Annotated in this window: 60 protein-coding genes, 4 tRNA genes and 2 pseudogenes (1 of these 66 only partly in view); 39 read left to right on the top strand and 27 right to left on the bottom strand. The window is 62.7% G+C overall.

Features of this window, described 5'->3' with window-relative positions; all coding sequences use genetic code 11:
* The 3 genes from mprF to ACNFCI_RS19515 form a co-directional block, all read right to left on the bottom strand.
* Positions 1–1,869 carry the 5' portion of a bifunctional lysylphosphatidylglycerol flippase/synthetase MprF gene (mprF, locus tag ACNFCI_RS19525; RefSeq protein ID WP_416768136.1) on the bottom strand. 774 nt of this gene lie to the left of the window's left edge, so only the first 1,869 of its 2,643 coding nucleotides appear in the window; it begins with the start codon at positions 1,867–1,869; its stop codon lies beyond the left edge, outside the window.
* Positions 1,870–2,119: 250 nt separating this feature from the next.
* Positions 2,120–2,196 (bottom strand) — tRNA-Met (locus tag ACNFCI_RS19520).
* Positions 2,197–2,317: 121 nt separating this feature from the next.
* Positions 2,318–2,394: transfer RNA gene (locus ACNFCI_RS19515), tRNA-Met, on the bottom strand.
* Positions 2,395–2,612: 218 nt separating this feature from the next.
* Between ACNFCI_RS19515 and dinB the strand changes: the two genes are divergently transcribed.
* A complete protein-coding gene (gene dinB / locus ACNFCI_RS19510) occupies positions 2,613–3,671 on the top strand; it encodes a DNA polymerase IV (protein WP_416768138.1) in 1,059 nt (352 codons plus the stop codon).
* A 76-nt stretch (positions 3,672–3,747) separates the two neighbouring features.
* Here dinB and ACNFCI_RS19505 read toward each other — a convergent pair whose 3' ends face one another.
* From ACNFCI_RS19505 to ACNFCI_RS19495, 3 genes are all read right to left on the bottom strand, one after another.
* A complete protein-coding gene (locus ACNFCI_RS19505) occupies positions 3,748–4,701 on the bottom strand; it encodes a hypothetical protein (protein WP_324818409.1) in 954 nt (317 codons plus the stop codon).
* Between the two features lie 11 nt (positions 4,702–4,712).
* A complete protein-coding gene (locus tag ACNFCI_RS19500; RefSeq protein ID WP_368829737.1) occupies positions 4,713–6,428 on the bottom strand; it encodes a proline--tRNA ligase in 1,716 nt (571 codons plus the stop codon).
* Between the two features lie 161 nt (positions 6,429–6,589).
* Complete coding sequence (locus ACNFCI_RS19495) at positions 6,590–7,906, bottom strand: OprD family porin (protein ID WP_084854473.1); 1,317 nt, start codon at positions 7,904–7,906, stop codon at positions 6,590–6,592.
* Positions 7,907–8,612: 706 nt separating this feature from the next.
* On the opposite strand from ACNFCI_RS19495, the gene ACNFCI_RS19490 reads away from it, so the two are divergent.
* Positions 8,613–9,032 carry an HIT family protein gene (locus ACNFCI_RS19490; RefSeq protein ID WP_084854474.1) on the top strand — a complete coding sequence of 140 codons (420 nt, stop codon included), beginning with the start codon at positions 8,613–8,615 and terminating at the stop codon, positions 9,030–9,032.
* Positions 9,033–9,036: 4 nt separating this feature from the next.
* Entirely contained in the window at positions 9,037–9,243 is a 207-nt protein-coding gene (locus ACNFCI_RS19485) for a SlyX family protein (RefSeq protein ID WP_084854475.1), read from the top strand.
* 52 nt (positions 9,244–9,295) lie between these two features.
* Here the strand turns inward: ACNFCI_RS19485 and ACNFCI_RS19480 are convergent, their stop codons facing one another.
* Positions 9,296–9,889 carry a cold shock domain-containing protein membrane protein gene (locus ACNFCI_RS19480; protein ID WP_416768135.1) on the bottom strand — a complete coding sequence of 198 codons (594 nt, stop codon included), beginning with the start codon at positions 9,887–9,889 and terminating at the stop codon, positions 9,296–9,298.
* Between the two features lie 264 nt (positions 9,890–10,153).
* Between ACNFCI_RS19480 and ACNFCI_RS19475 the strand changes: the two genes are divergently transcribed.
* The 18 genes from ACNFCI_RS19475 to ACNFCI_RS19390 all read left to right on the top strand — a co-directional run bounded on the left by ACNFCI_RS19475 (position 10,154) and on the right by ACNFCI_RS19390 (position 23,774).
* Positions 10,154–10,627: a Dps family protein gene (locus ACNFCI_RS19475; RefSeq protein ID WP_028690591.1), complete on the top strand. Its 474-nt coding sequence runs from the start codon at positions 10,154–10,156 to the stop codon at positions 10,625–10,627.
* A 179-nt stretch (positions 10,628–10,806) separates the two neighbouring features.
* The gene (locus ACNFCI_RS19470; protein ID WP_084854478.1) at positions 10,807–11,133 is read left to right on the top strand and encodes a ribbon-helix-helix domain-containing protein; all 327 of its coding nucleotides are present in this window, start codon (positions 10,807–10,809) and stop codon (positions 11,131–11,133) included.
* A 93-nt stretch (positions 11,134–11,226) separates the two neighbouring features.
* On the top strand, positions 11,227–11,448 hold the full coding sequence (locus ACNFCI_RS19465; RefSeq protein ID WP_043209521.1) for an FmdB family zinc ribbon protein: 222 nt from the start codon (positions 11,227–11,229) through the stop codon (positions 11,446–11,448).
* A gap of 94 nt (positions 11,449–11,542) precedes the next feature.
* Positions 11,543–13,318 carry an aspartate--tRNA ligase gene (gene aspS / locus ACNFCI_RS19460; RefSeq protein ID WP_324818467.1) on the top strand — a complete coding sequence of 592 codons (1,776 nt, stop codon included), beginning with the start codon at positions 11,543–11,545 and terminating at the stop codon, positions 13,316–13,318.
* A gap of 108 nt (positions 13,319–13,426) precedes the next feature.
* Complete coding sequence (locus ACNFCI_RS19455; protein WP_368829735.1) at positions 13,427–14,179, top strand: YebC/PmpR family DNA-binding transcriptional regulator; 753 nt, start codon at positions 13,427–13,429, stop codon at positions 14,177–14,179.
* Positions 14,180–14,367: 188 nt separating this feature from the next.
* Complete coding sequence (gene ruvC, locus ACNFCI_RS19450) at positions 14,368–14,892, top strand: crossover junction endodeoxyribonuclease RuvC (protein WP_084854481.1); 525 nt, start codon at positions 14,368–14,370, stop codon at positions 14,890–14,892.
* 109 nt (positions 14,893–15,001) lie between these two features.
* Complete coding sequence (gene ruvA / locus ACNFCI_RS19445; RefSeq protein WP_416768134.1) at positions 15,002–15,619, top strand: Holliday junction branch migration protein RuvA; 618 nt, start codon at positions 15,002–15,004, stop codon at positions 15,617–15,619.
* Positions 15,616–16,662 (top strand): Holliday junction branch migration DNA helicase RuvB, encoded by a 1,047-nt coding sequence (gene ruvB / locus ACNFCI_RS19440; RefSeq protein ID WP_084854483.1) that lies wholly within the window; start codon positions 15,616–15,618, stop codon positions 16,660–16,662. The genes ruvA and ruvB overlap by 4 nt, the downstream gene beginning before the upstream one ends.
* 125 nt (positions 16,663–16,787) lie before the next feature.
* On the top strand, positions 16,788–17,240 hold the full coding sequence (gene ybgC, locus ACNFCI_RS19435) for a tol-pal system-associated acyl-CoA thioesterase (protein ID WP_084854484.1): 453 nt from the start codon (positions 16,788–16,790) through the stop codon (positions 17,238–17,240).
* 2 nt (positions 17,241–17,242) lie between these two features.
* Entirely contained in the window at positions 17,243–17,938 is a 696-nt protein-coding gene (gene tolQ / locus ACNFCI_RS19430) for a protein TolQ (RefSeq protein ID WP_084854485.1), read from the top strand.
* A gap of 14 nt (positions 17,939–17,952) precedes the next feature.
* Positions 17,953–18,405: a protein TolR gene (tolR, locus tag ACNFCI_RS19425; RefSeq protein ID WP_084854486.1), complete on the top strand. Its 453-nt coding sequence runs from the start codon at positions 17,953–17,955 to the stop codon at positions 18,403–18,405.
* Positions 18,405–19,481, top strand: a complete 1,077-nt coding sequence (gene tolA, locus ACNFCI_RS19420) for a cell envelope integrity protein TolA (protein ID WP_084854487.1) — start codon at positions 18,405–18,407, stop codon at positions 19,479–19,481. The genes tolR and tolA overlap by 1 nt, the downstream gene beginning before the upstream one ends.
* A gap of 26 nt (positions 19,482–19,507) precedes the next feature.
* Positions 19,508–20,779 (top strand): Tol-Pal system beta propeller repeat protein TolB, encoded by a 1,272-nt coding sequence (gene tolB / locus ACNFCI_RS19415; protein WP_216356221.1) that lies wholly within the window; start codon positions 19,508–19,510, stop codon positions 20,777–20,779.
* Positions 20,780–20,833: 54 nt separating this feature from the next.
* Entirely contained in the window at positions 20,834–21,334 is a 501-nt protein-coding gene (gene pal, locus ACNFCI_RS19410; RefSeq protein WP_084854489.1) for a peptidoglycan-associated lipoprotein Pal, read from the top strand.
* A 6-nt stretch (positions 21,335–21,340) separates the two neighbouring features.
* Positions 21,341–22,138 carry a tol-pal system protein YbgF gene (gene ybgF, locus ACNFCI_RS19405; RefSeq protein WP_084854490.1) on the top strand — a complete coding sequence of 266 codons (798 nt, stop codon included), beginning with the start codon at positions 21,341–21,343 and terminating at the stop codon, positions 22,136–22,138.
* 160 nt (positions 22,139–22,298) lie between these two features.
* The gene (gene queE / locus ACNFCI_RS19400; RefSeq protein WP_416768133.1) at positions 22,299–22,946 is read left to right on the top strand and encodes a 7-carboxy-7-deazaguanine synthase QueE; all 648 of its coding nucleotides are present in this window, start codon (positions 22,299–22,301) and stop codon (positions 22,944–22,946) included.
* A 16-nt stretch (positions 22,947–22,962) separates the two neighbouring features.
* Positions 22,963–23,637, top strand: a complete 675-nt coding sequence (queC, locus tag ACNFCI_RS19395; protein WP_084854491.1) for a 7-cyano-7-deazaguanine synthase QueC — start codon at positions 22,963–22,965, stop codon at positions 23,635–23,637.
* A 61-nt stretch (positions 23,638–23,698) separates the two neighbouring features.
* Positions 23,699–23,774, top strand: a tRNA-Lys gene (locus ACNFCI_RS19390).
* Positions 23,775–23,913: 139 nt separating this feature from the next.
* On the opposite strand, the gene ACNFCI_RS19385 is transcribed toward ACNFCI_RS19390, so the two are convergent.
* From ACNFCI_RS19385 to ACNFCI_RS19355, 7 genes and pseudogenes are all read right to left on the bottom strand, one after another.
* Complete coding sequence (locus ACNFCI_RS19385) at positions 23,914–25,215, bottom strand: NAD(P)/FAD-dependent oxidoreductase (protein ID WP_368829734.1); 1,302 nt, start codon at positions 25,213–25,215, stop codon at positions 23,914–23,916.
* 60 nt (positions 25,216–25,275) lie between these two features.
* Positions 25,276–26,838 carry an amino acid permease gene (locus tag ACNFCI_RS19380; protein WP_368829733.1) on the bottom strand — a complete coding sequence of 521 codons (1,563 nt, stop codon included), beginning with the start codon at positions 26,836–26,838 and terminating at the stop codon, positions 25,276–25,278.
* 439 nt (positions 26,839–27,277) lie between these two features.
* Entirely contained in the window at positions 27,278–29,047 is a 1,770-nt protein-coding gene (locus ACNFCI_RS19375) for a phosphoethanolamine transferase CptA (RefSeq protein ID WP_324815644.1), read from the bottom strand.
* Positions 29,048–29,167: 120 nt separating this feature from the next.
* The gene (locus ACNFCI_RS19370; RefSeq protein ID WP_084854495.1) at positions 29,168–30,115 is read right to left on the bottom strand and encodes a cation diffusion facilitator family transporter; all 948 of its coding nucleotides are present in this window, start codon (positions 30,113–30,115) and stop codon (positions 29,168–29,170) included.
* A 120-nt stretch (positions 30,116–30,235) separates the two neighbouring features.
* A pseudogene (locus tag ACNFCI_RS19365) lies at positions 30,236–30,748 on the bottom strand (methyl-accepting chemotaxis protein); the annotation flags it as partial.
* A 345-nt stretch (positions 30,749–31,093) separates the two neighbouring features.
* Positions 31,094–32,143, bottom strand: a pseudogene (locus ACNFCI_RS19360) (HAMP domain-containing protein); the annotation flags it as partial.
* A gap of 283 nt (positions 32,144–32,426) precedes the next feature.
* Entirely contained in the window at positions 32,427–33,779 is a 1,353-nt protein-coding gene (locus ACNFCI_RS19355) for an APC family permease (RefSeq protein ID WP_084854497.1), read from the bottom strand.
* 505 nt (positions 33,780–34,284) lie between these two features.
* Between ACNFCI_RS19355 and ACNFCI_RS19350 the strand changes: the two genes are divergently transcribed.
* Both ACNFCI_RS19350 and nadA read left to right on the top strand, forming a co-directional pair.
* The gene (locus ACNFCI_RS19350) at positions 34,285–35,793 is read left to right on the top strand and encodes a YdgA family protein (RefSeq protein WP_084854499.1); all 1,509 of its coding nucleotides are present in this window, start codon (positions 34,285–34,287) and stop codon (positions 35,791–35,793) included.
* 250 nt (positions 35,794–36,043) lie between these two features.
* A complete protein-coding gene (gene nadA / locus ACNFCI_RS19345; protein ID WP_084854500.1) occupies positions 36,044–37,102 on the top strand; it encodes a quinolinate synthase NadA in 1,059 nt (352 codons plus the stop codon).
* Positions 37,103–37,212: 110 nt separating this feature from the next.
* Here the strand turns inward: nadA and ACNFCI_RS19340 are convergent, their stop codons facing one another.
* Positions 37,213–38,649 carry a M48 family metalloprotease gene (locus ACNFCI_RS19340; RefSeq protein WP_084854501.1) on the bottom strand — a complete coding sequence of 479 codons (1,437 nt, stop codon included), beginning with the start codon at positions 38,647–38,649 and terminating at the stop codon, positions 37,213–37,215.
* A 118-nt stretch (positions 38,650–38,767) separates the two neighbouring features.
* On the opposite strand from ACNFCI_RS19340, the gene ACNFCI_RS19335 reads away from it, so the two are divergent.
* Positions 38,768–39,007 (top strand): sulfurtransferase TusA family protein, encoded by a 240-nt coding sequence (locus ACNFCI_RS19335; RefSeq protein WP_084854502.1) that lies wholly within the window; start codon positions 38,768–38,770, stop codon positions 39,005–39,007.
* A gap of 21 nt (positions 39,008–39,028) precedes the next feature.
* Complete coding sequence (locus tag ACNFCI_RS19330) at positions 39,029–40,099, top strand: AI-2E family transporter (RefSeq protein WP_084854503.1); 1,071 nt, start codon at positions 39,029–39,031, stop codon at positions 40,097–40,099.
* 119 nt (positions 40,100–40,218) lie between these two features.
* Here ACNFCI_RS19330 and ACNFCI_RS19325 read toward each other — a convergent pair whose 3' ends face one another.
* Both ACNFCI_RS19325 and ACNFCI_RS19320 read right to left on the bottom strand, forming a co-directional pair.
* Positions 40,219–40,692 (bottom strand): peroxiredoxin, encoded by a 474-nt coding sequence (locus ACNFCI_RS19325; RefSeq protein WP_368829732.1) that lies wholly within the window; start codon positions 40,690–40,692, stop codon positions 40,219–40,221.
* A gap of 10 nt (positions 40,693–40,702) precedes the next feature.
* A complete protein-coding gene (locus ACNFCI_RS19320; RefSeq protein WP_084854505.1) occupies positions 40,703–41,263 on the bottom strand; it encodes a glycine cleavage system protein R in 561 nt (186 codons plus the stop codon).
* Between the two features lie 259 nt (positions 41,264–41,522).
* Here ACNFCI_RS19320 and dapA point away from each other — a divergent pair, with 259 nt between their 5' ends.
* The 6 genes from dapA (at position 41,523) to ACNFCI_RS19290 (ending at position 46,311) form a co-directional block, all read left to right on the top strand.
* Positions 41,523–42,410 (top strand): 4-hydroxy-tetrahydrodipicolinate synthase, encoded by an 888-nt coding sequence (gene dapA / locus ACNFCI_RS19315; protein ID WP_084854506.1) that lies wholly within the window; start codon positions 41,523–41,525, stop codon positions 42,408–42,410.
* A 17-nt stretch (positions 42,411–42,427) separates the two neighbouring features.
* Positions 42,428–43,543 carry an outer membrane protein assembly factor BamC gene (gene bamC, locus ACNFCI_RS19310; RefSeq protein WP_084854507.1) on the top strand — a complete coding sequence of 372 codons (1,116 nt, stop codon included), beginning with the start codon at positions 42,428–42,430 and terminating at the stop codon, positions 43,541–43,543.
* The gene (locus tag ACNFCI_RS19305; RefSeq protein ID WP_368829731.1) at positions 43,544–44,302 is read left to right on the top strand and encodes an MBL fold metallo-hydrolase; all 759 of its coding nucleotides are present in this window, start codon (positions 43,544–43,546) and stop codon (positions 44,300–44,302) included. It begins immediately after the preceding gene.
* A gap of 29 nt (positions 44,303–44,331) precedes the next feature.
* Positions 44,332–45,042 carry a phosphoribosylaminoimidazolesuccinocarboxamide synthase gene (purC, locus tag ACNFCI_RS19300; RefSeq protein ID WP_043213139.1) on the top strand — a complete coding sequence of 237 codons (711 nt, stop codon included), beginning with the start codon at positions 44,332–44,334 and terminating at the stop codon, positions 45,040–45,042.
* Positions 45,043–45,134: 92 nt separating this feature from the next.
* A tRNA-Ser gene (locus ACNFCI_RS19295) sits at positions 45,135–45,224 on the top strand.
* A gap of 109 nt (positions 45,225–45,333) precedes the next feature.
* The gene (locus ACNFCI_RS19290) at positions 45,334–46,311 is read left to right on the top strand and encodes a tyrosine-type recombinase/integrase (protein WP_416768132.1); all 978 of its coding nucleotides are present in this window, start codon (positions 45,334–45,336) and stop codon (positions 46,309–46,311) included.
* 2 nt (positions 46,312–46,313) lie between these two features.
* On the opposite strand, the gene ACNFCI_RS19285 is transcribed toward ACNFCI_RS19290, so the two are convergent.
* The 9 genes from ACNFCI_RS19285 to ACNFCI_RS19245 form a co-directional block, all read right to left on the bottom strand.
* Positions 46,314–46,562, bottom strand: a complete 249-nt coding sequence (locus ACNFCI_RS19285; protein WP_282878670.1) for a helix-turn-helix transcriptional regulator — start codon at positions 46,560–46,562, stop codon at positions 46,314–46,316.
* Positions 46,559–47,338, bottom strand: coding sequence for a hypothetical protein (locus ACNFCI_RS19280; protein ID WP_416768131.1), 780 nt, complete (start codon positions 47,336–47,338; stop codon positions 46,559–46,561). The genes ACNFCI_RS19285 and ACNFCI_RS19280 overlap by 4 nt, the downstream gene beginning before the upstream one ends.
* Positions 47,335–47,658: a hypothetical protein gene (locus ACNFCI_RS19275; protein ID WP_416768130.1), complete on the bottom strand. Its 324-nt coding sequence runs from the start codon at positions 47,656–47,658 to the stop codon at positions 47,335–47,337. The genes ACNFCI_RS19280 and ACNFCI_RS19275 overlap by 4 nt, the downstream gene beginning before the upstream one ends.
* A complete protein-coding gene (locus ACNFCI_RS19270) occupies positions 47,642–47,833 on the bottom strand; it encodes a hypothetical protein (protein WP_416768129.1) in 192 nt (63 codons plus the stop codon). Before ACNFCI_RS19270 ends, ACNFCI_RS19275 begins: the two co-directional genes overlap by 17 nt.
* Positions 47,820–48,047: an Arc family DNA-binding protein gene (locus ACNFCI_RS19265; RefSeq protein WP_416768128.1), complete on the bottom strand. Its 228-nt coding sequence runs from the start codon at positions 48,045–48,047 to the stop codon at positions 47,820–47,822. Before ACNFCI_RS19265 ends, ACNFCI_RS19270 begins: the two co-directional genes overlap by 14 nt.
* Entirely contained in the window at positions 48,037–48,216 is a 180-nt protein-coding gene (locus ACNFCI_RS19260) for a carbon storage regulator (RefSeq protein WP_416768127.1), read from the bottom strand. The genes ACNFCI_RS19265 and ACNFCI_RS19260 overlap by 11 nt, the downstream gene beginning before the upstream one ends.
* 49 nt (positions 48,217–48,265) lie before the next feature.
* Entirely contained in the window at positions 48,266–48,484 is a 219-nt protein-coding gene (locus ACNFCI_RS19255; protein ID WP_416768126.1) for a hypothetical protein, read from the bottom strand.
* Positions 48,481–48,921, bottom strand: coding sequence for a tellurite resistance TerB family protein (locus tag ACNFCI_RS19250; protein WP_416768125.1), 441 nt, complete (start codon positions 48,919–48,921; stop codon positions 48,481–48,483). The genes ACNFCI_RS19255 and ACNFCI_RS19250 overlap by 4 nt, the downstream gene beginning before the upstream one ends.
* Positions 48,922–49,027: 106 nt before the next feature.
* Positions 49,028–49,408, bottom strand: a complete 381-nt coding sequence (locus tag ACNFCI_RS19245) for a LuxR C-terminal-related transcriptional regulator (RefSeq protein WP_416768124.1) — start codon at positions 49,406–49,408, stop codon at positions 49,028–49,030.
* A 158-nt stretch (positions 49,409–49,566) separates the two neighbouring features.
* Here ACNFCI_RS19245 and ACNFCI_RS19240 point away from each other — a divergent pair, with 158 nt between their 5' ends.
* On the top strand, positions 49,567–49,881 hold the full coding sequence (locus ACNFCI_RS19240; RefSeq protein WP_416768123.1) for a DUF1654 domain-containing protein: 315 nt from the start codon (positions 49,567–49,569) through the stop codon (positions 49,879–49,881).
* A gap of 35 nt (positions 49,882–49,916) precedes the next feature.
* Here the strand turns inward: ACNFCI_RS19240 and ACNFCI_RS19235 are convergent, their stop codons facing one another.
* The gene (locus ACNFCI_RS19235; RefSeq protein ID WP_416768122.1) at positions 49,917–50,732 is read right to left on the bottom strand and encodes an XRE family transcriptional regulator; all 816 of its coding nucleotides are present in this window, start codon (positions 50,730–50,732) and stop codon (positions 49,917–49,919) included.
* On the opposite strand from ACNFCI_RS19235, the gene ACNFCI_RS19230 reads away from it, so the two are divergent.
* From ACNFCI_RS19230 to ACNFCI_RS19200, 7 genes are all read left to right on the top strand, one after another.
* On the top strand, positions 50,722–51,123 hold the full coding sequence (locus ACNFCI_RS19230; protein ID WP_416768121.1) for a transcriptional regulator: 402 nt from the start codon (positions 50,722–50,724) through the stop codon (positions 51,121–51,123). The genes ACNFCI_RS19235 and ACNFCI_RS19230 overlap by 11 nt on opposite strands.
* A 353-nt stretch (positions 51,124–51,476) precedes the next feature.
* Positions 51,477–51,812 (top strand): hypothetical protein, encoded by a 336-nt coding sequence (locus ACNFCI_RS19225; protein WP_416768120.1) that lies wholly within the window; start codon positions 51,477–51,479, stop codon positions 51,810–51,812.
* Entirely contained in the window at positions 51,809–52,102 is a 294-nt protein-coding gene (locus tag ACNFCI_RS19220) for a hypothetical protein (protein WP_416768119.1), read from the top strand. Before ACNFCI_RS19225 ends, ACNFCI_RS19220 begins: the two co-directional genes overlap by 4 nt.
* Positions 52,096–52,392 (top strand): hypothetical protein, encoded by a 297-nt coding sequence (locus ACNFCI_RS19215; protein ID WP_416768118.1) that lies wholly within the window; start codon positions 52,096–52,098, stop codon positions 52,390–52,392. Before ACNFCI_RS19220 ends, ACNFCI_RS19215 begins: the two co-directional genes overlap by 7 nt.
* Entirely contained in the window at positions 52,389–53,138 is a 750-nt protein-coding gene (locus tag ACNFCI_RS19210) for a phage antirepressor (RefSeq protein ID WP_416768117.1), read from the top strand. The genes ACNFCI_RS19215 and ACNFCI_RS19210 overlap by 4 nt, the downstream gene beginning before the upstream one ends.
* Positions 53,135–53,524 carry a hypothetical protein gene (locus ACNFCI_RS19205; RefSeq protein ID WP_416768116.1) on the top strand — a complete coding sequence of 130 codons (390 nt, stop codon included), beginning with the start codon at positions 53,135–53,137 and terminating at the stop codon, positions 53,522–53,524. Before ACNFCI_RS19210 ends, ACNFCI_RS19205 begins: the two co-directional genes overlap by 4 nt.
* Positions 53,521–53,700, top strand: a 180-nt coding sequence (locus ACNFCI_RS19200; protein ID WP_416768115.1) for a hypothetical protein, incomplete at its 3' end; no start/stop codon positions are given. The genes ACNFCI_RS19205 and ACNFCI_RS19200, both read left to right, overlap by 4 nt.

The raw sequence follows: 53,700 nt of genomic DNA, 5'->3' as shown, positions 1-53,700 counted from the left end.
CAGGTCGCGGAACTGCCAGATCATCTCGGCACGCGCCTCGGCGGGGCCGATCGGGTCGTACAGGGCGACCAGGCTACGGCCTCGGCGGGCGTACATGAGGAAGGCTTCGTCGTTGGGGTGGAAAAGCAGCGCCTTGTCGCCGGTCAGGGCCAGGCCGCCATCGGGTTGGTCGGAGTCCAGCAGAATGCGCTTGGCCCGTTGCAGTTCTTCTTCGGTGGGCAGGTGGATGACTGGCCGCGCGGTACGCAGCAACCAGGTGAGGGCGACGATCACCAGCAGCATGGCACTGCCCATGGCGGCGCGCAGGCCGCGGGGTGCGTCGGCATCCAGGGTGAACTGCCACCACAGTTCGTGGCTGTAGGGCACGTCCTGATAGGCGAATAACAGCAGCCACAATGAGGCACCGAGCACGCAGACACTGGCCACCAGGTAGACCGGTGAGAATGGCAGCTCCAGCAGTCGGCTGGGCCGGTAGAAGGAACGGCGGAACAGGGCCAGCAGCGCTGCGGTGACACTCAGTATGCAGGCTTCCTCCCAGTCGAAGCCTTTGAGCAGGGACAACACGGCGCCCACCAGCAACAGCACGGTGGTCAGCAGCCAGGCCGCTGACAGCCGTCGCCTCAGGCCCTGGGCCAGCAGCAGGCACAGCACGCCGACCAGGCTGGCGCCGAAGTGTGAGGCGTCGATCAGGCGATGGGGGATAAGAAAGCCCATGTGTTCCAGGCGCGTGTCGATCTCGGGCGTGGCGCCGGAAAACAGCAGCACGACGCCTGATAGGAACACCAGAATCGCCAGCACCGGTGCGGCCAGCCCGGCCGCGGCATTGATCGCCTGGCGGGCGAACAGCAGGCGGCGCGCTTCGCTGGCCAGCAGCAATACGCAGGCCACCAGCAGGGGCAGCACCACATAGATGAGGCGGTACAGCAGCAAGGCGGCGGCCAGCGGTGCGGCGCCCAGTTGCTCGGCGAACGCTGCAAGCAGCACGGCCTCGAACACCCCGACCCCGCCCGGTACGTGGCTGAGCACGCCTGCTGCCAGGGCCAGCAGGTAGACCAGGACAAAGGCGCCGAACGGCGGGGCGTCGGGCAGCAGTAGGTACAGCACCGTGGCTGCGGCGATGACATCCAGGCCCGTGACCAGCAGTTGCAAGGCCGCCAGGCGTAGGCCAGGCAGGCGCAAGGTCCGTCGCCCGAACCGCACCAGCACGTTATCGGCCAAGGGTTGTTCGGGCAGGCGCCGGCGATAGAGGCTGGCCACCAGTACAGCGGTGATCGCCAGCACCGCCACGGCGATACCGGCCAGCACGGGGGCGGGCAGGCGTAGCGCAGCGGCGGCAGCCGGCAGGTCACCGAGCGTTGCCAGTGCCGCCAGGGGTGGCAGGGCACAGCCCAGTGACAAGCTGGCGAACACGGTCATGCGGGCGATTTCTGCTGCGCCCAAGCCATGGCGTGCATACAGGCGATAACGCACCGAGCCGCCAGAGAGGATCGACAGGCCGACGGCATTGCCAATAGCGAAGGCACTGAACCCTCCCAGGGCGAGGGTGCGCGCGGGGAGGGGCACCGCGGCGTAGCGGCTGGCCGACCATTCATAGCCGAGCAGGGCCGTGAAACCCAGCGCGGTGGCCAGCAGTGCCCCAGCCAGGGACGGGCCCGGCACGCTGAGCATGGCGTCATGCAGGGCATGGATGTCCAGTTCGCTCAGCAGGTGGCGACAGGCGACCAGGGCCAGGCTGAACAGCAGCAGGGTCAAGGCTAGGCCAAGGGGCTGGCGGTATCGGCTCAGCCGTTCCAGCCAAGGTAGGCGTCGGGCGGCGTTGGGCAGCGTGCCGGCAAGAGGCACCGGGTTTTGGGCGTCATGCGCATTCATAGGTAACCCCGGGCAGGCTGCGCGAGGTTGGGCAGAGGTGCGGCCAAGTGAAAGTCTCTTCGGAAAACGTATCCAGATATTACTCCTGGCCGGCGCGCTTTCAGCGCTCTGGCAGGGTTAAAGATAGTTCATCCGAAGGTGTGACTTTGCGGCACGCTGCCATGCCCTCCTTCAGGGGGACGTATTTTTCGGGGGTGGAAACAACAAACCCCGCACTGCTTTCACAGTGCGGGGTTTGTTCTGACGAATATGGTTGCGGGAGCCGGATTTGAACCGACGACCTTCGGGTTATGAGCCCGACGAGCTACCAGGCTGCTCCATCCCGCGTCAGTGGGGCGCATTCTACGGATTTCTGAGTGGCTGTCAAGCATTACTCTTTGATTTTCCGTCGATTTTTTTCAGGGCAAGAAAAAAGGCCACTGCATAGACAGTGGCCTTCTTCTGAATCTGGTTGCGGGAGCCGGATTTGAACCGACGACCTTCGGGTTATGAGCCCGACGAGCTACCAGGCTGCTCCATCCCGCGCCTGTGAGATCGAATTCTACGGAAATCCTGCCCCATGTCAAGGCTTATTTTGAAAAATCCTTTTTTGTTCAATCCCTTAGCGTCGATCGCGTGGCTGCAGCTCAGTCATGGCGGGGCTTGCAAGGAATTTGGCGGTTTTACTGGAAGGCTGCTGACGCCGTTTCGTCCCATGGAGTAGTATCTGTATGAATTTACAGTGCTGACGGTCATCCATGTCCCTGCGCAAGATCATCCATATCGACTGCGATTGTTTCTATGCCGCGATCGAGATGCGCGACGACCCGCGGCTGGCTGGCCGGCCCATGGCCGTGGGCGGGGCGCCGGAGCAGCGTGGGGTCATCGCTACCTGCAATTATGAGGCGCGTGCCTATGGAGTGCGCTCGGCCATGTCGTCGCGGCATGCCTTGAAATTGTGTCCGGACCTGTTGATCGTCAAGCCGCGTTTCGAGGCCTACCGCGAAGCCTCCCGGGAGATCCATGCGATCTTTCGCGACTACACCGACCTGATCGAGCCGCTGTCGCTGGACGAGGCCTACCTGGATGTGAGTGACAGCCAGTGGTACGCCGGCAGTGCCACGCGCATTGCCGAGGATATACGCAGGCGGGTCGCCAAGACCTTGCACATCACGGTGTCTGCCGGTGTGGCGCCGAACAAGTTCCTGGCCAAGATCGCCAGCGACTGGCGCAAGCCCAATGGCCTGTTCGTCATCACGCCACCTGAAGTCGAGGCCTTCGTGGCCGCGTTGCCCGTCGCCAGGCTGCATGGGGTGGGCAAGGTCACGGCCGACAAACTGGCGCGCCTGGGCATCGATACCTGCCTGGAACTGCGCGACTGGTCACGGCTGGCGCTGGTGCGTGAGTTCGGTAGTTTCGGCGAGCGGCTGTGGGGCTTGGCGCGGGGTATCGATGAGCGCAGTGTGCACAATGACAGCCGGCGCCAGTCGGTCAGCGTGGAAAACACCTACGACACCGACCTGCCGGACCTGGCGAGCTGCCTGGCCAAACTACCTGAGCTGCTGCGCAGCCTGAACGAGCGTATCGCGCGGATGGACAGCAGCTATCGGCCCGACAAACCGTTCGTCAAGGTCAAGTTCCATGACTTCAGCCAGACCACGTTGGAGCAGGCGGGCGCGGGGCGAGACCTGGAGAGCTATCGGCAGTTGTTGAGCCAGGCCTTTGCCAGGGGCGGCAAGCCGGTGCGGCTACTGGGGGTGGGGGTACGTTTGCGGGATTTGCGCGGGGCTCATGAGCAGCTGGAGCTTTTTCCACCGCAATAGAGCGGCAAGCGCGTAAAAGGTAATAGGAGCAGCCTTGCGCCGCGAAAGGGCCGCAAAGCGGCCCCATCGATCTCAGCTACCGAACGCCCGGATCAGCCACCAGCCGCCCGGCATCCTTGGTCAAGGCATGCAGGAATTCCTGTTGCAGCTCCGGATCGTTGCGGGTCAGCTCGATCAGGCTCTGCTCCAGTTCGCTGGCTTCCTCTTCCAAGCCCAGTTCTGACAAGCGCTTGACCCGGTGGACCCATTGCCCCACCTCGTCATCCTCGAGGTCGTCGAAGATCAGCTCGTGGGCTTCCTGCAGCTTGCCCCGCAGGGCGCTGCTGACCAGCAGGCTGGCATCGGCCCGAGCCCCGTTGTCCTCGTCGGCCACGTGCAGGTGCAAGGTGCCGACGTGGTTGAGGTTCTGTTCGGAGAACGGGCTGTCCAGCAGGTTCAGGCGCAACACACCGTTGTGGTCGGTGGTGAGCTCGTGGGTCAGCTTGCCGGCCTTGACCTCGACCAGCCGCTCGTTCCACGGCAGGCTGGTGTATTCCTCGCGCTTGTCTTTCTGCACCTCACTGATACCCGCCAGGTTCTGCTGGGCGCGGCCGTTGGACTGCACGTTCATGAACGGGTTGAGCCCGGCCAGGCCGTAGCCGAGCCAGTCACGGGTAACGCTTTGCGGCAGGTTGCCCAGGGCGAACACATTGACCACGTTGGCGCCGATGCCAGCGACCACTGCCACCGCACCCAGGGGGATCTCGTAGATCTCCCGCCAGGCTTGGTACGGCGTGTAGCGGTCATACCGGCGAGTGACTTCGAACTCGGTGACTTCGAAGCGCTTCTGTTCATGAACCCGCACGCGCCGTTGCGGAAGCTCCATGACCTTGGGCTCGCCGACGTCGATCTGCAGGGTATGTTCGAGCAGCTTGCGCTCGGCGCGCTCCTCATGCTCGCTGCGCTGGGACATCTGGTTGGCGCAGCCGCTGACGAGCAGGGCGCCGCACAGTGCGGCGCCCCCCAGGGCAAAGGTACTTCGCTTGGACATGGCTACTCGTATCAGCGGCGAATGCGGGCTTGCAGGAAGGTCAGCACCTCGTTGAGCGGCAAGGTCTGAGCCTCCTGCTCGGTGCGGTGCTTGTATTCCAGGTTGCCTTCGGCCAGGCCGCGGTCGCTGACCACGATGCGGTGCGGAATGCCGATCAGCTCCATGTCGGCGAACTTGATGCCGGGGCTGGTCTTCTTGTCGCGGTCGTCCAGCAGCACTTCGTAGCCGGCGGCGGTCAGTTCGGCGTACAGCTTGTCGGTGGCTTCGCGAACGGCGTCGGTCTCGTAGCGCAGCGGTACCAGGGCGATCTGGAACGGTGCCAGGGCGTCGTTCCAGATGATGCCCTTGTCGTCATAGCTCTGCTCGATGGCGGCGGCGACCACGCGGGACACGCCGATGCCATAGCAACCCATGGCCAGGGTCACCGGCTTGCCGTTCTCGCCCAGTACCTGGCACTTGAGCGCCTCGCTGTACTTGGTGCCGAGCTGGAAGATATGGCCAACCTCGATGCCACGCTTGATCACCAGCGTACCCTGGCCGTCCGGGCTCGGGTCGCCTTCGACCACGTTGCGCAGGTCGGCGACCTGTGGGACTGGCAGGTCGCGTTCCCAGTTGACACCGAAGTAGTGCTTGTCGTCGATGTTGGCGCCGATGCAGAAGTCGCTCATCAGGGCCACGGAGCGGTCGATGATGCATTCCAGCGGCAGGTTCATCGGGCCCAGGGAGCCGGCACCAGCACCGATGGCAGCGCGCAGGTCGGCGTCGGTGGCCATGACCAGCGGGTCGGCGACCTGTTCCAGCTTGGCAGCCTTGATTTCGTTCAATTCGTGGTCGCCACGGACCACCAGGGCGACCAGCTTGCCTTCCTCGGCACCGCGCACGATGAGGGTCTTGACGGTCTTTTCGATCGGCAGGCCGTAGTTTTCGACCAGTTGCGCAATGGTCTTGGCATCGGGCGTGTCGACCAGGCGCAGCTCCTCGGTGGGGGCAGGGCGCACGGTTTCACGCGGGATGGCTTCGGCCTTCTCGATGTTGGCGGCGTAGTCGGAGCTGTCGCTGAAGATCACATCGTCTTCGCCGGACTCGGCCAGGACATGGAACTCATGGGAGTAGCTGCCACCGATGGAGCCGGTGTCGGCCTGCACCGGACGGAAGTCCAGGCCCAGGCGGGTGAAGATATTGGTGTACGCCTGGTGCATGCGGTCGTAGGTTTCCTGCAGGGAAGCCTGGTCGGCATGGAAGGAATAGGCGTCCTTCATGATGAATTCGCGGCCGCGCATCAGGCCGAAGCGCGGACGGATCTCGTCACGGAACTTGGTCTGGATCTGGTACATGTTCAGCGGCAGCTGTTTATAGCTGGACAGCTCGTTGCGCGCGAGGTCGGTGATGACCTCCTCGTGGGTCGGGCCAACGCAGAACTCGCGGTCATGGCGGTCCTTCAGGCGCAGCAGCTCCGGGCCGTACTGTTCCCAGCGGCCGGATTCCTGCCACAGCTCGGCGGGCTGGATGCTCGGCATCAGCACTTCCAGGGCGCCGGCGGCGTTCATTTCCTCGCGGACCACCGCTTCGACCTTGCGCATCACCCGCAGGCCCATCGGCAGCCAGGTGTACAGGCCGGAGGCCAGCTTGCGGATCATGCCGGCGCGCAGCATGAGCTGATGGCTGATGACCACTGCGTCGGCAGGGGTTTCTTTCTGGGTGGCGAGCAAATATTGACTGGTGCGCATGGTGAGCCGTGTCGATTGCCTAAGACGTTGAAATGACCCCGCATTGTACGGGGGCGAAGCGAAGGCGTACAGGATGCCCCAGGGCGGGGCGCTTGTCAGCCAAGAAAAAGCCCGGCGATCGCCGGGCTTTTCCAGTGCGGGGCAAATGCAAGCCAGGGGGCTTACAGGATGCTCAGCGGGTACTCGACGATCAGGCGCAGTTCGTCCAGCGATGGGGAACCGTAGTAAACGCCATCGGAGGAGCGGTAGGTGGCCTGGCGCACGCGGAAGCTCAGGTCTTTGGCCGGGCCTTCCTGCAGCACGTACTTGATGTCGATGTCGCGTTCCCATTCCTTGCCGTTGCTGGTGCCGGCGACGTTGGCGTCGGTACCGCGCACGTAGCGGGTCATGAAGGTCAGGCCTGGGATGCCGTATTCGGCGAAGTTCAGGTCGTAGCGAGCCTGCCAAGACTTCTCGTCTTCGGCGTTGAAGTCGGAACGGGCAACGGAGTTGGCCAGGAAGATGGTGCCGCCACCATCGACGCCATAGGCATAGTCGCCGTCACCGGTGACTTTCTGATAGGCCAGGGTGAAGGTGTGTGCGCCAATGTTGTAAGCGCCCGAGAGGCTGAATGCGCGGTTGTCGAGCTTGTCGCCGTCAAAGGCGCGAGCGCGGTCACCATCGCTCTTGGTGTCATAGATGTTGAAGTCGAACACCAAGCCTTGCTTGTCGGAGATTGGCAGGGCCCAGTTGACGTTGGCGTAATATTTGCGCCAGTAGTCTTCAACCTTGGAGTAATACAGGCTGGTGCTCAGGTTATCGTTAAAGGCATAGGTGCCGCCAACGATGTTGGCTTCTGTCAGGCCAGGGTTTTTGATGCCAGTGTCGCCGTCGCGGCCGCCGATGCTGTCCTTATAGGTCTGGGCCTGAGCGTTAAGGCGTGTGAAATGACCGGCATTCAGTTCGAGGCCTTCGATTTCGTTGCTGGTCAACAGGAAGCCTTCGGCGACTTCTGGCAGCAGGCGGCTATCATCGGTAGCGAAGACCGGCAGGGCGGTGAATTGTCCGCCATACTTCAACACGGTATCGGAGATGCGCAGTTTCACGGCGCCGTGAGCTTCAGAGTAGTCGTCTTGCGCACGACCATCCTCGCCGAGTGGGAACAAGCCTGTGCCCGCGCGGCCGCGACCGCTGTCCAGTTTGACACCCAGGAGTCCGATCGCATCCACACCGACACCTACGGTACCCTGGGTGAATCCGGACTCGAAGGTGCCCACGAAACCTAGGCCGGTCTCTTCCACGCGGCTCTGACGGTCGCCGGTAATGGGATCCCGGTCATTGTTACGGAAGTCACGGCTGAAATACAGCATACGGGTCTTGACGTTCAGCTGGCTGTCTTCGATGAAACCCTTGGATTCATCTTGCGAAGAGGCCAGGGCCAGCTGCGAGGTCCCTGCCGCGACGGCCAGGGCGATCATGCTCCACTTCATCACGCGCATCGTGATTTGCTCCTTTGGTTTTAGGAAGATTACCGCTGCGCCCAGGTTTTTTAGTTATAGGGGCAGCTCTTTCTTTTTATGTCGGCGAAAATGTATATCACGCTGACTGTGCTTGGCGACAAAGAAAAAACAACCTTTTGATAACTTTTTCACAATGTCGCTTTTAGTTAGATCCGTGTCGCAAATCACGCCCTTTTCAGGGTCGTACAACGCCAGCGCCGTTATCACTCTCGTAACAAATGTGTAACAAACATAAGTAAGCGAGCGAAACTCCCTGGAAATCCATACCGCTGTTGTTATTTGTCGCGTACCTGCCGGTTGCAGGCATCGTGCCGACTTGAATGACAGGGAATGCAACAAGCGTGCTCAAAATCACGAGCTCTTCATGAAATTTTCACATTCGCTGCGGACGAGGCGAGAAAACCTCCGCAAACACGGGGCGAAGCATGTCTGATGGTGTGCCAGGAGCCGCATCAAACGCCTGCGATAAAACCTGCCATTGAAGTCAATGTGTTACCGCCACTTGTTAATCCGAGTAGAAAGCAGTGGGGTGTATCGCGCGGGCGGGCCTCCTTTTGGTGCGAAAAGTAGCGCAGTGTTACCGCAGTGAGCACAACAATGCTCCTGCCTGGGTGTTGAAGCAGGGTATCCTTGGCTCATTGGCCCGTAGTGCCCGCTGGGCCGTTTCACGTTGAGGAGGTTTGCCGTGTTTGTCCTGGATTCGCGTCTGCAACAGGATTCCCTGGTATTGGGAGATCTGCCGTTGTGCCGGCTGCTGCTGAGCAAGGATGCCAACTACCCCTGGTTCATCCTGGTGCCGCGGCGTGCCGAGGTCAGCGAGCTGTTCCAGCTGAGCGAGGCCGACCAGCAACAGTTGTGGAAGGAAACCACCTACCTGGCCGAGACCCTCAAGGAGTGCTTCGCGGCCGACAAGATGAACGTGGCCACCCTGGGTAACGTGGTCAGCCAGTTGCACATGCATGTCATCGTGCGCCGCCATGACGATGCCGCCTGGCCGGCGCCGGTGTGGGGGCGCCATCCTGCGGTCGACTACACCCCGGAGCAGGTCGAGGCGATCCGTCAACGCTTGCGCGCGGTATTGAATGAAGACTTCACGGAGGCCTGACGCCATGTCGCTGGAGTCGAGAGTCGTCGAGCTTGAAAGCCGTCAGGCGTTTCAGGATGACACCATCCAGGCGCTTAATGACGTGGTGGTCGAGCAGGCCCGCGTGATCGAGCGCCTGCAGTTGCAGATGGCCGAGTTGATCAAACGCTACGAGGAAATGGTGGGGCAGTACGGCAGCGAGGGAGAGGAGGCGCCACCGCCTCATTATTGAAGTGCGGCCAATGGCGTGGCGGGCAAGCCGCTACGCCACGAACCGCCCAGGGTCAGCGGCGGGAGACCGCGACCACGTCTTCGGCCTGCAGGCCCTTGTCACGGTGCATCACCGAGAACTCCACGCGTTGGCCTTCGACCAGAACGCGATGCCCTTCGCCACGGATGGCGCGAAAGTGCACGAAGATATCGTCACCCGAGTCGCGGGAAATGAAGCCGAAACCTTTGGAGGTGTTGAACCACTTGACCGTGCCGGTATCGCGCTTGCCGCCATCCTGGGTGACGCCCAGGCTGGCGCGGGGCTTGCCGATGCTGCGGGCGAAACCTGCGCCCAGGTGCAGGGCGACGGCGACGACGGCGCAGAGCAGGGCAGGCAGGTCGCCCAGCTCCGGGCGGGCCAGCAGCGTCACGGTCTGCAGGACCACGGCCAGCACCAGCAGGGCGCAGGCCAGGTATTGCAGTTGCTGGCGCAGGCCTTTGTAGTAGTGCGGCAGGGCTGGGGCCAGGAGCAGGTTGAGCAGGCCGAGCAAGGCCAGGTAGACGGCTTCAGGTTGCTGGAGGAAAGGTGTAGCTTCGGTTTTGAGGCTGGGTATGAGCGATAGCAGCAAAGCTGCCACGCCCGTCACCAGATGGACGATCTTGAACATTTGGGTTGGCTCACATTGATAAGGCCGATCACAGGAAGAGCTGCCAGGGTGGTGCGCAGGTGTAAGGCGCGATCACACGGTTGGCAGCCTATGCACCCGGCAATGACAGTCCGCACGGGTGGCACGGTGCCTATTTAACAGCAAAGGCCGGGGGTTCTCAAACCGCGAGGGATGGATTGCCCTGGGTCACAGGCAGGAACGGGTAGGTCTGATACAGTTTGTGATGCCCGCTTGATGACCAAGCCTTGTGAAAAGGAGAGATCCATGGCAATCGATATCGGTATCAGCGAAGAAGACCGCAAGTCCATCGTCGACGGGCTTTCACGCCTGTTGTCGGACACCTACGTGCTGTATCTGAAAACCCACAACTTCCATTGGAACGTCACCGGCCCGTCATTCCGTACCCTGCACTTGATGTTCGAAGAGCAGTACAACGAGCTGGCCCTGGCGGTCGATTCGATCGCCGAGCGGATCCGCGCCCTGGGCTTCCCGGCTCCGGGCTCGTATGCCTTCTATGCGCGCCATTCATCGATCAAGGAAGAAGAGGGCGTGCCGCCGGCGGAAGAGATGATCCGCCAATTGGTCCAGGGCCAGGAGGCGGTGGTGCGTACTGCGCGCAGCATCTTCCCGGTGGTCGACAAGGTCAGCGACGAGCCGACGGCCGACCTGCTGACCCAGCGCATGCAGGTGCATGAGAAAACCGCCTGGATGTTGCGCGTGCTGCTCGACGGCAATTGATCGCCCGGCCGTAGTGCGATGCAAGGCCTGGTTCCGCGACCGGAGCCAGGCTGCTCCATTTCCTTGAGGAAGGTTTTGCCACTGCTCTCCAGGCGCCTGCGGCGCTTTATTGGGCGCGCCCCTCGTGCGCAGCACTTGGGTGTCTTCCCAGGCGATGGAGTGGTGCGGTGGATATAAGGATGCAGCAAGGCAAGCGTGGTGCTTGCCAGGGAAAGTGGCCGGGCAAGCAGTGCATTGACCCGTTCAGGGCTGATTTCGACATGGTGCAGGTCAGGCCGGTCTCGCGTTCGGTCCGGCTCAATGGCTTTGCCACCTGCCTGCGCCTGGAGGTGGTGTACTGGCGGATTCTGGAGCGGATCGCCGAAGCCAATCAGTGTACGGTAAGCGCTGTGTTGTCCTATGTGGACCGGGAAGTGCACCTGCGTCATGGTGGGGTGCGCAACTTCAGCGGCCTGGTCCGGGTCATCTGCGTGGCCTGGTTGCTCGATCCGCCCAGCATGCGCTGATCGCCAGGCGGGCTGCACGGCTGTCCTTAACCATATATAATCCCGCTTTTCACTGCCCCCGGCAGTCAGCGTTGTGGTTGACGAGAGACACCCATGCCCCTTTATGACTATCAATGTGCATCCTGCGACCACCGTATGGAGGTGTTGCAGAAGATCAGCGCCGCGCCGCTGACCGATTGCCCGGCGTGCCAGGCGCCGGCGCTGAAGAAGCTGTTGTCGGTACCCGGTTTCCGCCTGAGCGGCAATGGCTGGTACGAGACCGATTTCAAGACCGGGGCGAAAAAGAATCTGGCAGGCGGCGACAAGGCCGACTGAGTTGAATTGCAGTGACCGGGTCTTGCAGTATTAGCCCCTCAGGGCGGCCAGACCTCCACCGAATACACGAATCACGAGAAGCGAAACCACCATCATGATGCGCAGCCATTATTGCGGCCAACTGAACGAGCGCCTGGACGGCCAGGAAGTCACTCTTTGCGGCTGGGTCCATCGTCGTCGCGACCACGGCGGGGTGATCTTCCTCGACATCCGTGACCGCGAAGGCATGGCCCAGGTCGTTTTCGACCCGGATCGCGCCGAGACTTTCGCCAACGCTGACCGCGTGCGCAGCGAGTACGTCGTGCAGATCACCGGCAAGGTGCGCCTGCGTCCGGAAGGCGCGGTCAACCCGAACATGGCCTCTGGCGCCATCGAAGTGCTGGGCTACGAGCTGACCGTCCTCAACGAGGCCGAGACCCCGCCTTTCCCGCTCAACGAATACTCCGACGTGGGCGAGGAAACCCGCCTGCGCTACCGCTTCATCGACCTGCGTCGCCCGGAGATGGCCGACAAGCTGCGCCTGCGTTCGCGCATCACCAGCAGCATCCGCCGCTACCTGGACGAGAACGGCTTCCTCGACGTCGAGACGCCGATCCTGACCCGCGCCACCCCGGAAGGTGCCCGTGACTACCTGGTGCCGAGCCGCACCCACGCCGGCAGCTTCTTCGCCTTGCCGCAATCGCCACAGCTGTTCAAGCAGCTGCTGATGGTGGCCGGCTTCGACCGCTACTACCAGATCGCCAAGTGCTTCCGCGACGAAGACCTGCGTGCCGACCGTCAGCCGGAATTCACCCAGATCGACATCGAGACCAGCTTCCTCGACGAATCCGAGATCATGGGCCTGACCGAAGGCATGATCCGCAAGCTGTTCAAGGAAGTCCTGGACCTGGAGTTCGGCGAATTCCCGCACATGACCTACGAAGAGGCCATGCGTCGCTACGGCTCCGACAAGCCTGACCTGCGTATCCCGCTGGAACTGGTCGACGTTGCCGACCAGCTCAAGGATGTCGACTTCAAGGTCTTCGCCGGCCCGGCCAACGATCCTAAGTGCCGCGTCACCGCCCTGCGTCTGCCAGGCGGCGCCAGCATGCCGCGCAGCCGTATCGACGAATACACCAAGTTCGTCGGCATCTACGGTGCCAAGGGCCTGGCGTACATCAAGGTCAACGAACGTGCCAAGGGCGTCGAAGGTCTGCAGTCGCCGATCGTCAAGAACATCCCCGAGGCCAACCTCAACGTGATCCTCGATCGCGTGGGTGCAGTCGATGGCGATATCGTGTTCTTCGGCGCCGACAAGGCCAAGATCGTCAGCGAAGCCCTGGGCGCGCTGCGTATCCGCCTGGGCCACGACTTCGAGCTGCTGACCTGCGAGTGGGCGCCGATGTGGGTCGTTGACTTCCCGATGTTCGAAGAGAACGACGATGGCAGCTTCAGCGCGCTGCACCACCCGTTCACCGCGCCCAAGTGCACCCCGCAGGAGCTCGAGGCCAACCCGGCCGGCGCCCTGTCCCGTGCCTACGACATGGTCCTCAACGGCACCGAGCTCGGTGGTGGTTCGATCCGTATCCATCGCAAGGAAATGCAACAGGCCGTGTTCCGTCTGCTGGGCATCGGTGCAGAAGAGCAGCAGGAGAAGTTCGGCTTCCTGCTCGACGCCCTGAAGTTCGGCGCGCCGCCCCACGGTGGCCTGGCCTTCGGCCTGGACCGCCTGGTGATGCTGATGACCGGCGCCCAGTCGATCCGTGAAGTGATCGCCTTCCCGAAAACCCAGAGCGCCGCGTGCGTCATGACCCAGGCCCCTGGCCTGGTGGATGCCAAGGCCCTGCGCGAGCTGCACATCCGTCTGCGCGAGCAGACCAAGGTCGAGTAATCGGCCCGGGCGCTTCCCGGTGGGGGCGCCCACGCGCTTCGGCGCCGTTTTCTCGCGTTCCGCCCTTCGGGGCGGAACCTGTTTCTGTTTGAAGGATTTGGAGACGTTATGGCTGGTCATTCGAAGTGGGCAAACATCAAGCACCGCAAAGAACGCCAGGATGCCAAGAGAGGCAAGATCTTCACCAAGTGGATCCGCGAGCTGACCGTCGCTGCCAAGCAGGGCGGCGCCGACCCGGCCTCCAACCCACGCCTGCGCCTGGCATTGGACAAGGCCTTGGGCGCCAACATGAGCCGCGACATCATCGATCGCGCCGTAGCCCGTGGTGCCGGTACCAACGAAAGCGACAACGTCGAGGAACTCAGCTACGAGGGCTACGGCCCCGGTGGCGTGGCGATCATGGTCGAGGCCATGACCGACAACCGCAACCGTACCGCGGCCGCTGTGCGCCATGCCTTCGCCAAGTGTGGCGGCAACCTCGGCACCGACGGCTCGGTGGCCTACCTGTTCGAGCGCAAGGGGCAGATCAGCTTCGCCGCCGACCTGGGCGTAAACGAAGAGGCCTTGATAGAAGCGGCCATGGAAGCCGATGCCGACGACGTGGTTGGCAACGATGACGGCTCCTTCGACGTCTTCACCTCGTTCAACAGTTTCTATGCGGTGCGCAACGCCTTGGAGGAAGCCGGTTTCAAGGCTTCGGACGCCGAGATCGTGATGCAGCCGACCACCAGTGCCGAGCTGGACCAGGAGGGCGCCGAGAAGGTGCTCAAGCTGATCGACATGCTCGAGGACCTGGATGACGTGCAGAACGTCTACTCCAATGCCGAAATCTCCGACGAGATCATGGAAAAACTCGGCTAAGGTATCTGGTTTATCCTGGCATGGCTCGTTGAGCCTGCGGCCCTTTCGCGGCACAAGGCCGCTCCTACAGGTACAGCGACGTTCCTCAGGTCGGCGCGATGTCTGTAGGAGCGGCCTTGTGCCGCGAAAGGGCTGCAAAGCAGCCCCAGGGGCCGCGCGCGTCGTATTCTTTATCTATTGCAGGCGTTATGACTCTGATTCTTGGTATCGACCCCGGCTCGCGCATCACCGGCTTCGGTGTGGTGCGCCAGACTGCCCGTGGCTGCGAGTACGTGGCGTCTGGCTGTATCCGCACCGGCAGCGGCGAGCTGCATGAGCGCCTGCAGATCGTGTTTCGTGGTGTCAGCGAAATCATTCGCCAGCACGGGCCCGTGACCATGGGCATCGAGCGGGTGTTCATGGCGCGCAATGCCGACTCGGCCCTCAAGCTCGGTCAGGCGCGGGGCGCGGCCATCGTCGCCGCCGCCGAAGCGGGCCTTGAGATCGCCGAGTACAGCGCCAGCCAGGTCAAGCAGGCCGTGGCAGGTACTGGTGGCGCCAACAAGGAGCAGGTGATGCTGATGGTCATGCACCTGTTGAAGCTGACGCAAAAACCGCAGGTCGACGCCTCCGACGCCCTGGCCATCGCCCTGTGCCATGCCCATACCCGCTCCAGCCTGGTGCCCCACGGCCTGGCCACGGCGCGGCGAAGAGGCGGGCGCTTGCGTCTTTGAGCGCTTCATGCGCAGATACAAATTTTGTCCGGGTGAAACGTTCACCCGTTGCATTTGCTGATAGGGTTGAGCGGTCTTCGACCGGCTCCCCGAGAGAAAGGATCGGAACGTGTTTGGACGTTTGCGCGGCACCCTGGCGGAAAAACAGCCGCCGCACCTGATTATCGACGTCAACGGCGTAGGCTACGAGCTGGAAGTGCCGATGACCACCTTGTATCGCCTGCCCAAGGTCGGCGAACCGGTGACCGTGCATACCCATCTGGTGGTGCGTGAAGATGCGCATCTGCTCTATGGCTTCGCCGAAAAGCGCGAGCGCGAGTTGTTTCGCGAACTGATCCGGCTGAACGGGGTTGGGCCGAAGCTGGCGTTGGCGCTGATGTCCGGGCTGGAAGTGGACGAGCTGGTGCGCTGCGTGCAGGCCCAGGACACCTCGGCCCTGGTGCGTGTGCCGGGCGTCGGCAAGAAGACCGCCGAGCGCCTGCTGGTCGAGCTCAAGGACCGCTTCAAGGCCTGGGAAACCTCGCCTGCCATGTTCACCCTGGTGTCCGATGGCCCGCTGCCGGTCAGTAGTGCCTCCACGGCCGAAGCCGATGCGGTCAGCGCCCTGGTCTCCCTGGGCTACAAGCCCCAGGAGGCGAGCAAGGCGGTATCGGCGATCAAGGACAAGGCCGGTCTGAGCAGCGAGGAGCTGATTCGCCGTAGCCTCAAAGGGATGATTACCAAGTGATCGAAGCCGACCGACTGATCGCCGCCAGCGGGCGCGACCGCGAAGACATCCAGGACCGTGCGATCCGCCCGCTGCGCCTGGAGGAATACATCGGCCAGCCGGTGGTGCGCGAGCAGATGGCACTGTTCATCCAGGCAGCCCGTGGGCGCAACGAGTCCCTGGACCACACCTTGATCTTCGGTCCGCCCGGCCTTGGCAAGACCACGCTGGCCAACATCATCGCCCAGGAAATGGGCGTGTCGGTCAAGAGCACCTCGGGCCCGATCCTCGAGCGCCCGGGCGACCTGGCGGCCATGCTGACCAACCTCGAGCCCCACGATGTGCTGTTCATTGACGAGATCCACCGCTTGTCCCCGGTGGTCGAGGAAGTGCTCTACCCGGCGATGGAAGACTTCCAGCTGGACATCATGATCGGCGAGGGGCCGGCGGCCCGCTCGATCAAGCTGGACCTGCCACCTTTCACCCTGGTCGGTGCCACCACCCGTGCCGGCATGCTGACCAACCCGCTGCGCGATCGCTTCGGTATCGTCCAGCGCCTGGAGTTCTATAGCAACAGGGACCTGGCCACCATCGTCAGCCGTTCGGCCAACATCCTGGGCCTCGTGATCGAGGACGAAGGCGCCTATGAGATCGCTCGCCGGGCCCGTGGCACCCCGCGGATCGCCAACCGTCTGCTGCGCCGGGTGCGCGACTACGCCGAGGTGCGTGGCAAGGGCGAGATCACCAAGGCGGTGGCGGACATGGCGCTGAACCTGCTGGATGTCGACGAGCGTGGCTTCGACCATTCCGACCGCCGCCTGCTGCTGACCATGATCGAAAAGTTCGACGGTGGCCCGGTGGGGGTCGACAACCTGGCGGCAGCCATCAGCGAGGAGCGCCATACCATCGAAGACGTGCTCGAGCCATACCTGATCCAGCAGGGCTACATCATGCGTACGCCACGCGGGCGTGTGGTCACCCGTCACGCCTACCTGCATTTCGGCCTGAACATTCCCGGCCGCTTTGCCGAAGGTGGCGAATTTTCCGATCCCGACGATGAATGACAGATCGAATCGGGGTTTTCGTGGTCCTACCGCTGGCACGCCCTCGCGGCGCTGGCAATAAGACATTATCGATGCAAAAACAGTTGCCGGGGCGGATTGGCAAGCTGAGGAGTAAGCACTAGAGTATGCGCGCGCAAAAAGGCCTGGAACCGTTCGCCCACCGCTGTCGCGTCTATTACGAGGACACCGACGCAGGTGGCGTGGTGTATTACGTCAATTACCTGAAATTCATGGAGCGTGCACGCACCGAGCGGCTGCGGCACCTGGGGTTTTCCCAAGCCGAGCTGGCAGGCCAGAACCTGCTGTTCGTGGTCCATTCCAGCGAAGCGCGCTACCACGCGCCGGCGCGGCTGGACGACGCGTTGCGGGTGACCGCGCAAGTACTTGAATTGAATCGCGCCAGCCTGCGCTTCGTGCAGCAGGTCTGGCGGGAAAAGGATGAAACGCTGCTCTGCGAGGGGCAGTTCCTGGTGGCCGCCGTGCGCGCCGACACTTTCAAACCCCGGGCCATACCCCAAGAGCTGCGCGACGCCTTCCTGGCGGACGGCACGGGTACTCAATCGAACGCAGGAGAATAAGCGTGGAAGCTAACGTCGTCGACCATACCTCCATGTGGAGTCTGGTCAGCAATGCCAGCATTGTGGTGCAGCTGGTGATGCTGACCCTGGTGGCAGCCTCGGTCACCTCATGGATCATGATCTTCCAGCGCAGCACCATGCTGCGCGCCGGTCGTCGTGCGCTGGACGCCTTCGAAGAGCGCTTCTGGTCGGGCATCGACCTGTCCAAGCTGTACCGCCAGGCAGGCAGCAACCCAGACCCGGATTCCGGCGTCGAGCAGGTGTTCCGTGCCGGCTTCAAAGAGTTCTCGCGCCTGCGCCAGCAGCCGGGCGTCGACCCGGATGCGGTCATGGAAGGCGTTGGCCGTGCCATGCGCGTAGCGATCTCCCGCGAGGAAGAGAAGCTCGAGCAGAGCCTGCCGTTCCTGGCCACCGTCGGTTCCACCAGCCCGTACATCGGCCTGTTCGGTACCGTCTGGGGCATCATGAACTCCTTCCGCGGCCTGGCCTCTGCCCAGCAGGCGACCCTGGCCACCGTGGCCCCGGGTATTGCCGAGGCGCTGATCGCCACTGCGATCGGCCTGTTCGCCGCGATCCCGGCAGTCATCGCCTACAACCGTTTCTCGGCCCGCAGCGAAGTGCTGATCGGTCGTTACTACACGTTCGCCGACGAGTTCCAGGCGATCCTGCACCGCAAAGTACACACCAGCGAAGAGTGATCAGGTAGAAGCCCATGGCCCGAGTTCGCCACAAACGCAAGCCGGTCGCCGAGATGAACGTGGTGCCCTACATCGACGTGATGCTGGTGCTGCTGGTCATCTTCATGGTGACCGCTCCCATGCTCAACCAGGGCGTGAAGGTCGACCTGCCCAAGGTATCCAGCGAAGCCTTGCCCCAGGACAACAACGTTCAGATCCTGACCATCTCGATCAAGGCCGACAAGACCTACTACTGGAACCTCGGCAGCGAGGTCGACACCGACAAGCAGATGGACAAGGCCATGACCTTGCCGGAAATGACCGACGCGGTGACCAAGATCATTGCCGCCGGTCGTGACCAGGGCAAGCAGACCCAGGTCTTCATCCGTGGCGACAAGGCCGTCGACTACGGCGCGGTCATGGGCGCCATGGGTGGGTTGCAGAAGGCCGGTGTCGGTAACGTTGGCCTGATTACCGAGGCGCCCTGATGCAACAGCGAGAGCCATCCGCCTCGGAAAGCTACTTCTGGCCCAGTATCTGGGCCATCGGTCTGCATGTGCTGGTGTTCGCGATGCTGTTCGTCAGCTTCGCCATGACGCCGGAACTGCCGCCGTCCAAGCCTATCGTCCAGGCCACGCTCTACCAGCTCAAGTCCAAGAGCCAGGCAACCACCCAGACCAACCAGAAGATCGCCGGGGAAGCGAAGAAAACCGCTTCGCGCCAGACCGAAGTCGAGCAGCTGGAACAGAAGAAGGTCGAGCAGGAAGCCATCAAGGCCGCGGAACAAAAGAAAGCTGACGCCGCTCAAAAGGCCGAAGAGGCCCGAGAGGCCGCCGAGGCGAAGAAGGCTGAAGAGGCTGCCAAAGCCGCCGAAGCCAAGAAGGCCGCCGAGGCCAAGAAAGCCGAAGAGGCGAAGAAGGCCGCCGAGAAGCAGCAGGCCGACATCGCCAAGAAAAAGGCCGAGCAAGAGGCGAAGAAGCAGGCCGAGGAAGAAGCCAAGAAGAAGGCCGCCGAGGAGGCGAAGAAAAAAGCCGCCGAGGAGGCCAAGAAGAAAGCAGCCGAGGACGCCAAGAAGAAAGCGGCGGCCGAGCAGGCCAAGAAAAAGGCAGCTGAAGACGCCAAGAAGAAGGCGGCGGCAGATGCCCAGAAGAAAAAGGCCCAGGAAGCGGCCCGCAAGGCAGCGGAGGACAAGAAAGCCCAGGCCCTGGCCGAGCTGTTGTCCGACACCACCGAGCGGCAGCAGGCCCTGGCCGATGAGCGTGGCGATGAAGTGGCCGGCGATTTCGACGACCTGATTCGCATGCGGGCAGCCGAAGGCTGGGCACGTCCGCCGTCCGCACGCAGGGGCATGACGGTAGTCCTGCAGATCAACATGTTGCCCGATGGCACCATCACCAATGTCAGCGTGGCGCGCTCCAGCGGCGACGGCCCGTTCGACGCCTCGGCGGTGGCAGCAGTGAAGAACATTGGTCGTTTGACCGAAATGCAGGGCTTGAAGCCGAACGAGTTCAATCCGTATCGTTCATTCAAGATGACATTTACACCTGAGGATCTTGCGTTGTGATTAAACGTCTGAAAGGACTGCTGGTCATGCTCTGCTGCGTGGCAGGTATGGCCGTGGCAGAGGAAAAGAACATCCTGGTCACCAGCGGCAGCGACCGGGCGACCCCGATCGCGGTGGTGCCGTTCGGTCTGCAGGGTGGCAGCGTGCTGCCGGAAGACATGGCCGAGATCATCGGCAATGACCTGCGCAACTCCGGTTACTACTCGCCCATTCCACGGCAGAACATGATCAGCCAGCCGAGCCAGGCCAGCGAAGTGATCTTCCGTGACTGGAAGGCCTTGGGTGCCCAGTACGTGATGGTCGGCAGCATCGTGCCGGCCGGCGGTCGCCTGCAGGTGCAGTACGCCCTGTTCAACGTCGCCACCGAGCAGCAAGTGCTGACCGGCAGCGTCGCCGGCGGCGTCGACCAGCTGCGCGACATGGCGCACTACATCGCCGACCAGTCGTTCGAGAAGCTCACCGGCATCAAGGGCGCGTTCTCCACCCGCATGCTGTACGTGACCGCCGAGCGCTTCTCTGCCAATAACACCCGCTACACCCTGCAGCGCTCGGACTACGACGGTGCCCGCGCCGTGACCCTGCTGCAGTCCCGCGAGCCGATCCTGTCGCCGCGCTTCGCGCCGGACGGCAAGCGTATCGCCTATGTCTCGTTCGAGCAGAAGCGCCCGCGCATCTTCGTCCAGCACATCGACACCGGTCGCCGTGAGCAGGTCACCAACTTCGAAGGCCTCAACGGTGCTCCGGCCTGGTCGCCGGATGGCTCGCGCCTGGCCTTCGTGTTGTCCAAGGACGGTAACCCGGACATCTACGTGATGAACATGGGCTCGCGCCAGATCACCCGCGTCACCGCCGGCCCTGGCATCAACACCGAGCCGTTCTGGGGCAAGGATGGCAACACCCTGTACTTCACCTCCGACCGTGGCGGCAAGCCGCAGGTCTACAAGACCTCCATCGGTGGTGGTGGTGCCGAGCGCGTGACCTTCGTGGGCAACTACAACGCCAACCCGAAACTGTCGGCCGACGAGAAGACCCTGGTGATGATCCATCGCCAGCAGGGTTTCACCAACTTCAAGGTGGCTGCGCAGGACCTGGAGCGTGGAAGTGTAAAGATTCTTTCGGACACCAGTCTTGATGAGTCTCCCACTGTTGCGCCAAACGGCACCATGCTAATCTACGCCACCCGCCAGCAGGGCCGGGGAGTCTTGATGCTCGTCTCTCTCAACGGACGCGTGAGGCTCCCGCTTCCTACCGCGCAAGGCGAAGTCAGAGAACCGTCCTGGTCCCCTTACCTGAACTGATTGCGGCGTAACACTATTTGCTTAACACACTGGGGTTTCATTAGGAGTTTCACGATGGAAATGCTGAAGTTTGGTAAATTCGCTGCGCTGGCTCTGGCCATGGCCGTAGCTGTAGGTTGCTCCTCCAAGGGCGGTGACAACGCTGGCGAAGGCGCCGCTGTTGACCCGAACGCTGGCTACGGTGCCAACACCGGCGCTGTCGACGGCAGCCTGAGCGAAGAAGCCGCCCTGCGCGCAATCACCACCTTCTACTTCGAATACGACAGCTCGGACCTGAAGCCAGAAGCCATGCGCGCCCTGGACGTTCACGCCAAGGACCTGAAAGCCAACGGCAACCGTGTTGTCCTGGAAGGCCACACCGACGAGCGCGGTACTCGCGAGTACAACATGGCTCTGGGCGAGCGTCGTGCCAAGGCCGTTCAGCGCTACCTGGTTCTGCAGGGCGTTTCCCCTGCTCAGCTGGAACTGGTTTCCTACGGCGAAGAGCGTCCGGTTGCCACTGGTGGCGACGAGCAGTCCTGGGCTCAGAACCGTCGCGTAGAACTGCGTAAGTAAGTTCCTATGCGTATGTGCCGTCGTGCTGTAACCGTCCTCGCACTCAGCCTGCCGCTTGCGGCCTGGGCTGAGGTTCCCGTAGTAGATGACAACGCGAGCGGCTATCCGCCTGCGGGTTATGGCACGAGCGGCGCCTATGCCGGGGCAGGGGCTTCGACCCCTGCCTCTGCACAGGGCCAGCTGTTCATGCAGCTGCAGCAGATGCAGGACCAGATTTCCCGCCAGCAGGGCATCATCGAAGAGCTGCAGAACGATGTGGCCCGCATGAAGCAGGAAAGCCTGGAGCGTTACAAGGATCTGGACAGCCGCATCAACAGTGGTGCCGCGCCTGCCCAGGCTCCCGAGAATTCTTCCACCGGTGGTGCCGCCGCCGGTGCTGCCGCTGGCGCCGCTGCCCAACAGCCGGCCGCCAGCAGCGAACCCGGTGATCCGGCGAAAGAGAAGCTCTATTACGACGCCGCTTTCGACCTGATCAAGCAGAAGGACTTCGACAAGGCCAGCCAGGCCTTCGCCGCCTTCCTGCGCAAGTACCCTAACAGCCAGTACGCCGGCAATGCCCAGTACTGGCTTGGCGAGGTGAACCTGGCCAAGGGCGACCTGCAAGGTGCCAGCCAGGCCTTCGCCAAGGTCGGCCAGTTGTACCCCAAGCACAGCAAGGTGCCTGACTCGCTGTACAAGCTGGCGGATGTCGAGCGTCGCATGGGCCACACCGACAAGGTCAAGGGTATCCTGCAGCAGGTCATCACCCAGTACCCCGGCACCTCCGCCGCGCAACTGGCCCAGCGCGACCTGCAAAAGCTCTGAATATCGCCTGACGAAAGAAACCCGCGCTTGTCGCGGGTTTTTTCGTTAGAATCTTGGCCCTTTTTTCGTAAACACGCTGTTGCGGATAACGCTATGTCGAGTCCGTACCAGTGCCTGACGGAGGCGGACAGCCTGTTTAGCTGTCACGCCCGTGGCGACCATGCAAGACACATTACGCATCACCGAAGTCTTTTACTCGTTGCAGGGTGAAACACGAACGGCGGGGCTGCCCACCGTATTCGTGCGTCTCACCGGCTGCCCTTTGCGCTGCCAATACTGTGACAGTGCCTACGCCTTCAGCGGCGGCACCCTTCGTACCCTTGACGATATCCTCGAGCAGGTGGCGGGCTTCCGGCCGCGCTATGTCTGCGTGACCGGGGGCGAACCCTTGGCCCAGCCCAACGTGCTGGCGCTGTTGCAGCGCCTGTGTGACGCCGGCTACGAGGTGTCCCTGGAAACCAGCGGTGCCCTGGATATCGCCCGCGTCGATACCCGCGTCAGCCGCGTGGTCGACCTCAAGACCCCGGGCTCGGAGGAGTCGCACCGTAACCGCTACGAGAACATCGAGCTGCTGACCCGTAACGACCAGGTCAAGTTCGTGATCTGTTCCCGTGAGGACTACGACTGGGCGGTTTCGAAACTGATCCAGTACAACCTGGCCGAGCGCGCAGGCGAAGTGCTGTTTTCGCCCAGCCACCACCAGGTCAATGCCACCGACCTGGCCGACTGGATCGTCGCCGACAACCTGCCCGTGCGCTTCCAGCTGCAGTTGCACAAACTGCTGTGGAACGACGAGCCTGGCCGCTGATAAAAGGAGTATGAACATGACTGAGAAACGTGCGGTAATCCTGCTGTCCGGTGGCCTGGACTCGGCCACCGTGGTTGCTATGGCCAAGGCCGAGGGCTACAGCTGCTATACCATGAGCTTCGATTACGGCCAGCGCCACCGCGCCGAGCTGAATGCTGCAGCGCGAGTTGCCCGAGACCTGGGCGTGGTCGAGCACAAGGTGATCGGCCTGAACCTGGACGGCATCGGTGGCTCGGCCCTGACCGATACCAGCATCGATGTACCTGAGGCACCTGGCGAGGGCATTCCGGTCACCTACGTGCCCGCCCGAAACACGGTCTTCCTGTCCCTGGCCCTGGGCTGGGCGGAAGTGCTTCAGGCCCGCGACATCTTCATCGGCGTGAACGCCGTGGACTACTCGGGTTACCCGGATTGCCGTCCCGAGTTCGTCGAGGCGTTCGAGCGCATGGCCAACCTGGCCACCAAGGCGGGCGTGGAAGGGCAGGGCTTCCGTATCCAGGCCCCCCTGCAGAACCTGAGCAAGGCGCAGATCGTCCAGGCCGGCATTGCCCGGGGCGTGGACTACAGCCTCACGGTGTCGTGCTACCAGGCGGACGACGACGGCCGTGCCTGCGGCAAGTGCGACAGCTGCCGCCTGCGTGCCGAGGGCTTCAAAGCGGCGGGTGTTGCGGACCCGACTCGATATTTTTAAAAAAAGTTGCGATGGGGTGTTGATTTCCCGTTAGAAATCAGTATTATACGCGCCATCCAACGGGTCGTTAGCTCAGTTGGTAGAGCAGTTGGCTTTTAACCAATTGGTCGTAGGTTCGAATCCTACACGACCCACCATACATGAAGAGCCCGCCTTTCAAGGCGGGCTTTTTCATTTGCGCGTCATTCAGATAGATCCGGCAGCTCCTGCTGTTGCGACTGTAGGTGAGGGCCTGGCCCTTGATCGCGGGGGCATGACCCTTCTGGATGCGCAGGCTCAACCTTCTCCAACCCTGTTCAGCCGATGTGCATCGAAGGCATCGATCGTTTGGTACGCGGTATAGGTCGCCTGCGCCGCCAGCAAACCGGCAACACCAAAGGTACGGGTCAAGCCAAACTGCCCGAACCCTGCCGGTACGGGCAACCTGTGGGCGATGGCATCGGCAAGCACCTCGCCTGCCACCGTGGTGGGCGCCATGCCGTGGCCACCGAAACCTACCGCATGCCAGATGCCGTTGTCGTCCTGGCCGATCTGCGCCATCTGATGGCGTCCGTAGCTCATCAGGCCACCCCATGAATAGTCGATGTCCACGTCCTCGAGCTGAGGGTAGACCGTGACCAGGTCGGCCTTGAGCAGCTTGGCGATGGCTTCGGGGCCGCGATCGAGGATGGAAATACGCCCGCCCCACAGGATGCGACTGTCCTTGAGCGGTCGGTAGTAGTCGAAGGCGAAGCGGGTGTCGTAGATCGCCGACTCGCAGGCGATCGCGTCCTTCAGCCTCTCGCCCAATGGCTGGGTGGCGACCACGTAGGTGGCGATGGGCAATACTGCGCGCTCCACTGGGCGATAGACGCCACGGGCGTAGCCGCCGCCGGAAAACACCACTTCTTCGGCATGTACCTCGCCGCCTTCGGTTCGCACGACATATTTGCCGGCGCGTCGTTCGATGGCCAGCACGGGAGACTGTTCGAACAGGCGCGTGCCGAGGTCGGTAACCGCGCGCGCCACGCCGCAGACGTATTTGAGCGGATGGAAGTGGAAGGCATTGCGCTCGAGCAGCCCACCGTAATAGCGGTCGGTCTTGAGCATTTCTTTCAGTTCGCCGGGTGCGATGTATTCCCACTCGACGCCGTAGGCTTCTTTCATCAGTTGCCGGGGCTTTTCCAGGCGCGACGGGTCATTGAACCAGTTGGCCAGGATCACCCCTTTGTCCACCAGGTCGCAGTCGATGCTGTAGTGGCGGGCACGGCTGCGGATCAGCTCCACCGCGTCGAGCGTCAGGTGGTACAGGCGCCGCGCCTCTTGTGCGCCCAGGGTATCGAGCAGGGCGCCGTTGCCCAGGCTGTAGCCGCCGAAGACGAAACCGCCGTTGCGCCCGGATGCGCCATGCCCCACCCGGTGCGACTCCAGCACCACCACGTCGGTGACGCCACGTTCGGCCAGGCCCAGGGCGGTCGACAGACCTGCCAGGCCGCCCCCCAGGATGCAGACGCGGGTGTCGGTGCGGCCGGCGTGGGCCGGGTAGGACACCCGATCGACGGAGGCTTCGTAGAAGGATTGAAGGAAATCGGTGCTCATCGCAAGGTCCATGCGGTAATGGCGCCGGGCAGAAGGCTGCCGACGCCGTGCCAGAGGGTATCAGGCGGAAGTCTGGGGGCTGGCGATCGCCAGGTCGCTGGCATCGCTTTCGGCGCTGTGGCGCGCCTGCCGCCGGCGAACCTCGATCACGCTGAAGTCCATATCCCGGTAGCGGACGATGCGCGAACGGGTGATCAACTTGTGGCCAAGCCACATCACCGCGAACAGCACCAGGCCGATATAGGTCGCGGTGGCGCCCATCCAGTCGATGCGGTCGCCGATGAAAGCCTGGTAGTTCTGGCCCAGCATCACCACCATGCACAGGGCGAAGGCGAAGAACGGCCCGAACGGGAAGAACTTCGAGACGTAGGGCAGCTTGTCCAGGCTATGGCCCTGCAGTTTGTAGCCGCGACGGAAGCGGTAATGGCTGATGGCGATGCCCAGCCAGGCGATGAAGCCCAGCATGCCGGAGGTATTGAGCAGCCACAGGTAGAGCTTGCCGGGGCTGAACAGGAAGCTCAGCAGGCACAGGCCGGCCACCACCGAGGTGGCCAGCAAGGCCCACACGGGTGTGCCCGAGCGGGTGAGCTTGGCGAACAGCGCGGGCGCCTTGCGCTCCACGGCCAGGCTGTAGAGCATGCGCGAAGAGGCGTACATGCCGGAGTTGCCGGCCGAGAGCACCGAGGTGAGGATCACGGCATTCATGATGGCCGCAGCGGCCAGCATGTCGGCTTTTTCGAAGATCAGGGTGAAGGGGCTGATGGTGATGTCCGAAAGCCCGTCCTTGAGCAGGCGCGGGTCGGTATAGGGAATCAGCAGGCCGATCACGATGATGGTGCAGACGTAGAACAGCAGGATGCGCCAGAAGATCTGGCGCACCGCCTTGGGAATGTTGCGTCCGGGGTTTTCCGTCTCTCCAGCGGCGATGCCGACGAACTCGGTGCCCTGGAACGAGAAGCCGACGATCATGGCCACGCCGATCAGCGCAGGCAGGCCACCGGCGATCGGTGCGTCGCCGATCTGCCACAGGCGTGCGCCGCCATCTTGGCCACCTTCGACGATGCCCATCAGCATCAGCACGCCCATGACGATGAAGGCGATGATGGTGATGACCTTGATCAGTGCGAACCAGAACTCCGTCTCGCCGAAGAAGCGTACCGAAGCGACGTTCAGGGCGAACAGCAGCCCCAGGAACACGGCGCTCCAGATCACCCCGGGTGTGTCCGGGAACCAGTAGGTCATGATGATCTGTACGGCGACCAGGTCCACGGCGATGGTCACCGCCCAGGAATACCAGTAGTTCCAGCCCAGGGCGAAGCCGAAGCTTTCGTCCACGTACCGTGAGGCGTAGGTGGAGAACGAGCCGCTGACCGGCATGCAGGCGGCCAGTTCCCCCAGGCTGGTCATCAGGAAGTACACCATCAGGCCGACGATCGCGAAGGCGAGCAGGGCGCCGCCGGGCCCCGACTGGGCGATGGTGGCGCCGGAAGAGACGAACAGGCCGGTGCCGATCGAACCGCCGATGGCGATCATGTTCAGGTGGCGGCTGTTGAGGGTGCGTTTCAGATGGCCCGCGGGCGTGTTCGCGGCGGTCGAACGTGCGTGTTCATTGGATTGGGTCATGGGCAATCTATTTGACCTCGTTCAGTTTGAGTTTTTTGTTCTTGTTCTGCCCTGGCTGGCGCGTCGTGCTTCGCGCGGGCCAGGCTGTACGGCCCAAGTTCAAGAGTTCGCTCGCCATGAATGGCGGGCGAATTCATTGACCGGGGTCAGTATCGGCGTGCGAAGTGCTGCCCAACAAACGACCTTTAGGCACTAAATCATTCTGTTTTGGAATGAAGTTGGGTATTGGTGTGTTTTTATGATGACTGACTGGTCATATGGCGAAATGCCGGTCTAGAGCTTCTGCGCTTGGATGCGTTGCGTCAGAATGTAACGTGCTTGTGTCGATTTGAGCGTTTTGACGATTGGATCTATCAAAATGACAGGAAAAAAATTCAGTTTATTAGAGCTGTAGGTGTGGGGTTTAAAGCGATAGGGCCGCGACGCGGCCCCGGGGAGATCAGCCTTCGTGGGGCTGGGCGCGGCTGGTGATGGCAGCTTTCTGCTCGTGCACAGCCGTGTCCTGCGGCAGCTGGTCGAACTCGCGCAGGCCGTCCTTGCGGTACGGGTCGCCGATCCAGCGCGGCGCCACCAGGAACTGCGGGCTCACCAGGCTCTTGGCCGGCTCGAAACGGTCATAGCTGAGGCCGGCGAGGTCGGACAGGGTATGGATCAGATGCGAGCTGCTGTAGGGCCGGTCGGTCATCGACTGCAGGTCGCGAGGGTGCTCGGCTTGCCAGCTTGGCGAGGTCCACAGCAGGAACGGGATGGTGTACATCGGCCGGGTCGGCGCGTTCTCGTTGCGGCCCAGGCGATCGTGGTCGCCGGAGCTGTAGACGTCTTCACCATGGTCGGAGAGGTACAGCAGGAACCCATTGGGCGTCGACGCCGAGTAGCGCTGGATCAGGCTGGATACCACGTGGTCGTTGTACAGCACTGCGTTGTCGTAGAAGTTGTAGGTTTCCACCTGGCTGGGAGACAAGCCAGCAGGCACGCCCTGGCTGTCCTTGAAGCGCTCGTAGGTATCCGGATAGCGGTAGCGGTAGTCCATGTGGGTGCCCAACAGGTGGACGATGATGAACTTCTTCTGCGCCGGGTCCTGCAGTGCCTTTTCGAACGGTGCGAGCACCACTTCGTCATACTGGCTGGCGTTCTGGTTACGCTGGTTGTTCAGGTAGACCGGCACATCCGTCTGCTGGGAGAAGGTGGTCAGCATGGTGTTGCGCTTGGTCATCGTCTGCTGGTTGGTGATCCAGAAGGTTTTGTAGCCCGCCTGTTTCATCAGGTTGATCAGCGAAGGGTCGGTCAGGAAGCGATCCGGGTTCTTCTGGTCGCCGAAGGTCAGGATCTGCTGCATCACTTCGATGGTATAGGGCCGTGGCGATACCACGTTGCGGAACACCGTCAGTTGCTTGTCCTCGCTGGCCAGGGCGTCGAGGTTGGGTGTGGTCGGCCGGCCGTAGCCGTACAAGTGCATGTGTTCACGGGTGGTCGATTCGCCCAGCACCAGCACCAAGGTGCGCGGCGCGTCGCCGCTGCTGTCCTTCAGGCCCTGCAGGGGTGGCAACGAGGCGTTCTGCTCGAGCAGCTTCTGCATGTTGTCCAGCTGCTGGCGGTATTGCTGGTAGCCGACCAGCAACTGCCAGGGCACCGCAGGCTCCATGCGTAGCTGGACCTTTTCCAGGGCGTCGGCGAAGTTGCGTTCCTGGGTCACCATCTGTTTATAGAAGGGGTAGATCAGGTTCGCCGCCAGCAGCACGATCACCAGCGGCGCCCGGCTGCGCAGGGGCAGGGTGACCGGGCGCACGCGCTTCCACAGCAGCACCGCCACAACGGTATACAGCAGCAGCGCCAGGCACAGCCCGACACTGAAGTACTGGCTGAAATATTCCCCGGCTTCGGCGGTGTTCGACTCGAACATCACGAAGATCACGCTCTGCGAGAACTCCTGGCGGTAGATGCCGAAGTAGCTCAGGCCCACCAGCGAGGCGGCCCAGAGCACCACGCCGATCACCGCGCTCAAGGTGCGGGTGTGGCGCGGCAGCAGCAATACCGGGGCGAACCACAGGGTGCTGAGGAAAAGCGAGTCTCGGAAGCCGGAAAACCCGGTGGTGCCGCTGAACATCAGCAGCGCCTGGGTGACACCGGAGAAATACCAGAAGAACAGCAGGAGCCAGCCCAGGCCGGCCCAGTCGATGCCTTTTCGCATTGTTGGGGTAGTGCTTGCCACGTGCGCCTCGTCGAACCTTGATGACAGCCGGGTGTGCCGGCTGCCGGAAAGGCTGCGACGCTAATGGAGCGGCTGTGAAAATAACGTCAACCGTTCATGGAAAAAGCAGTGGCCTGGCGCTTATTCGGCCCATTCCGGATCGCCGGTGAATACCACCGTGAGCCAACGGTCCGGCCCTTCGCCGCCGATGGCTTCGCCGATCTCGTCGCGCAGGGCGTCCCACTCGGCGATGGTGCGGGCGGCCATGGTGGTCGGCACGATGAAGTACAACTCGATCTCCCGCGAGCGACCGACCTTGGCTACATAGGCGCGGTACGACTGCAGGCCGTGCCGCCCGACGAAGGCCTGGGCCACGTCATCGACGTGTTGCTTGAGGTCGCTCGGGGTCACCAGGAACATTTCCGCCAGCGCCTGGCGCACCACCGACATCGGCAGCGGGATGATCACCAGGCACACCAGGGCCAGCACGGCCGGGTCGATGTAGGGCGAAAGCCAGGCCCACTCGGTGCCCTGCACCAGGTAGCCGAAGCAGAAGGCGACCAGCAGGGCGGCGGTGATGCTGGCCGACATCACCCAGCCCTTGACATCCATGCGCACGAAGTCCGAGCCCAGTGTGCGGTTGGCGCGGGCCTCGGCGATGGCGATGGCCAGGCAGGCGACGACGGTGACTGCGGCATAGATCAGGGCGACACCGAATTCCAGGTCTCGGCCGCCTTCGAGCAGGCTGCTGATGGCGTTGATCAGGGCGTAGGCCGCTACGCCGGTCAGCAGAATGCCATTGAGCGCCAGGACCATCGGCTCCAAGTGCCAGAAGCCCATGGTGAAGCGCTCGCGTAGCTTGCGTGACATACGTTCGGCACGGGCATGGGAGGTGATCAGCTTGACCACCACCAGTGACAACCCGCTCATGCTGGCGTCCACCAGCGAATAGACACCATCGAAGACGATCGAGAACGAGCCTGACGCCAGGCCGAAGGCGATGCCGATCACGGCGATGAACAAAGTGACGGCGATGGACGTGCGCAGCACGCCCTGTTCGCTCGCCAGGTCGAAAAACGGTTTTCCCATCATGGGCTCCCTGTCTGATTTCACCGTTCCCCTGTAGGAGCGGGCTTGTCCCGCGATTGATCGCGAATGCAGGCTCGGCCCAATCGCGGGGCAAGCCCGCTCCTACAGGGAAAGCAGTGGCTATACCTTGAACTGTTCCATCAAGGCCTGCTGCTGGTTGGCAAGCCGGTTCAGCGCCTGGCTGATCCGCGCCGACTCGTCGGCCTGGCCCGACAGCGACTCGGTCACATCGCGGATGCCGGCGACGTTGCGATTGACTTCCTCGGCCACCGCGCTCTGCTCCTCGGCCGCCGAGGCGATCTGCAGGTTCATGTCACTGATCACCGCCACCGCTTCGCCGATTCGCTGCAGGGCAGGCAGGGCCTGTTCCATGCGCGTGGCGCTGTCACGGGCCTGGCGCTGGCCTTCGTGCATGGCGCCGACCACATCATGGGTGCCCTGCTGCAGGCCTTCGATCACCTGGCGGATTTCCTCCACCGAAACCTGCGTGCGCTGGGCCAGGCCGCGCACCTCGTCGGCGACCACGGCAAAGCCGCGACCGGCCTCGCCCGCGCGGGCGGCTTCGATGGCCGCGTTCAGCGCCAGCAGGTTGGTCTGTTCGGCGATGGCGCGAATCACCTCGAGCACCGTGCCGATCTGCTCGCTGCGCCCTGCCAGGGCGCGTGCCTGGTCCATGGCGCTGTCCATGTCTGCCACCAGCCGATCGATGGCTTGGCGGGTCACGGCCACCAGCTCCAGGCCTTCATGGGTGGCCTGGTCGGCGCCGCGTGCGGCCTGGGCCGCTTGGGAGGCATTGCGGGCAACGTCCTGGGCGGTGGCGCTCATCTCGTTGGCGGCAGTGGCCACCTGTTCGATTTCCCGCTGCTGTTGCTGCATGCCGCCGCTGGTCTGGCTGGCGATGGCCGCAGACTGGTCGGCCGTGCCTCGGGCCTGCTGGAGCGAGCCCTTGACCTGGGCGATCACCGGCTGGAGCTTGTCGAGGAAGCGGTTGAACCAGCCGCTCAACTGGCCCAGTTCGTCCTCGCGGGTGTAGTCCAGGCGTCGGGTCAGGTCGCCTTCACCGCTGGCGATGTCGCGCAGGCGTTCGGCCACGGCGAGGATCGGCCGGGTCACGCCGCGGGCGGTCAGCCACACCAGCAGCAGGCCGAGCACGGCTGCCGCAAGGCCGATCAACAGACTGGTGAGGTTGGCGGCCTGGTTGCGTGCGTCCAGGCGTTGGTTAAGGGCCACCGCAGGTGCCTGCAGCACGGCCTCCGGCAGTTCCAGCAGGACCTGCCAGGGCGTTGCCTCGGGAATCGGGGGGAACGGGCGGGAGACGCGCATCAGGCCGTTCTCGAGCTGTTCCACCGGCTGGCCGGCGGCCATCGCGGTCGCAAGTTCACGCGCCTGTTCGCCGTAGGCCTGGGTCACCGTCTTGCTCAGTTGTGCATTGTCCTGGCTGTGGCCAGCCAGAAGGCCTGCGGGGCTGATGATGCTGACCTGGCCTTGGCCGTCGAACAGCTCCTGGCGGCCCGCCAGGCTCAGTTGCTGCAGGTTGTCCAGGCCAATGTCCAGGCCGACCACCCCGACCACCTGGCCGTTGTCCAGCAGCGGCAGGGCGATGCTGGTCATCAGCACCTGGCGGCCGTTGACCTCATCGAAATACGGGTCGAGCACGCAGGGCTTGGCGGTTTCCAGTGGGCAGGTCAGCCAGCGGTTGTAGGGCGAGCCATTGGCCGCGGTGCTGGTGTCGGCCAGCATCGATTCGGGCATGGACTCCGACTCCAGCGTTCCGGGGCTGGGCTGCGACCAGTACAGCGAATAGCGCCCGCTGTCGTTGCTGCCCTGGGCATCCTGGCCGATGAAGCGGGCGTCCTGCTGGTCCAGTGCGTTGGGTTGGAACACCAGGTACAGGCCGATCAGGTCGCGGTTGCCGGCCAGGGTTGCGCGGGCCTGGGCGCTCAGTTCGGCGCGTAGGTCGTCGCCGCCGCGGGCCCTGAGCACCTGCACCAGGCGGGCGAAACCATTGCCGTACTGGTAGGCGTCCATGAAATAGCGCTGGATGCGCAGGGCTTGGGTTTCGGCATGGGCCTGCAGGCGCAGGCGGGCGCTGTGGTCCAGCAGCTCGGTATTGGCCTGGAAGACCTCGGTCGCGCTGCGTCGAGCCTGGGTCAGGGACGTGGCGACCAGCAACGCGACGATCGCTAGCAGGCACAGGCCGGCGAGCAGGGTGATTTTCCACTGGATGGAGAGGCGGCGCAGGGGCATGGGAGCTTTCCTTCTCGTCAAGGACAACGCCCGCGTCAGGCGCGGGCGTTGTCGGCAGGCAGTCTCATTCGGCCATGTAGCTCGGTGGCGATACCCGGAATGCCTTGGTCAACCAGGCAAGGTATAGCACGCCGGCCAGCGCCCAGACGCCGCCGAACAGCAACGAGTGTACGTCCAGGTTCAGCCAGAGCCTGGCGATGATGCAAAAGCCGATGGTGGGCAGTACCAGATACTTGAGCTTGTTCGCCAGGCCTTGGTTCAGGCCTTCTCGCAAGTAGCAATGGCTGATCACCGAGAGGTTGACGAAGCTGAAGGCCACCAGTGCGCCGAAGTTGATGATCGAAGTGGCTGTCACCAGGTCGAAGAAGATCGCCGACAGCGCGATCAGGCCGACCACGGCGATGTTCAGCACCGGCGTCTTGTAGCGGGGGTGCAGGCGGGCAAACAGGCCTTGGGGGATCACGTTGTCGCGGCCCATCACGTACAGCAGGCGCGAGACGCTGGTCTGCGACGCCAGGCCCGAGGCGATGGTGTTGATCACGGTGCACACCAGGAAGATCGACTGGAACAGCTTGCCGCCGACATACAGGGCGATTTCCGGCAGGGCGGCTTCCTGGTCGTGGAAGCGTGCCATGGTCGGGAAATAGGCCTGGATGTAGAACGAGATGAAGATGAACATCGCGCCGCCGATCAGGGCGACCAGGAAGATCGCGCGGGGGATGACCTTTTCCGGCTGGCGGGTTTCTTCCGAAAGCGTGGTGACCGCGTCGAAGCCCAGGAACGAGAAGCACAGCACGGTGGCGCCGGCGATCAGGGTGTTGAGCTGAGTCTGGTCGTTGGCGAACGGCACCAGTGTCCAGCTGGTGCCCAGGCCTTCACCTTGGTTCAGGCCGCGAATGCACAGGTAGGCGAACACCGCCATGATCACCACCTGTACGGCGACGAACAGGCCATTGAAACTGGCCACCAGGTTGATGCTGCGCATATTGATCAGGCTGATCAGGGTGACGAAGCCCGCTACCCAGACCCATTGCGGTACTTCCGGGAACATGGCCGAGAGGTACAGCTTGGCCAGCAGGGCGTTGATCATCGGCAGCAGCAGGTAGTCCAGCAACGAGGCCCAGCCCACCAGAAAGCCCATGTGCGGGTTCATGGCGCGCTGGGTGTAGGTGTAGGCCGAGCCGGACTGTGGGAAACGGCGCACCAGGGTGCCATAGCTCACCGCCGTGAAGAGGATGCCCAGCAGCGCCAGGATGTAGGCGCTGGGCACGTGACCGGCGGTGATGCCGGAGACGATGCCGAAGGTGTCGAACACGGTCATCGGGGTCAGGTAGGCAAGGCCGATGATGACCACCTGCCACAAGCGCAGGGACTTGCGGAACTGGACGTTGCCGTTGGCGCTGTGGTCAGGCTGCATGCGGGCGGCGCTCCTGGGGCTGGACGACAGGCACGGTGTACGGCAGGCACGGCAAGGGCGAGCGGGTGGGCTCCATGTTGTTCACCTTTTGTTGTAGGAGCGGATCGGGGCGCGACGAGCGCTTGTATCAGGCCTGGCAGGGCCTGGACGTCGAAGGCGGCGCGTGGGGGTTGGGGTGGACGGGGGTCATGATCGTCGGCGCGGTTCTTCTTCGTTTGTAGGCGCTGGGTGGGTGTGAAAAATAAAAAACGAAGGGCGAGTTTGTGTCAAGTGAAACGTGACAAGATGTAACATTAGTGAAGATTTATCGTTGTTTTTAAGGGTTGCCTGTCTTTTTGTAGGTGCTATCAAGGTTTAGATCGATTTCTGTGTTCGTAAAAATTTACGATCCAGCGTTTCGAGTGTCACGGCTCGGGCATCAAGTTGCCAGCAGTGATAATCTTCGCCTCCCGCGTGGCGTCGCCCGCTGCGCATCCGCCCTTATGGACAGCAATCGGTTCTATTCATGAAGAAATCAGTAGGCATTCTTTCCGGCCTGGCCGTTGCCATCGCCCTCGCCACCACCGCCGGCGCCTGGTATACCGGCAAGCAGCTGCCCGTTGAGCTCGAGCGTTCCGTCGCCCAAGGCAACGAGGAATTGAAAAAGGCCATGGCCGGCACTGGCGGCAGTATGACCATCGAACTGGTCTCGCTGGAGCAGCACTTCTTCACCAGTACCGCCCACTACCGGCTCAAGGCCCAGAATGTCTGGCTCGGCGAAGGCGAGCCGCTGAACTTCGACCTGGGGGTGACCGACCAGATCGAGCATGGCCCGTTCCCTTGGTCGCGAGTCAAGCGCCTGAACCTGGCGCCGGTCATGGCCACCAGCAACAGCCAGCTGGACAAGGACGATTTCACCGCCTCCTGGTTCGCAGCCGCGGGCGATCAGTCGCCGGTGACCGGCCAGGTGAGCCTGGGCTACGACGGCAGCCTGTCCAGCGATATCCGCCTGGCACCCCTCAAGCTCAGCGAGGATGACGGCAGCAGCCTGGATTTCTCCGGCATGCGTGTGCTACTGCGGGGCGACCGCGAGGGCCAGGCGGTGCGCATCGATGGCAAGGCCGAGCGCCTGGAGATGAACCTGGTCGGTGCTGACCAGGCGCCGGTCAAGTTCCTGCTCAATGGCTTCAAGGTCACCGGCGACCTCAAGGGCACCGGCCATGATTTGGTGTATGTAGGCAACTTCGACATGGCGCTGGCCGAGACCCAGGTCACCCTGGGCAACAGCCAGGATGTCCTGGTGCTCAAGGGCCTGGAGCAGAACAACCGCTACGATGCCGAGGGCGAGGACAAGCTGTCCGGCCGCCTGGAATACAAGGTCGCCGACATCACCTATGCCGGGCGTGCGGTGGGCAGCGGGCAGATGGTCTGGAGCATGAAGTCCCTGGACATCCCGGCCATGCAGGCGCTGATTGCCTGGTACCAGACCCGCATGCCGGACATCCAGCAGGCAGCCGCGCAAGGTGAACAGTTGCCTTCGCTCGACCTGAGCCCCGAGGAGCAGGCCAAGGTCCAGGCCGATGTGCAGAAGATGCTCGCGGCCAAGCCGCAACTGGCCCTGGAGAACCTGTCGTTCAAGACCGCCAATGGCGAGAGCCGCTTCAACCTGGCGGTCGACCTGGCCAGCCCGGCATCCTTCGACCTGCCGGCCGACCAGCTGGGCAAGCAGATCGTCACCCGCCTGGAGGGCAAGCTGTCGGTGTCCAAGCCGATGGTCGGGGACCTGGCGACGTTGCAGGCACTGCTCGATGGGCAGACCGACGCCCAGGCCATTGCCCAGCAGTCCAGCCAGGCTGGGGAAATGGTCGGCATGATGGCGCTGCAGAGCGGCATGGCCACGGTGGAGGGTGACAACGTGGTCACTCGTCTGGATTACGCCGATGGCATGGTCGACTTCAATGGCCGCAAGATGACCGTCGAAGAGTTCGCCATGCTCCTGAGCGCTCACCTGGCAGCACTTTCGCCGCAAGGCTGAAACCCAGGTACGAGGTCTTGCCCCGCGATAGGACCGGGGCAGGCCGCCGCCGGGCGCGGGCCCCAACCCGAAGCCACAAAAAGCCCTTTTGCATTGCCTCGATTGTCTGTAGCCTTCGGCCTCCGATAATACGCCGTGCCCGCAGGTGGGCCGCGATGGCCTGGCCGGCCATCCGGCACCTTCAGCCAACCTGCCAGGGCCGGGTGATACACTCGAGTGACGCGCATACGCGCCCGCAGGTCCCGTGATCATGACCCAGATTTCCGAACGCCTGTTGGTTCAAGCCCATCTTGACGCCAAGCAGCCCAACCCGCTGACGCCGCAGCAGGAGGCCGAATACCGTGCGGCCATCGCGGCCGAGCTCAAGGCCCAGAACGCCGTTCTGGTCGCCCACTACTACTGCGACCCGGTGATCCAGGCCCTGGCCGAAGAGACCGGTGGTTGCGTATCCGACTCCCTGGAAATGGCCCGCTTCGGCAAGAACCACCCCGCCAGTACGGTGGTGGTGGCCGGTGTGCGCTTCATGGGCGAGACGGCGAAGATCCTCACGCCGGAAAAACGCGTGCTGATGCCCACCCTGGAAGCCACCTGCTCCCTCGACCTGGGGTGCCCGGTGGAGGAATTCTCGGCGTTCTGCGACCAGCACCCCGAGCGCACCGTGGTGGTCTACGCCAACACATCGGCGGCAGTGAAGGCGCGAGCCGATTGGGTGGTCACCTCGAGTTGCGCCCTGGAAATCGTCGAAAGCCTGATGGACAACGGCGAGACCATCATCTGGGGCCCGGACCAGCACCTGGGCCGCTATATCCAGAAGCAGACCGGCGCCGACATGCTGCTGTGGGATGGCGCCTGCATCGTCCACGAGGAGTTCAAGTCGCGCCAGCTGGCCGACATGAAGGCGCTGTACCCCGATGCGGCCGTCCTGGTCCATCCGGAGTCGCCGGAATCGGTGATCGAGCTGGCCGATGCGGTGGGTTCCACCAGCCAGTTGATCAAGGCCGCCCAGACGCTGCCGAACAAGACCTTCATCGTCGCCACCGACCGGGGCATCTTCTACAAGATGCAGCAGCTGTGCCCGGACAAGGAATTCGTCGAAGCGCCCACTGCCGGCAACGGCGCGGCGTGCCGTAGCTGTGCGCACTGCCCGTGGATGGCGATGAACACCCTCGAGCGCACCCTCGACTGCCTGCGCAAGGGCAGCAACGAGATCTTCGTCGACCCGGCGTTGGTGCCCAAGGCGATCAAGCCGTTGAACCGGATGCTGGACTTTACTCAGGCTGCACGGTTGAAGCTGTCCGGTAACGCCTGAGTCGACACCCAGCGGGGCTGCTTTGCAGCCCTTTCGCGGCATAAGGCCGCTCCTACAGGGGGGACGCTAACCCTTGTAGGAGCGGCCTTGTGCCGCGATGGGCCGCAGACCTAGCGCCCCATCATCTCCTTGACCATCCGTTGCTGTTCCAGGATTTCCCGCTGGCGCTGGTCGATCTGCGATGCCAGCGGGAAATTGCTGCCCGCACGGCGCTTGGCGTAGTCCAGCTGCTGGATGGCCTGGTCGAAATCGCCCACCAGGGTGAAGTACTCGGCGCGGGCCCGGTGCAAGCCGATGGTATTGCCCGACAACCCGCGCACTTCGGCTACGTCATACCACACGTCCGGGTCGTAGGGGCGGCGCTTGATCAGGTCGTCCAGCACCTTCTCGGCTTCAGCCGGGCGGTTCTGCTTGATCAGCAGGTCGGCGCGGACCTGCTGCAGCGGGTAGTTGCTCGGGTACAGCGCACGCAGGCGCTCGACCCGCTGCTGGGCATCGGCCAGGCGGTTGTTGGTGATGTCCAGGTCGACCTGGGCCAAGTTGTAGGTGATGTCGTTCGGGGCCTTCGCCAGCAACGGCTGCAGGTTGGCCCGCGCTTCGTTGAGCTGGCCGCCCTTGATCTGCGCGATGGCCAGGCCATAGCGCGCGGCGTCGAGTTTCGGGTCTTCGTCGAGCTGGGCGCGGAAGCGCTTGGCGGCAAGGCCTGGCGTGCCTTCATAGATCAACGCGACGCGGGCGCGGATCAACTGGTAGCGCGCACTGTCCTCCACGCCGCCCTTGGGGGCCTGCTCGGCACGGTTGCGAGTGTCGGCGATACGGGACTCGGTGACCGGGTGGGTGAGCAGGAACTCCGGAGGCTTGGCGTCGTAGCGGTACTGGCGGGCCAGGCGTTCGAACATAGTGGGCATGTTGCGCGGGTCGTAGCCGGCCTTTTCCAGGTTCTGGATGCCGATGCGGTCGGCTTCCTGTTCGTTCTGCCGGGAGAAGCGGCGCTGCTCCTGGATCGCCGCGGCCTGGGTGCCGGCGATCACGCCGATGCCGGCATCGCCACCACCGCCTGCCGCCAGCACGATACCGGCCAGCAGTGCCGCCATCATCGGCAATTGCATGCGCTGCTGGGCTTCGACGCCGCGGGCGAAGTGGCGCTGGGACAAGTGCGCCAGTTCGTGGGCCAGCACCGAGGCGTATTCGCCTTCGGTCTGAGCGTTGAGGAACAGGCCGCCGTTGACCCCGACGATCCCGCCTGGCGCCGCGAAGGCGTTGAGCTCGCGGCTGTCGATCAGGATGAACTCCAGGCGCCGGTCCTGCAGCTGGCTGGTCTCGGCCAGCTTGTACACGCTGGTCTCGACGTAGTCCTTGAGCTGCGGGTCGTTGAGCTGGTTGACCTGGCCGCGCAGCAGGCTCAGCCAGGCCCGGCCCAGTTGATGCTCCTGCTGGGGCGAGACGATCGCCGAACTGGCGTCACCCAGTGACGGCAGGTCGTCGGCATGGCCGGGCAGGGCCATCAGGCAGGCCAGCGTCAACAGGGTAGGGCGCAGTAGATTCATGCATGAAGCTCGCGTCGGTCAAAAAGCCTACTGTAGCCGGCTCACACGTTGGCGACCAGTGGCGTTATCCTACCGAACTTGTCTGCAATGCTAGATTGCCCCGCCAGGAGATTACCGGATGATTGACACCCTGACCTGCGACGCCGAGCTGGATGCCAGCGGGCTGAACTGCCCGTTGCCGCTACTCAAGGCGAAGATGGAACTCAACCGCCTGGCCAGCGGCGCGGTGCTCAAGGTGATCGCTACCGATGCCGGTTCCCAGCGCGACTTCCGCACTTTTGCCCAGCTTGCCGGTCATACGCTGCTTCGTGAAACCGCCGAGGCCGGCGTCTATACCTACTGGCTGCGCAAGGCCTGAGCCCCACCCCAACGATCGTCAATGTTCAAAGTGCTTCGCGACTGGATGCAGCGCTACTTCTCAGATGAGGAGGCGGTGGTGCTGGCGGTGCTGCTGTTCCTGGCCTTCACCGTGGTGCTGACCTTGGGCGGGATGCTCGCGCCGGTATTGGCCGGCATGGTCCTGGCCTTCCTCATGCAGGGCCTGGTCAATGCGCTGGAGCGCCTGCATGTGCCGACCCGGCTGGCCGTGTGGGTAGTGTTCGCGCTGTTCATGGGCGCCCTGGCGGTGTTCATGCTGGTGCTGGTGCCGCTGCTCTGGCACCAGTTGATCACCTTGTTCAACGAGCTGCCGGGCATGCTGGGCAAGTGGCAGTCGCTGTTGCTGTTGTTGCCCGAGCGCTACCCGCACCTGGTATCGGACGAGCAGGTGCTGCGCGCCATCGAGTCGGTGCGCGGCGAGATCGGCAAGTTCGGCCAGTGGGCGCTGACCTTTTCCCTGTCGAGCCTGCCGCTGCTGGTCAACGCCATGATCTACCTGGTGCTGGTGCCGATCCTGGTGTTCTTCTTCCTCAAGGACCGCGAGCTCATCGCCCGTTGGGTCAGCGGTTACCTGCCGCGCCAGCGCACCCTGCTGAACCGGGTGGGCGACGAGATGAACCGGCAGATCGCCAACTACATCCGCGGCAAGGGCATCGAGATCCTGATCTGCGGCATCGCCACTTACATCGCCTTCATCAGCCTGGGGCTCAACTATGCGGCGTTGCTGGCCTTGTTGGTGGGGTTGTCGGTGGTGGTGCCCTATGTCGGGGCGGTGGTGGTGACCGTGCCGGTGACCTTGATCGCGCTGTTCCAATGGGGCTGGGGCGACCAGTTCATCTACCTGATGGCCGTGTACGCGATCATCCAGGCACTCGATGGCAATGTGCTGGTGCCGTTGCTGTTCTCCGAGGCGGTCAGCCTGCACCCGGTGGCGATCATCTGTGCGGTGCTGCTGTTCGGCGGGCTGTGGGGGTTCTGGGGGATCTTCTTCGCCATCCCGCTGGCGACGTTGTTCAAGGCGGTGCTGGATGCGTGGCCGAGGCAGGAGCCTAGCGTTTCACCGATGCTTTGAAGTGGCTGGGGCCGCTTTGCGGCCCTTTCGCGGCACAAGGCCGCTCCTACAGAAGCGCGCAATCCTCTGTAGGAGCGGCCTTGTGCCGCGAAAGGGCTGCAAGGCAGCCCCAATCGATCTCAAGCCTTATTCAGCGCCTGTGCCGCAGCCAACACCGCATCCACATGCCCCGGCACCTTCACCCCACGCCATTCCTGGCGCAGCACACCGTCCTTGTCGATCAGGAAGGTGCTGCGGTCCACGCCCATGTATTCCTTGCCATACAGCTTCTTGAGCTTGATCACGTCGAACAGCTGGCACAGGGCCTCATCCTTGTCGCTGATCAGCTCGAACGGGAAGCCCTGCTTGGCCTTGAAGTTCTCATGGGACTTGAGGCCATCGCGGGACACGCCGAACACCACGGTGTTGGCGGCCTGGAAGGCTTCGTGCTGGTCACGGAAGCCCTGGCCCTCGGTAGTGCAGCCCGGGGTGCTGTCCTTGGGGTAGAAGTACAGCACCACCTGCTTGCCCTTGAGCCCGGCAAGGCTGATGGCCTGGCCGCTGGTGGCCTGGGCCTGGAAATCGGCGACGGGTTGGTCGAGTGCTACGGCCATGGGAGCTTCCTTACATGGGGTTCTGTGGGCGCCAGGGTTCGATCAGCGCGTCCAGGTTCAGGGCATCGGCGAAGTCCAGGAACTGGTCGCGCAGCCAGCTGATCTGGGTGCCGGCCGGCAGGATCACGGTGAACTGGGCATTGAGCATGCTGCTGCCGGTCTGGGGCGCCAGGTAGGTGTCGCAGGTCATGCTTTCCAGCTCGACGCGGTGGTCGAGGAAGAACTGGCACAGTTCGCTGACGATGTCCGGGCGATAGGCGGCGCTTACGTAGGCTACGTAGGGCAGGGCTTGTGGGCGCACTTCCTGGTCGGCGCTGCGCACCACGTCGAGGGTCAGGCCGTGCTTCTTGGCCAGGCCCGGCAGGACGGACTCCAGGCGGGCCAGGGCATCCCAGCTGCCGCCGACCTGCAGCACCACGGCGCTGGTCTCGCCGTGGCGGGTCAGGCGCGAGGTGATCACCGCGCAGCGATTGTCGAAGGCGGCACGGCTGAGGACATTGGCCAGCTCCATGGGGTTGGGCCCCAAGGCACTGATGACGAGGAACTGTTCGCGGACGGTGGGGGTGGACATGCAGCATTCCTAAAGCGATGAGCGGTCGGCACAGGACAGGCGAAAGCCTCCTGTCGGCAGGGCCCCGGGCTCGCAATCGAGGTCGTGGACGCTGGCGCGGAGCATTGTCGACGGCCCGGCGGGCCACGCTGCGCCGATCAAAGGGAGAAGGGTAGCGAAAAGCAGCGCCGAGGGGAATGCTCCGCCCACCTGCGTCGCTTGTGCAAGGCCGATGGCGCCAGTACCATTACCGCTCTCTTTTTCCGGCAGGAGCAGTTACATGATTGCGGGCAGTATGGTGGCATTGGTCACACCCATGGATGCACAAGGGCGTCTTGATTGGGACAGCCTCGACAAGCTTGTAGACTTCCACCTGGAAAAAGGCACCCACGCGATCGTCGCGGTCGGCACCACTGGCGAGTCCGCCACCCTGGATGTCGAAGAGCATATCCTGGTCATCAAGCACGTGGTCGAGCGCGTCAAGCGCAGCAACCATCGCGTCCCGGTCATCGCCGGTACCGGTGCGAACTCCACTGCCGAAGCCGTCCACCTGACCCAGAACGCCAAGAATGCCGGTGCCGACGCCTGCCTGCTGGTGGTGCCGTACTACAACAAGCCGACCCAGGAAGGCCTGTACCAGCACTTCAAGCACATCGCCGAAGCCGTCGACATCCCGCAGATCCTCTACAACGTGCCCGGCCGCACCTCCTGCGACATGCAGGCCGAGACCGTGATCCGCCTGTCGAAGGTCAAGAACATCATCGGCATCAAGGAAGCCACCGGCGACCTGGTGCGCGCCAAGGCCATCCTCGACGGCGTCGACAAGGACTTCATCGTCCTGTCCGGCGACGACCCGACTGCCGTCGAGCTGATCCTGATGGGCGGCAAGGGCAACATCTCGGTCACCGCCAACGTCGCCCCGCGCGAAATGGCCGACCTGTGCGAGGCCGCCCTTGAGGGCAATGCCGAGAAGGCCCGCGCAATCAACGAAAAACTCATGCCGCTGCACAAAGACCTGTTCTGCGAAGCCAACCCGATCCCTGTGAAGTGGGCGTTGGTGGAGATGGGCCTGATGCAGAAGGGCATCCGCCTGCCGCTGACCTGGCTGAGCGAAGGCTGCCACGAAAAAGTCCGTGCGGCCCTGCGCCAGTCCGGCGTACTGGTTTAATCGAGGAAGTACACCGCATGAAGCGACTGGCTGGTCTCTCCACCCTTGCCCTGATCATCTCCAGCACCAGCGGTTGCGGCTGGCTGTGGGGCGAGGATGGCTATTTCCGCGACCGCGGCAGCGACTACCTGCAGGCGCACCCCACCGCGCCGATGCAGCTGCCGCCGGACGCCAGCAACGTCAAGCGCCTGGACCCGCTGCTGCCGATCCCGCGCAACGTCGCCGACGATCACGCCACCGGCGAGTTCGAGGTGCCGCGCCCGCAGCCGCTGACCGCAGCGGCCGAAGCAAGCGATTTCACCCTGCAGCGCAGCGGCAGCAGCCGTTGGGTGCTGGCCCAGCGTGCCCCAGCCGAAGTCTGGCCGGTGGCCCGCCAGTTCTTCGAGGACAACGGCTTCCGCATCGCCGAAGAGCGCCCGCAGACCGGTGAATTCAACACCACCTGGCAGCGTTTCGACGAGCTGTCCGCATCCCTTGGCCAACGCCTGGCCAGCGCCTCCAGCAGCCCCGACAGCGAAGTGCGCGTGCGCGTTCGCATGGAGCCTGGCGTGCAGCGCAACACCTCCGAGGTGTACATCGTCAGCGTCGAGCGCCCGGCCGGCAGCACCGCCGAGCCTGAGTTCCCGTCCAGCTCCGCCAACACTGCCGCCGACGCCCTGCTGGTCGACGAGATGCTGGCCAGCATGAACCGCAGCGCCGAGAAGGGCGGTTCGGTGTCTCTGCTCGCCGCCCGCGACTTCGACGCGCCAAGCCGCGTCAGCCTGAGCGAAGACGGCAGCGGCAACCCGGTGCTGTACCTGGGCGCCGACCTGGACCGCGCCTGGTCCAGCGTGGGCCGCGCCCTGGAGCAGGGCGAGTGGCGGGTCGAGGACATCAACCGCAGCCTGGGCCTGTACTACATCAACCTGTCCGAGAAACCCGACGACAAGCAGAACCAGCCAGGCTTCTTCGGCCGCATGTTCGGCAGCGAGCCGTCCAAGGAAGAGCGTGAAGCCCGTGCCGAGCGCTACCAGGTTCGCCTGAGCAAGGTGGGCGAGAACGTTCAGGTCACCGTCGAGAAGAACATCAACACCGTGGCGCCAGCCGATGTGGCCCGCCGCGTGCTGAGCATGATTCAGGACCACCTCGGCTAAGTGCGTTTCGCGGTACTTGGAAGCGGCAGCCAGGGGAACGGCACGCTGATCGCCCATGACGATACCTTCGTCCTGGTCGATTGCGGTTTTTCCCTGCGCGAGACCGAGCGGCGCCTGGCGCTGCTCGGTGTGTCTGCGGCACAGCTGAGCGCGGTGCTGGTCACCCACGAACATGCTGACCACGTGCATGGGGTGGGGCTGCTGGCGCGGCGCTACAATGTACCGGTCTATCTCAGCCAAGGCACCCTGCGCGGCATGCGCAAGCCGGTGGAGGCGACGGGTTTGCTGCGTTGTGGCGACAGCCTGCGCATCGGCGCGCTGGAGGTCAGTGCGAACCGGGTCGAGCATGATGCATTCGAGCCGCTGCAGTACGTGTTCAGCGATGGCCGCCGACGTTTCGGCATGCTCACCGATCTGGGCTCCTATGACAGGTACCTGCTGGACCGTTACCAAGGCCTGGACGCCCTGCTGATCGAGGCCAATCATTGTCGTGACATGCTGGCCCGGGGGCATTACCCGCACTTCCTGAAACTCAGGGTTGGCGGCAACCAGGGGCATTTGAACAACCACCAGGCCGCGAGCCTGGTGGCCGAGCTGGGCTGGCAACACCTGCAGCACCTGGTGCTGGCCCACCTCAGCAGCAAGAACAACCGGCCACAACTGGCCCGCCAGTGCTTCGTCGACACCTTGGGGTGCGACCCGGACTGGCTCCAGGTGGCGAACCAGGAACACGGGCTCGACTGGCGCGAAATCGCCTAGCCCACCTACTCAAGCAAGCGGAGCCCATCATGGAAAAACGCGAAGAACTCTACCGCGGCAAGGCCAAATCGGTTTACAAGACCGACGACGCCGACCGCTTGATCCTGCTGTTCCGTAACGACACCTCGGCGTTCGACGGCAAGCGCATCGAACAGCTCGACCGCAAGGGCATGGTGAACAACAAGTTCAATGCCTTCATCATGCAGAAGCTCGAAGAAGCCGGCATCCCGACCCAGTTCGACAAGCTGCTGGGCGACAACGAATGCCTGGTCAAGAAGCTGGACATGATCCCGGTCGAGTGCGTGGTGCGCAACTACGCCGCCGGCAGCCTGGTCAAGCGCCTGGGCGTGGAGGAGGGCATCAAGCTGGAGCCGTCCACCTTCGAGCTGTTCCTGAAGAACGACGAGAAGGGCGACCCCTTCATCAACGAATCCCACGTCGTGGCCTTCGGCTGGGGCACCGCCGAGCAGCTGGCGACCATGAAGCAGCTGTCGCTGAAGGTCAACGAAGTGCTGAGCAAGCTGTTCGACGACGCCGGCCTGCTGCTGGTCGATTTCAAGCTGGAGTTCGGCGTGTTCCACGGCCAGATCGTCCTGGGCGACGAGTTCAGCCCGGACGGCTGCCGTCTGTGGGACAAGGAAACCCGCAAGAAGATGGACAAGGACCGCTTCCGCCAAGGCCTGGGTGATGTCATCGAAGCCTACGAGGAAGTGGCCAAGCGCCTGGGCGTGCCGCTCTAAGCGCCTCGCTCACGCAAGCGCCTGATACCACGCGAATTTTTTTCAAAGAAGGGTTTGCCTTTCACGAAATCGCTGGTATCATGCGCGCCACTGGAGAGATGCCGGAGTGGTCGAACGGGACGGATTCGAAATCCGTTGTACTGGCAACAGTACCTAGGGTTCAAATCCCTATCTCTCCGCCATATTAAAGGCCCCGAGCGCTGCGAAGCACTCGGGGCTTTTTCATTTGGGGGAATTTTGGGGGAATTGGGGGAGGGTGATATTCCCCCAAGCGTTCGCTATCATTCCGCCATGGCCTACTTCGAGAAACGCGGCGAAGCCTGGCGCGCCCAGATCCGCCGCAAAGGATATCCAACTCTTTCCGCCACCTTTAACACCAAGGCAGAAGCTCAGCGATGGGCTGCCGAGATCGAGGGTGACATGTCGCGTGCGCGCTTCGTCGATATGCGCGAAGCCGAGAGCACAACCCTGGCCGAGGCCCTGGATCGCTACCTGTCCGAGGTAACATCGACCAAGAAGGGCGCGAAGCAGGAAGAGGTCCGCATCCGAAAATGGAAGGAGCACAAGCTGGCGAGCAAAGGGCTTGCCGCGATCCGTTCGAGCGACATGGCTGCCTATCGCGATGCAGAACTGAAGGAAGGGAAGTCGACCGCGACTGTTCGTCTCAACCTGGCGGTCATCAGCCACCTCTACACGGTGGCCACCAAGGAATGGGGTATCGAAGGGCTGACCAATCCGTGCCGGGCCATCCGGATGCCGAAGGGCAGCAAGGAGCGCGATCGGCGCCCGACGCCGGCGGAGCTCGCCGCGCTTTACAAGGCAGCCGGCCAGATGAATGCTCAGCTTCCGGTGTTCATTGAGTTGGCGGTGGAGACGGCTATGCGCCGGTCTGAGCTGCTGATGCTGCGCCGCGATCAGGTCCGCGGCAAAGTGGCCTACCTGGAAGACACCAAGAATGGCGAAAGACGAGCCGTGCCACTGTCATCCCGGGCGATCACCCTGCTGGAGAGCTTGCCCACGCCGATCAATGGTGGTCGGTACTTCAGCCTGGCCCTCAACACTATCAGCAACTACTTCCCCAGGGCCTGCGAGGCCGCTGGGATTGAAGGGCTTCGCCTTCACGACCTTCGCCATGAGGCGACCAGTCGGTTCTTCGAACGCGGCTTCACCATGATGGAAGTCGCGAGCATTACAGGGCACAAGACCCTGGCGATGCTCAAGCGCTATACACACCTAAGCCCGCAAGACCTCGCCGAAAAGCTCGGCTGAGGTCAGGCAACCCGCAGCGTTGGCGGATCTTTCCGTTTTCGTCCAGGCTTTGGCTTTTGGTGCTCCCCATCCCTGAACTCGCGCAAGAACTTGCGCACATCCTCTTTTAGCCAGCAGTGTCGGTTGCCCATTTTGAAGCTCTTGGGCAGCCACGGCACGCCGCGGCGAATCCCCTCCCTGATTGACGCCTCGGTGCGGCCCAGCAGCTTGGCCAGGCCCTCGACCGTCAATACCTCAGTCTCTTCACTCATACCTTCCTCCCGGCCTGGCGCGTCAGGTTTTGGTTGTCACGCTGATCTGTCACGTCAGCAGCAAGCGAAACCAGCTCAGCTACCAGGGCCTCAGTGCGCCCGTAAAACTTGCCGGCGTCCTCGTTCACGAAGCGCTCGAGCACGTTGGCCACTGCCACCTGGTTGGCCAGGCCGCGCAGATAGGGGGCAGGCAGGGCCGCGTCGGTCGATGGCGCGTGCACGAAGGCTTCCTGGCAGATCAGCAGGGTGCGCACCGGGCGGATGCCCTTGCTCTTGCTGGCCCAGTTTGTGGTCGGCGTACACCATGGCAGCATGTGTAGGCACCAGGAACTACCGGCGGAATTCTGCGTGCTGGACCAGTACTCCATGTGGGTGAAGGCCTGGGCTGGGCCGCCGGCACGGCAGGAGCTGTAGTAGCGATCCCAGTCAGGCAGCTGCAGAAGGTTCGCCCGCATGACCTGCAGCTCCTCAATGCTTGGCAGGTGCCAACCGCGCTGCCCACGAATCGTCATCGCCAGCACCTTGCGCGCAATAGCGCTGCCGGCCTCGGCCATGGCTCGGGTATTAGCTAGTCCGTCATGGAACGACAGGGCTCCACGGACGTTCACTCGCGGCCCTGGTTGCTCCCACCACTGAGCAACGGCTTCGAACTCGCGCCCAGCATCGATTACCGCGTGCTCGGCACCGTCGAAGAACAGACGCCCGGCGTAGAAGCCACCGGCCAGAGGCTGGCCAACGGATGGCAGTGCGGATGGGATGATTGCTCGGCGTTTCACTGCGAGACCTCCTTCAGTTGCTTGATCACCGACTGGATACCGGCTGCATAGCTACCTGGCTTCCCGGCAGCTGCAGCAGCCAAGCGCTCGATGGCCACCTCCGGCGGAACCGCCCGAAGCGAGGCCAACATATCGATTGCCCAGCTTCGCCCTTGAAGGAACATGTAGCGGTTGATCGGTCCGGTGATGACGACCTCCACCGCTGGGTTGACGGCATTGTTGGGGACGGCCTGCGCGGCAGGCTTGGCTGCCGCCCGAGACAGAACCGACTTCAGGCGGCCCCGGGCCCGGCAGAGCGCCATATCAGCGAGGGTGCGCATGGCAGGTACTCTCCATGTCCGTAACCGCCCGCAGGCGCAGCGTAATGCCGCACTCCCGGGCGAGCTGGTTGAGTCGGCCCACGCTGGTGGTGCTGTCCTGCAGGGCCTTGCCGAAGCGCACAAGGCGTTCACCCAGGTCCTCGAACTCGTTCCGAATGGGCTTAGGCAGCGTCATGGGTGACCCCCTTTGCCTCCGCTGCATTGGTGAGCGCATCAATGAGGGCGTTGGCGCGGGCGCGGCCTTCCAGTTCGTTTCGGATTGCCGTGATGATCAGCGAGTTCATCGATCGATCGTCCGCGCTGGCGGCAGCGGCCACTTGGTCGCGCATGCCGTCAGGCAGGCGAACGACGAATTTGTCAGCGGTGCGGCTATCGTATTCAAAGGCCATGACGTGGCTCCTTCTGTTTGCGTTCACGGATTTCTTCGCGGTCGATCGCCACGCCTTTTGGCGCCACGACGCCCAGGCGCACGATGCCGCCAGTTACCTGCAATACCTGCACGGTTATTCCGTCACCGATGACGATGCGTTCGCCAATGCGGCGGGTGAGACAAAGCATGTTCAAACTCCTTTGGGTTAGGGGTGGTGATCGCCACCACCCCTTTCTGTCATTGCGCCGTGCGCAGTTCGGTGCGTGGCACCCATCCGCTGCTGGTTCTCACCATGCAGCCGACATATGGCGCGAACTTGGTCTGGCGCTCGGTCTGGTAGCCGTACCACTGGCACGAACCCCAGTTGAATGCCGCGCTCACTGCCAGTAAGGACAGAGAAACAGCCGCGATCAGCAGCACCGCTTTGCCAGGCCTGGCTCGACGACGAGCGATCACAGGTAGTCCTTGAGGCGCAGGTTCAGCTTGCCGGCGGCGCGCTCCAGCACGGCTACTTCGGCAGGTTCGATCTCACCGTCAGCCTCGGCGATGGTCAGCATGAAGTTGATGACCGTCTCGGCATCACCCGGGGTATGAGCCAGGTCGGCCAGTTCACGCTCGGCGTTCATGCGGATGATGCGGGCGCCGCCCTCGTTGAAATCGGCCTTGGCCTTGTCGATCAGGTTGCCCAACTCAGCACCGAAGCCCTGAAGCTTTGGCTCGTTGCGCAGTAGGCGGTCGATCTTGTCCAGCTCCGAAGGCTCGATCTCGCCGTCAGCCGCCGCAACGTAGAAGCAGCCGTAGACAACGCCTTGGAGCAGGTCGCGGTTTTCCAGCTTGGCCATGGCCGCACGGGCTTCGCGACCTTTACCGAACAGCTTTTTAAGTCCGAACATGGGTGTTTCCTCTTGGGTTGGTGAAGCTTTCTCCGGGCAAGCCGATGGCCTGCCGCGATAAATGGCTTTCGCAAAAAACTGGATGGGTTAGGTCAGGTGATTAGCGTCACGCCACCGCCAGGGCGCATTCGGTGCGCCGGCTGACCCTGGTTTCAACTAGCTTGCGCTCACCGGGGCGGCGAACGCGGGTGAACTCGTCGCTACCTGCGACGGAATGGCCGATCAGGACGGTGCATAGAGCAAGAACAAGAGGAGAAATAAGGCCGCGGCGCATGGCTTCTGCAACCAGCTGGGCGCGCTTGGTGACACCAAGCTTTGTACTGGCAGCAAGCAGGCGCTTGTCTACAGTGTCTTTCGCCACTCCGAATTCGCGCGCAGCCTCTTTGCTCGTCATTCCGCACGCTACGGCCATTACGCACTGTAATTCGCGCTCGGCCAGCCCCATGCCAAGGTTCCCAGTCCATGTGCCGAAAGTCAGTGCGTTCATATGCGTAGCTCCATGCAGTTGAGTGCTGTCGAAATAAATAATGGTTTACCTTTATTTGTGTGTCAACAGGCATACCTTTATTTTTGCCTTAACCTTCCATGGAGCCTCAAACATTGGGTAGTCTCAGCTGTATGGATGTACAGTAAAAGGAGGCAGAAATGGCCAAACAAAAGAAGCAGGCAGATGAGCGCAGAGTCATGACTGGCATGGAGCGCCTAGTCTTGAGGATTTCCTCAATGATCAATCACCCTTTGGCGCAGACCCAGCGATGGGTCACGATCCATCAGCTGGATACGGATAGTGATCAAGACTGGGAAGAGGTTATGAACACGCTGTCGGAGACGCCGGAGATCGAGATGACCTTTGGTGATGATGGTGGGGTCACGCTTAGATGGGAGCTTGATGAGGAGCAGGCCAGCAACCTGGTGCTGGAGGTGAATGCGGAGGAGGAGGCGGAGGCCGCCCCGTTCTGACCCGCTTGCTATGCGCCTAGGGGAATCCTTAGGCGCTACAGTAGATTTCCATTCCAGACATAAAGCACTCGCGCCTGAATGTAGGTTTCGTCTTTGCGGATCATCCGATCTTTGTGCTTCGGGTTGTCTGAAATCATCTCAAAGTGGTCATCGTCAGCGACCTGCAGCCGCTTGATGTATTCATGGCCGCCCCATGAGAAGAAATACACGCCATCACCCATGAATTCACGGATGCTCACATCCACGATCAACGGGTCTCGGTCTTTGATAGTCGGGGCCATTGACTGCCCCCATCCTGTTACAAGCTTGAGATGATGTGGCTCCTGGAACGCCAGGCCCAGTTCGCGCAGATGCCTCAGGCTCACCCTCACATCCTGCAGCATCTCGGGATAGTCATGGTTGACCTGCCCGCCACCCATGCCGCCACGCACGTCATAGTGCGCAATACGGATCTCATCACCAGCCTGGCGACGTCCGCTGGTGATGGTTGAGTTTTGGGAGGCGGGAAACGAATCGGCTTCTTCGGCCACCTCCAAAAGTCTCTTGCGCGCCTGCTCGGAGAGACCGGCTCCTTTCTTCTCCAGCATTTGCCGAACCATATCGGCGGCTGACATCACTCCGGACGGAGAGTCGTCCTCTTCGCCATCAAATGCTGGACCAACTCCTTCTGCTAGCCAGACGGGGTTTACGCCGCAGATCTGGGCGAGTTTTACAAGGTGCCCGCTCGTCCGAGAAAGCCCCCGCTCGATCTCAGAAATAGAGGCCTGCTTGATACCCGCCCTCTCGGCTAAATCCGATTGGGTGAGCTGCGCATGACGACGAGCGTGCTTGAGGCGGTCTTTGAGTTCCATAGCTCACCAATTTAATGGTTACCCTTTTTTCTTGCAAAAAGGTATGCCTGTAAAATACAGTAAAGGCATACCTCTATTCGGCGTTCAGCCCATGAATGAAATTTTCAGTGACTTGGTCAGTTTTTTTGGCGGCCAGGTGGCCACAGCTAAAGCTCTTGGAGTCACCCAGGGCACTGTCAGCGGCTGGGTGCGAGGCGTCCATGGCTGCTCTGCTGACATGGCGCTGTTAATCCAGGCCAAAACTCATGGGCGTATCGCTGCTTCTAGTGTCCGCCCATCACTGGCGGAGTCGCTTCCGACCTTGGAGCAAAATGTACCAGCAAGACGCCACCAGTCGCAGACCAACGAGTCTGCTGTGAATCCATCCAGTACCGCGCAGGCCCAACCGTGATCCGAACCTTGGCTGTGGTTTTCTGCATGCGTGTAGTTAGGGGCTGGCGGGAAAGTTATGCGCCTGCCCTTGAAAGGCGTAGCTCGGCCGTTAACCTGATTGATTCGCAAAGAAAAAGAGCGCCTGTTGCGCTTTCAAAGGAGCGTGATATGCGCGCGCAGACATCTATTCGGCAACCCCGCCCAGGGTAGGCCATGACCCTCTCAGGGGAGGGGGTCGCAGTTTTTGTGTTCCGTGGATGATAGGGATGCCCGAGTCCAGGACGCAAAAAAACCCGCTGCCAGGCGGGTTCTTTAACCGACCTCTGCCAGGAGGTCTTTGAATCACATCGCTATGCAAATAGGAGATGCGCTATGTCGCACCCGAAAAATACCACTGAGGCATCGCCGGCGCAACAAATCCTCACTCGCAAGATCGGCCTGCTCGACACGCCCATCGCAAGAAACAGCGATCAACTTCTCAGTGTTGAGCCTGGCCTGGATGCCCAGGATGCGTTGCGTGCCGCACGTACTCTTTCTTCTGGCATGAGTCAGATCTGCCAGCACATGCACGACTCACTGAACTACGGCGAAATGACCTACTGCGACGGGATGGCGGCCCTTGGCTTTCTCGGCGAGACGGTGAGCGCTCTGATTTTTTCGGTCGAGAAGAGCGTTGCCGCAGCTGCAGGCAACGGGGGTGAGGCATGAACGCATCCGTGACAATTGCAGATGTGGCAGCAGAGGCTGAGTTCCAATTGCTGATCGCCAAGGACTATCAGGTATGGCTTTGCGCATTAGCCCGAGCGATCCATATCAGTCACGCCCACGACGGCGGACGGCATGCAGAGGATCTAGCCGACCTGGTCAAGTATCTCGATGACACCAACTTTGGGGGAATTGAAAGCTCGATTGAGCAGTTCCAGCAGGTCCACAAAGACCATTCCGCGCCACAAAAACCGACTTCGCCGAAACGTGGCGCGGGAGGTGCGGCATGCTGACCGTGCGACGCGAGCTGATGCCATCGCCGGTTTCCGGTGAGATTGTGCAGGACGTAATCCTCTCTGCCGAGGAGATCGCCCGGTTCAATGAAGCCCGCGAGGCGTTTCGAGCCATCAAAGCCTTGTACTGGGCGCATGTTGTGCCGGGCCTCGGCGGTTTCGAAAACCCTGTCGTAGGAGAGCTGGAGCGCCAGTTGGAGGTCGTTGTCTTCTCGACGAGCAACTTCTTGTTCCCGCACCGCAGTGCATCCGCCTTCCATGAAGCAAAGCATGTGGGAGGTGCGGCATGAACCTGCCTTCTACCACCTTCACCACCATGGATACCACCGAGCTGCTGGCTCTGGTAAACGAGGCCCGCGCTGATTTCGGCGAGGGGGCGGTCCGCCACAACGACTTCGTTGCTCGCTGCAAGGATGAGCTGGATGGGGAGTTTTACGAAACTTTCGTAATAAAGCCGGACGGCCCTGGGCGCCCCAGCGAAGGGCTTCGGCTCACTGCCGACCAATGCAAGCTGGTCGCCATGCGCGAGTCGAAGGGTGTTCGTCGCCGCGTACTTGCCCGGCTGAACCAACTGGAAGGGCAGCAGACGCGCCCGATGACCCAGGCCGAGCTCATCGCGGCAAGCGCGAATCAGCTGGTTGCGATCGAGCGTCAACAGGCCGCCCATCAGATGGCGCTAGAGCGAGTTGAGGACCGTACGACCAAGCTCGAGCAAGTGCGCTACCTCGACTCGGTGCCCAGTGGCTTCGAGACCATCACCACGATCCGTGACCGCATCAATAACCGTCATGGCCTCCCGGCCTGGGTGGTAAATGCCGTCATGCGCGAGGTGACCGGCGCACCGCTCCCGTTCGCCATGGTGCGCAGCCGTCATTCCGACGAAGGAGGGCAGCCATTCGCCATTTGGCCAAAGCCTGCGATCACACGCCGATTCGACCAGTTCGTAGAGCAGTGCACCTACGTCACGGCGGAGCGGGCAACACATCCAGAGATCCCGCAGGGGCGATTCAAGATTCACCCGAGGCAGCAGCGATGAAGAAACCAACCAAGCAGCAACTAATTCAGAAGGTCGCTGAACGGGCTGCCGAGTATTACCGGGCGCAGTCCATGGCCAGGCGCATGCGGATAAGGCTGAACGACGAGTACAGCATGTTCTTCCGGGCGTGCGGTGAACCTGACCCGAAAAGTCGCCGCATCGACCCATCAAACCCGCTCTACGACGCAGTGATCGCCTACACGGCGGACACCTACGAGCTTTACCAGAAGGCGCAGCGGGTCAAGCACAACGCCAAGCGAGCGATGGAGTCGGCCATCAGATCGATGATCGGTCCTGGTGTCGATCATCAGCCTCCGCTTGCTCCTACGCCCTTGCCGCTGGCACCGATGCGGCGGACCACTGCAACTGGGGAGACCCTGCAATGAACAACCCGTCTACCCCCCCCCAGGCGCTCCAGCAGGTCGCTGGCGCAGCGATCATCAGCGGCCCTTGGCCAAGCTATGCCGCATTCCGAAATCTACCAGAGCGCGAGCGTTGGGTGCTGTACGGCAGCGCGAAGGCGTATCGCGAGGCGCTGGAGCTCCAGGGCCTGGTGATGAGC

Origin of the sequence: Pseudomonas sp. NY15356, assembly GCF_048068175.1 — a bacterium.
Classification (GTDB): domain Bacteria; phylum Pseudomonadota; class Gammaproteobacteria; order Pseudomonadales; family Pseudomonadaceae; genus Aquipseudomonas; species Aquipseudomonas putida_K.
The sequence above is the reverse complement of the archived record's forward strand: the minus strand, read 5'-3'. Positions and strand labels throughout refer to the sequence as shown.

Excerpts from the sequence above, each read along its gene's own strand:
- ACNFCI_RS19505 (WP_324818409.1), bottom strand. The coding sequence starts at position 4,701 with ATGTCCAAGCGAAGTACCTTTGCCCTGGGGGGCGCCGCACTGTGCGGC.
- ACNFCI_RS19500 (WP_368829737.1), bottom strand. The coding sequence starts at position 6,428 with ATGCGCACCAGTCAATATTTGCTCGCCACCCAGAAAGAAACCCCTGCC.
- ACNFCI_RS19495 (WP_084854473.1), bottom strand. The coding sequence starts at position 7,906 with ATGCGCGTGATGAAGTGGAGCATGATCGCCCTGGCCGTCGCGGCAGGG.
- ACNFCI_RS19485 (WP_084854475.1), top strand. The coding sequence starts at position 9,037 with ATGTCGCTGGAGTCGAGAGTCGTCGAGCTTGAAAGCCGTCAGGCGTTT.
- ACNFCI_RS19480 (WP_416768135.1), bottom strand. The coding sequence starts at position 9,889 with ATGTTCAAGATCGTCCATCTGGTGACGGGCGTGGCAGCTTTGCTGCTA.
- ACNFCI_RS19475 (WP_028690591.1), top strand. The coding sequence starts at position 10,154 with ATGGCAATCGATATCGGTATCAGCGAAGAAGACCGCAAGTCCATCGTC.
- ACNFCI_RS19470 (WP_084854478.1), top strand. The coding sequence starts at position 10,807 with ATGCAGCAAGGCAAGCGTGGTGCTTGCCAGGGAAAGTGGCCGGGCAAG.
- ACNFCI_RS19465 (WP_043209521.1), top strand. The coding sequence starts at position 11,227 with ATGCCCCTTTATGACTATCAATGTGCATCCTGCGACCACCGTATGGAG.
- aspS (WP_324818467.1), top strand. The coding sequence starts at position 11,543 with ATGATGCGCAGCCATTATTGCGGCCAACTGAACGAGCGCCTGGACGGC.
- ACNFCI_RS19455 (WP_368829735.1), top strand. The coding sequence starts at position 13,427 with ATGGCTGGTCATTCGAAGTGGGCAAACATCAAGCACCGCAAAGAACGC.
- ruvC (WP_084854481.1), top strand. The coding sequence starts at position 14,368 with ATGACTCTGATTCTTGGTATCGACCCCGGCTCGCGCATCACCGGCTTC.
- ybgC (WP_084854484.1), top strand. The coding sequence starts at position 16,788 with ATGCGCGCGCAAAAAGGCCTGGAACCGTTCGCCCACCGCTGTCGCGTC.
- tolR (WP_084854486.1), top strand. The coding sequence starts at position 17,953 with ATGGCCCGAGTTCGCCACAAACGCAAGCCGGTCGCCGAGATGAACGTG.
- tolA (WP_084854487.1), top strand. The coding sequence starts at position 18,405 with ATGCAACAGCGAGAGCCATCCGCCTCGGAAAGCTACTTCTGGCCCAGT.
- tolB (WP_216356221.1), top strand. The coding sequence starts at position 19,508 with ATGCTCTGCTGCGTGGCAGGTATGGCCGTGGCAGAGGAAAAGAACATC.
- pal (WP_084854489.1), top strand. The coding sequence starts at position 20,834 with ATGGAAATGCTGAAGTTTGGTAAATTCGCTGCGCTGGCTCTGGCCATG.
- ybgF (WP_084854490.1), top strand. The coding sequence starts at position 21,341 with ATGCGTATGTGCCGTCGTGCTGTAACCGTCCTCGCACTCAGCCTGCCG.
- queE (WP_416768133.1), top strand. The coding sequence starts at position 22,299 with ATGCAAGACACATTACGCATCACCGAAGTCTTTTACTCGTTGCAGGGT.
- queC (WP_084854491.1), top strand. The coding sequence starts at position 22,963 with ATGACTGAGAAACGTGCGGTAATCCTGCTGTCCGGTGGCCTGGACTCG.
- ACNFCI_RS19385 (WP_368829734.1), bottom strand. The coding sequence starts at position 25,215 with ATGAGCACCGATTTCCTTCAATCCTTCTACGAAGCCTCCGTCGATCGG.
- ACNFCI_RS19380 (WP_368829733.1), bottom strand. The coding sequence starts at position 26,838 with ATGACCCAATCCAATGAACACGCACGTTCGACCGCCGCGAACACGCCC.
- ACNFCI_RS19370 (WP_084854495.1), bottom strand. The coding sequence starts at position 30,115 with ATGGGAAAACCGTTTTTCGACCTGGCGAGCGAACAGGGCGTGCTGCGC.
- ACNFCI_RS19355 (WP_084854497.1), bottom strand. The coding sequence starts at position 33,779 with ATGCAGCCTGACCACAGCGCCAACGGCAACGTCCAGTTCCGCAAGTCC.
- ACNFCI_RS19350 (WP_084854499.1), top strand. The coding sequence starts at position 34,285 with ATGAAGAAATCAGTAGGCATTCTTTCCGGCCTGGCCGTTGCCATCGCC.
- nadA (WP_084854500.1), top strand. The coding sequence starts at position 36,044 with ATGACCCAGATTTCCGAACGCCTGTTGGTTCAAGCCCATCTTGACGCC.
- ACNFCI_RS19340 (WP_084854501.1), bottom strand. The coding sequence starts at position 38,649 with ATGAATCTACTGCGCCCTACCCTGTTGACGCTGGCCTGCCTGATGGCC.
- ACNFCI_RS19335 (WP_084854502.1), top strand. The coding sequence starts at position 38,768 with ATGATTGACACCCTGACCTGCGACGCCGAGCTGGATGCCAGCGGGCTG.
- ACNFCI_RS19330 (WP_084854503.1), top strand. The coding sequence starts at position 39,029 with ATGTTCAAAGTGCTTCGCGACTGGATGCAGCGCTACTTCTCAGATGAG.
- ACNFCI_RS19325 (WP_368829732.1), bottom strand. The coding sequence starts at position 40,692 with ATGGCCGTAGCACTCGACCAACCCGTCGCCGATTTCCAGGCCCAGGCC.
- ACNFCI_RS19320 (WP_084854505.1), bottom strand. The coding sequence starts at position 41,263 with ATGTCCACCCCCACCGTCCGCGAACAGTTCCTCGTCATCAGTGCCTTG.
- dapA (WP_084854506.1), top strand. The coding sequence starts at position 41,523 with ATGATTGCGGGCAGTATGGTGGCATTGGTCACACCCATGGATGCACAA.
- bamC (WP_084854507.1), top strand. The coding sequence starts at position 42,428 with ATGAAGCGACTGGCTGGTCTCTCCACCCTTGCCCTGATCATCTCCAGC.
- purC (WP_043213139.1), top strand. The coding sequence starts at position 44,332 with ATGGAAAAACGCGAAGAACTCTACCGCGGCAAGGCCAAATCGGTTTAC.
- ACNFCI_RS19290 (WP_416768132.1), top strand. The coding sequence starts at position 45,334 with ATGGCCTACTTCGAGAAACGCGGCGAAGCCTGGCGCGCCCAGATCCGC.
- ACNFCI_RS19285 (WP_282878670.1), bottom strand. The coding sequence starts at position 46,562 with ATGAGTGAAGAGACTGAGGTATTGACGGTCGAGGGCCTGGCCAAGCTG.
- ACNFCI_RS19275 (WP_416768130.1), bottom strand. The coding sequence starts at position 47,658 with ATGCGCACCCTCGCTGATATGGCGCTCTGCCGGGCCCGGGGCCGCCTG.
- ACNFCI_RS19270 (WP_416768129.1), bottom strand. The coding sequence starts at position 47,833 with ATGACGCTGCCTAAGCCCATTCGGAACGAGTTCGAGGACCTGGGTGAA.
- ACNFCI_RS19265 (WP_416768128.1), bottom strand. The coding sequence starts at position 48,047 with ATGGCCTTTGAATACGATAGCCGCACCGCTGACAAATTCGTCGTTCGC.
- ACNFCI_RS19260 (WP_416768127.1), bottom strand. The coding sequence starts at position 48,216 with ATGCTTTGTCTCACCCGCCGCATTGGCGAACGCATCGTCATCGGTGAC.
- ACNFCI_RS19250 (WP_416768125.1), bottom strand. The coding sequence starts at position 48,921 with ATGTTCGGACTTAAAAAGCTGTTCGGTAAAGGTCGCGAAGCCCGTGCG.
- ACNFCI_RS19245 (WP_416768124.1), bottom strand. The coding sequence starts at position 49,408 with ATGAACGCACTGACTTTCGGCACATGGACTGGGAACCTTGGCATGGGG.
- ACNFCI_RS19240 (WP_416768123.1), top strand. The coding sequence starts at position 49,567 with ATGGCCAAACAAAAGAAGCAGGCAGATGAGCGCAGAGTCATGACTGGC.
- ACNFCI_RS19235 (WP_416768122.1), bottom strand. The coding sequence starts at position 50,732 with ATGGAACTCAAAGACCGCCTCAAGCACGCTCGTCGTCATGCGCAGCTC.
- ACNFCI_RS19225 (WP_416768120.1), top strand. The coding sequence starts at position 51,477 with ATGTCGCACCCGAAAAATACCACTGAGGCATCGCCGGCGCAACAAATC.
- ACNFCI_RS19220 (WP_416768119.1), top strand. The coding sequence starts at position 51,809 with ATGAACGCATCCGTGACAATTGCAGATGTGGCAGCAGAGGCTGAGTTC.
- ACNFCI_RS19215 (WP_416768118.1), top strand. The coding sequence starts at position 52,096 with ATGCTGACCGTGCGACGCGAGCTGATGCCATCGCCGGTTTCCGGTGAG.
- ACNFCI_RS19210 (WP_416768117.1), top strand. The coding sequence starts at position 52,389 with ATGAACCTGCCTTCTACCACCTTCACCACCATGGATACCACCGAGCTG.
- ACNFCI_RS19205 (WP_416768116.1), top strand. The coding sequence starts at position 53,135 with ATGAAGAAACCAACCAAGCAGCAACTAATTCAGAAGGTCGCTGAACGG.